Here is a 57,671-nt window from a genome sequence, read left to right on the forward strand (position 1 = left end):
TTGCCATGTCACTGAATACTCGTCCTAGAAAAGCGTTAGATTGGCTTACACCATTAGAGAAATTTGCTCAGCTTGTTGATTATCATAAGACTTTTCAAACTGTCGCACCTCATGTTTGAATTCGCCCATTTTCATGAACACTTTTATCATTTAGAGGTAAAAATTTATCGCAACCATAACATGAAAAAACTGGATTTTTTTTACATAAGTTCTGTTTTAAATCACATCCACCAATACCAGATATTGCTATTCCATGTGGATAACTTTCAATGTATTTTTCAGTATTCAAATTATTTAATTCTTCTATACTTATAAAATCACCATGCGTAATTTTTGAAATTTTACTATATATATTAGATATGCCTAGAGCTTTATTAATTAATACTCCAGTCTGTGCAGATACTTGGAAGTAAATCAATGCACTTTTAGAATAAGTATGTCCTAGGAAGGAAGATACTTCATCTAAATTTGCCCCAGACTCAACTAGTCTCTGTGCAACTGAATGTCTAAATATATTTGCATTAATAGGATAACCTAATATTTTAATTGTTACTTTTCTTAAAATTTCACGTATATCGTTTTTATTATTAGAAAAAAAATAATAATTACCATGTTTATCTGTTTTTCTAATTTTTTCTTTAAAAAAAACTATCCATTCTGTTTTTATTTTTCTAACTAATGGAATTGCATTCATAGTATGTCTTTGTTTGATTTTTTGAAATTTAACATGAAGTGTTTCATCGTATTTATTTATTTTATAAGTTTTTAAGTCATAAAGCCTAAGCATTCCGACTTGTTTTGGCCTAACACCAAATTGATAAAAAAGTATAAGAACACAATATTCATCTAAATCTTTACTTGTTAAATTTTCATAGTTACTTACCTTGCCAATATAATTTAATATTTTTGCTTCCTCTTCTGTATTTAAAAAACAATCCCCGGATTTTATTTTTGCATATTTGTTTATTTTAAATCTTTTTAAATTTGATATATTCTCAATATCATTTTTATTCCATCTTAATAAATTATTAACAGAAAGATATATTAGGATGTTTTTTAGAAAATTTAGAGCTGGCAAGATTGTTGAGATTGTAAAGCTATTGATTTTATTTGATTTATAGATTTCCCAATTATAAAGAATTTTTTCTTTATTTTTTATAATGTCAATTATTTCTTGCTCAGAGAATACTTTTAGGAATCCATGAATATAATTAACTAATGTAGAAGATGAAAGATTAGTAAGTATGTTTATAGCAGTTAACTTAATTAAGTTTTTAATATTAGTCTTATATTTTTTAAAAACTATTATCTTTTTACACCCATCACTATAAATTTCCCAACTATCATTTTCAATATCCCTAAATGTGTGTATTTTTTCTGTAAAATCATCTTCATATCTAATATATTTTGTAGATATTTTAAATAAACCATCATCCTTAAATTCTAATGCACTTGCTTCTTGATATTTGTTATCCATGATAATTCCTTTTATTTCATTAAGAATAATATATAAAAAATAAATTTTTGCAAGCTCTTCAAGATTATTATAAATATAATAATCTCAATAAAATTCTATTTATTATAAATATAATAATCTCAATAAAATTCTATTTATTATAAATATAATAATTTTTATAATTAAATAATTATTAATGAACTGTTGTAAATGTGATTTAAATAAGAGTTTTAATTTGTAAGGTATTGATTTTTATATTTTATATGTAAAAATATTACTCTAGACAAGCCTGCAAAATAGGTCGAGCTGTCTTTCAATGATTGTTGCCTCAATTAAAAGCCGAATATGTAAAAGAACAGATTCTTTATATTGATGAGTCAGGCATCAATAGTAATGAAACAGCAGAATATGGTTGGTCTAAGAAGGGTGCAACAAAACCCTTCAGCAGTTTTTTATAAATTTGAATTAAATAATTGAATCACTTTCTATGAAGAGCACCAATAATCAATATACTTTAAATTCAAATAGCCAATATTAAATTTTTTGAGTTGAAAATAGCCAATATTAAATTTTTTGAGTTGAAATCTGAGAATTTCCAGAACCTCGTTGAAATTCACAAAAAGTAGGAAAATTTATTTATTATTTTACATAGGGAATCTACTGCGTTTTTTATTGACATAACACAAATACCAACCTAACATAACACTCGGCATGACTCATAGGGTCTCTACTGCATTAAATTTAGTGATGACAGGTGGCCGCCTGTCATCGAATTCAAAACCAATAACGTGACTAAACATTAGGAGTTAAGAACAAATGAAAGTATATCAGATCAATTATGACCTGCGTAAACAACGTAACTATGAAGAGCTGGATAAAAAAATTAAGGCTTATGGAACATGGTGTCGACCGTTAAAGTCCTGTTGGATTATCGTTTCGGATAAAACAGCACCACAGATTCGTGATGATTTACAACAAGTCATGGATAGAGATGATGGTTTATTAGTGACACGTTTGCAAAGAGATGCGGCTTGGATAAATTTGGATTCAGATAAAGACAAATCAATGACTGATTGGCTAAAGAAATATGTTGGTAACGCATCTTAAGTGGACTGAGCCAAGGATGGCTCATTCTCTTTCAGAGTAAATATTTATGGCAAAGTTAAAAAGATTCCTAAAACTGAGCGATCTCGCAGAGATCCGCACAGGCTTTACATTCCGTGAAAAGGTTGAAGAAGTTGAGTCAGGCAATGCCCACGTATTGCAGATCAAAGATATTCGTAGCATTGCAACGGATACATGTGGTTATACGCTTTTTTCAGATGCTTTACCGCAAATTGATTGGCAAGGTAAAGATAACGCAATCGTCTCACCTGAATGTGTGCTTTTACCTTGTCGAGGTGAGTATCTCAAAGCACATTATTTTGTAGGCAATCAGGATCAATCAAAAGTACTACCACTCATTGTGAGTAGCCAGTTTTTGATTTTAATGCCAAATAAAAAAGTCATGCCTGAATACTTATGTTGGTACCTGAACCAATCGAATGTGCAATATGAATTACGCAAAGAAAGTCAGGGTTCTAAGATGCCGATGCTGAGCGTATCAATAGTCAGCCAATTTGAGGTTGAAGTCCCTAGCTTGGACATTCAGCAACGCATAATCGAATTAAACCGTCTTTGGGAGCAAGAGCAGATCTTGACCCAGCAATTACTTAAAAATCGTGAACAAATGATGATGGGCATGTTTAAACAACTGCTCCAAGGAAACAAATAATGGTTACTCAAATTAATCAAGATACCGTCAATAAAGCCCTTTGGTCGGCATGTGATGTATTCCGTGGCACGGTGAGTGCAGATACCTATAAAGACTATATTTTGACAATGCTGTTCTTAAAGTACATCTCTGATGTATGGCAAGACCACTACGATAATTATAAAAACGAGTATGGTGATGAACCTGAACTGATTGAAGAAATGATGAAAAACGAGCGATTTGTACTGCCTCGTGAATCGAATTTCTATACCTTGCTTGAGCGTCGTTTTGAGCCCGGCAATGGCGAACGTATTGATATGGCTTTACATGCGCTTGAAGAAGCCAATGGTACAAAGCTCAAAGATGTAGGCAAAAGCGTTTTCCAAGATATCTCGTTTAATACCGATAAATTGGGTGAAGAAAAGCAAAAAAATACCATTTTAAAAGATCTTTTAGAAGTATTTGCTGTGCCTGATTTAGATTTAAAACCAAGCCGTGTCGGTTCACTTGATGTGATTGGTAACGGATATGAATTTTTGATTAAAAACTTCGCAGCGAGTGGTGGTCAAAAGGCGGGCGAATTCTATACGCCACCTGAAGTATCAGACTTAATTGCTGAATTACTTGATCCACAGAAAGGCGACAGTATTTGTGACCCTGCTTGTGGTTCTGGTTCACTGTTGATGAAGTGTGGTCGTAAGGTCGTCAGCAATCACAACAGTAAAGAGTACGCACTCTACGGGCAAGAGGCGATTGGTTCAACGTGGTCATTAGCTAAGATGAACATGTTCTTGCATGGCGAAGACAACCACAAAATTGAGTGGGGTGATACCATTCGTAATCCAAAACTATTGGATAAGAATGGCGACTTGATGCTGTTTGATATTGTGACAGCAAACCCGCCATTCTCATTAGACAAGTGGGGTTATGAGCAAGCTGAAAATGATAAGTTTGATCGTTTCCGTCGTGGTTTACCACCAAAGACCAAGGGTGATTATGCTTTTATCTCACACATGATTGAGACGCTTAAACCTGTTACGGGTCGTATGGGTGTTGTGGTTCCACATGGGGTGTTGTTCCGTGGCTCATCTGAAGGTAAGATTCGTGAAAAGTTGATTAACGAAAACTTATTAGATGCGGTTATTGGTTTACCTGAAAAGCTGTTCTATGGTACGGGTATTCCTGCTGCAATTTTAATTTTTAAAAAGCAAAAGTCTGATGATTCGGTTTTATTTATTGACGCAAGCCGTGAGTTTAAGTCAGGTAAAAATCAAAACAACTTAAGCCAAGATAATATTGCCAAGGTTATTGAAACCTATCGTGCCCGTGAAAGCGTAGATAAGTATGCGTATTTGGCGACTTTGCAGGAAGTGAAAGACAACGATTACAACCTAAATATTCCTCGTTATGTGGATACCTTTGAAGAAGAAGCTGAGATTGATTTGGTTGCTGTACGTGCTGAGCGTGAGCAGTTAAAGACTCAACTTGCTGAGCTTGAAGTTCAGATGGCGAAGTATTTAGAGGAGTTGGGTTGTGGTGAATGATACATCTAACTTCATTTCAGGTTTTGGAATTATTCCAAATGATTGGTCTTGTAAAACTGCCAATGAAATTTGCACAAAAATTTCTAAAGGGACTACTCCGCCTAAATCAGAGATTTCTAATGAAGGTAAAATTCCTTTTTTACGAGTTAATAATTTAACTTTTTATGGTCGTTTAGCACTAGATTCTGATTTCATATTTGTATCAAAACAGTCTCACGAAAATTTTCTATCGCGTTCAATGGCATTTCCTAATGATATTTTGATGAATATCGTAGGTCCTCCTTTAGGGAAAACAGCTCTACTTGATGACAGCTATCCTGAATATAATATGAATCAGGCGATTGTATTTTACCGGCTACAAAAAAATCTTGTTGATAGTAAATATTTTCTAGAGTTTTTAAATAGTTTTAAAGCTCAACAATGGTTACAGTCTAGATCTAAAAAGACTTCTGGTCAGCAGAATTTAACTATTGAGATATGTAAAGATTTACCAATTATTTTGCCACCACTTATTGAGCAAAAGGCAATCGCCCAAATCCTTTCAACTTGGGACCAAGCAATTTCGGCTACTGAAAAAATGCTTGAAAATAGCCAACAGCAGAAAAAAGCTTTGATGCAACAGTTGCTGACGGGTAAGAAGCGTTTGCTTGATGAGAATGGAGTGAGGTTTAGAGGGGAGTGGAAAAGTACAAAAGTGAAGGAAATTTTCAAGCCAGAAGTATTGTCAGCAGGAAACCAGGATTTCCCTATTTTTTCGGTGACAAAAAATGGTTTGGTTAATCAGTCAGAATATTTTAATAAATCTGTTGCTAGTGAAGATACTTCAAAATATAGGGTAGTCAAAACAGGAAGATTTGTAATGAGTGGGCTGAACTTTTGGATGGGGTCGGTTGATGTTCATTTAATGGATTTTCCAGTTATTGTATCACCTGCATACAAAGTGTTTGTTATTACAAATTTATCTTCTCCTGAATTTATGAAGCACTTTATAAGAAGCAGTTTATTCCAGAAAGTATTGGAAGCAGCATCGGTTGTAGGAGCTTCAGTTGTTAGAAGAAACTTCAGTGAGAGTATTTTTAATAGCTACGAACTTTTTATACCCGAAATAGCCGAACAGGAAAAAATTGCTGCTGTTCTTTCTGCTGCTGATCAGGAAATTGAAGGTTTGCAGAAAAAACTTGATTGCTTGAAGCAAGAAAAAAAAGCACTTATGCAACAACTTTTGACAGGTAAAAAACGTGTCAAGGTGGCTGCCTAATGATGCAAATAACACCTAGCTATTACCGCATTATGGCGGGTGCCAAGTCTGTATTTGCTCAAGAGTTTCTAGAGGGCGGCTTTATTGCCGCCAACTGGAACATTGACCAAGACTTAACCCATGACTTACCTGATGATTGGCGTGAGTTTAATCATCGTTTTATTCCTGTTTATTTAACAGCCTTACCTGAAAAAAGTAAGATTTCAGCAGGCTTAGCATGTGGCATGCTACATACCCTTTCTAAAGGGATTAAACAGGGTGACATTATCCTTACACCTCGTGGGGATGGTCATTATCTCGTGGGTAAAGTCATATCTGACTATTACTACGTGCCTTCTGGCGAGTTAAGCCATCGCAGAAAAGTTGAATGGTTTGAACAGACTTTACCTAGGGAAATGATGTCTCAAGAGCTAAAAAACTCATCGGGATCAGTGGGTACAGTTTGTAATCTGACCAAGTATGCAGAAGAGCTTAAAACACTTATTGATGGCAAAGAAACAGTTGAATATCTTGAGCCTGATGAAGTAGTCGAAGACCCAACAGCTTTTGCTTTAGAAAAGCATTTAGAGCATTTCTTGGTAGAGAACTGGTCTAAAACTGAGTTGGGTGCAACATACGACATTTATACCGAAGAAGGTCAATTGGTCGGTCAGCAGTATCCATCGGATACTGGTCCTATCGATATCTTGGCAATCAGTAAGGATAAGAAGACATTGCTTGTTGTTGAGCTAAAACGTGGTCGTGCAAGTGATCGTGTCGTGGGGCAAATCCAACGCTATATGGGCTATGTCAAAGATGAGTTGGCTGAGGCAGATCAGCAAGTGAAAGGTGTGATTATTGCACTAGAAGATGACTTAAGAATTCGTCGTGCTTTGAGCGTGGCACAGAATATTGAGTTTTATCGTTATCAGTTGAGTTTTAAGCTGAATAAAAGCTAATGCAAACTGAAATTTGACTCTTAAAGATTATATTTGGCGTCACTAAATATCAAATGGATCGTTAGAAACAAGGACGTTTTTAATACTTTATCAACAATTAAAACTTGAGGGCTGTAATGTCAATTTCCCAAATGTTTCAAGACTTTTTAAGCAATATTAAAGTTGCAAATGAAGAACAAATCACGTCACGTTATCAAGAGATAACATGTGCATTGAACAAAAAATTTCGTGATACCGAATCAAAAACATCAAACCAATTACAAGTTGGTTCGTACGGCAGATGGACTGCGATTAAAGGTATTTCAGATTTAGACATGTTGTACATCATGCCACCCTCAAAATGGGATGATTATAAAAATGGCGGTCAATCAAAGTTATTAAAGGATACAAAAGATGCAATTCTTGCACGTTATCCTCGAACTACCGTATTTGTAGATCGATTAGTTGTATGTGTCCAATACACAAATTTTCATGTCGAGGTACAGCCTGTTTTTGAGCAAGAGGATGGTTCGTATAAGTATCCAGATACAAAGAATGGTGGCAGTTGGAAAATTACTAAGCCTCAAGCCGAAATTGATGAAATGAAAAGCATGAATGAGGCAAAAAATAAAAACTTGCGTCGTTTATGTAAGATGGCTAGAGCTTGGAAAAATAAGCATGGAGTGGGCATAGGAGGCCTATTAATAGACACACTCGCCTACAATTTTATGAAATCGACTACGAATTATGATGACAAGAGTTATAGTTCATATGATTGTTTAAGTAGAGACTTTTTTAAGTATTTATCCGAACAACCCGATCAAGATCACTATCAAGCTTTAGGTAGTAATCAGGATGTCAAAGTTAAAAGTAAATTTCAAAGAAAAGCTAAAAAAGCATATGAGAATTCGCTTAAAGCTATTGAAAATGCAGGAAAGAGTTCGGCTAATGATTATTGGCGAAAAGTATATGGAAACTCTTTCCCTAAAGCAGCAACTACTATCGTTAAATCAATGACATTAGGTGAGTTACGCTATAGAGATACTGAAGAGTTTATTGAGAATAAATACCCAATAGATATACGTTATCCGTTAAAAATAGAATGTGAAATTACTAAACATGGTGCATTCATAGATTTCTTAAGTCATTTTAAAAGAAATCGTAAAAAATTAAATAGCGGAAGAAGTCTTAGATTCTATATCGATAAAAATGGGACGCCCTCTAGTTTACCAGAGCAAAAATATTCTGTTTTATGGAAAGTTCTAAATCGTGGAGAGGCTGCAAAAAGTCGAGATTGTATTAGAGGGCAAATTGTTGCGGATCTAGGGCAGAATCAAAAAACTGAAACCGCTGATTTTAATGGTGAGCATATAGTGGAATGCTACATCATTCAAAATGCTGTAGTTGTAGCTCGTGACCGCATTTATGTGCCGATTGAGGAGTGAAGATGATTAAAGATGATTTACTTAAATGTATTGCGGAAACTGGTTATAACGTAGGTTTTGGGGCAAAGAAGAATCTAGCGACTTATGATTTAGTGGAGAAATTACCTGGCTGGATAAGCTTTGTTTCAATCGCTTTTGGTATTTACTCTTTGGTCTTTGATGCACTTTCAACTAAGTTCCTATCGGCAACATTTACATTGGTTGGCGTAATTGGACTGTATGTCATAATGTATGATGCTAAAAAAAATGAATATAAGACAGCAGGAGATGAGTTGACAAAAATTTATAATCAGTTGAGAACATTATATTATTCAGTCCAAGGTAAAAGTAATAGTGATGATTTAACATTTTTAATTGAAGAGTATCGCCAACTAGAGAATCGGTATTGTTCAGTTGGTTTAGGTAAACAAATGTTGTTCAGTGATTGGTGTGCACACTATAAATTCTTTTGGCAACATCAAATTGAATGGGTTGATGAGCAGAAAAATTTTAGTTTTTTTAGGGATAAAGTGCCGTTAAGTTTTTATATGTTCTTGGTGGTATTAATTGTTATGGCTATCTGCTTTATTTATAAAGCAAATCTTAGTGCATGTTTCGCAGTTTTATTTTAAAAGTTTTGGTTTGATATGAACGGTCTCTCAATTAAGTTTCAAGAAGAATACAGTGCTAAGATTCCCGCATTAACATTGTTAATGAATCTGGGGTGGTCGTTTTTACCGCCATCACAGGCACTTGTTGCCCGTGATGGTAAACAAGACCAAGTGGTATTACGTCAAATTTTACGTAAAGAGCTCTCTAAACGTACTTTTCCATTTGCGGGTCAAGAATATCCACTTTCAGCAAAGTCGGTAGACAACTTAATTGCTGAAATCTGTAGCCCAGCTTTGAATGAGGGGCTACTGACTGCCAACGAAAAAATGTATAACCATTTGTTCTACGGTATTCCTGTAACTGAATTTGTAAATGGAAAAAAAGTTAGCCCAACGATTCCATTGATTGATTGGCATAACATCCATAATAATGACTTTTCATATACAGAAGAATTTGCTGTAACACGTTCAGGTGGAGTAGATACACGTAGACCCGATATCATTTGCTTTGTAAATGGTATTCCTTTAGTTGTGATTGAAGCAAAACGCCCTGATAGTCAGGCAAAGAAAGGTCCAACAATTAATGAAGGTATTTCTCAGACACTTCGTAATCAGCGACCTGATGAAATTCCACATCTGTTTGCATATAGCCAACTGATACTCTCTATAAATGGGCATGAAGGTCGTTACGGCACATGTAATACCCCTGCAAAATTTTGGGCTGCATGGCGAGAAGAAGATATTTCTGATGCAGAAATGTATGCGCTTAAAAATAAGAAATTAAGTGCTGTACAAAAAAACAGTTTGTTCGCATATCGTCATGCAGATGATCTCAAGTGGTATGAAAATCTAATTGCAGGTGGAGACTTAGCTGTTACAGGTCAAGATCAACTGCTGATCAGCCTATTAAAGCCTGAGCGACTACTCGAAATGGTTCGCCTATATACGCTTTTCGATAAGAAAGCAGGAAAAATTGTTGCTCGTTATCAGCAAATCTTTGGTATCAAACGACTCATTGAGCGTATTAGTACTAAGAACACCAAAGGTGGCCGTGAAGGTGGTGTCATTTGGCATACAACAGGTTCAGGTAAATCTTTTACCATGGTCTTTCTCAGTAAAGCATTGATCTTGCATGAAGCTTTAAAACAATGTCGTATATTGGTTGTCACTGACCGTGTCGATTTAGAAGATCAACTCAGTAAAACCTTTGTATCAGGTGGTGAACTGGCAGGAAAAAGAGACAAGCTAAATGCTATGGCGACTTCTGGCAAACGCTTGGCTGAACAAATTGGTAAGGGTACAGAGCGAATCATGTTCTCTTTGATTCAGAAATTTAACTCTGCAACCAAACTTCCTGAATGTGTTAACACAAGTTCAGACTTCATTGTCCTGATTGATGAAGGGCACCGAAGCCAAGGTGGTGAAAACCATGTGCGTATGAAACTCGCACTTCCAAATGCGGCATTCGTGGCATTTACAGGTACACCATTGCTTAAAGATGAAAAGACCGTTAACAAGTTTGGACCTATTGTTCATGCTTATACTATGCAGAGAGCGGTAGAAGATAAGACTGTAACACCTTTGCTTTATGAAGAACGAATCCCTGATTTAGACGTAAATGAACGTGCGATTGATACGTGGTTTGAACGGATTACAGAAGGTTTAAATGATCAGCAAAAAGCAGATTTAAAACGTAAATTTGCGAGAAAAGGTGAGATTTATACTGCGGATGATCGTATTCGCCTGATTGCGTTAGATATTGCCAATCACTTTGTGAAAAATATTGATGATGGTTTAAAAGGACAGCTTGCTTGCGATAGCAAGGCTTCAGCGATTAAGTATAAAAAGTACTTGGATGAAGCAGGCTTGTTTGAGTCTGCTGTGGTGATGAGCCCACCTGATAGTCGTGAAGGAAATACTGATGTTGATGAATCGACTACCCCTGAAGTGACCCAATGGTGGAAAGACAATGTCGGCACTCAGGATGAGCAAACTTATACCAAACAAGTAATTGAGCGTTTTGAAAAAGATGATTCGCTTAAATTGCTGATAGTGGTGGATAAGCTCTTAACAGGTTTTGATGAACCTAAAAATGCTGTTCTTTATATTGATAAAAATTTAAAACAGCACAATCTGATCCAAGCAATTGCGCGTGTAAACCGACTTCATCCAATGAAAAAGTTTGGTTTATTGATTGACTATCGAGGTATTTTAAAAGAATTAGATTCCACAATTCTTGATTACCAAGATCTCGCTGCTCGTACCCAAGGTGGCTATGATATCAATGATCTTACAGGCTTGTATACGCAAATGAGCTCTGAATACAAACGTTTACCTCGTTTGTATAAAGCGCTATGGGCGATTTTTGATGGTGTAAAAAATAAAAATGATCCAGAGCAGTTGCGCCAAGTTTTAGTCCCACGCATTGAAGAACGTGAGGGTGAGTTAGTCGATATTCACTTAAAAGTTCGTGATGATTTTTATGAAGCACTTACAGAATTTGCCAGTTGTTTAAAAGTTGCATTGCAGTCAGCAACCTTCTTTGAAGATAAAAGCTTTTCTGATGCAGATCGTCAGCACTACAAAGAAACAGTCAAACTATTTACAAGCTTGCGTCAGATTGTGAAACGAGATGCTGGAGAGACTATTGACTATGATCAGTATGCTGAGCAAGTCAAAAAACTTCTTGATAAACATGTTGTGGGTATTGAGGTAAAAGACCCTGATGGAGTCTATGAAGTCGGCAAGATGGGCAAAATGGCGCAACCCGAAGATTGGAGTGAAGAGAAAACACGTAATGAAACGGATATCATCAAAACTCGTGTAACGAAGATGATTGAACAGCAATTGCGTGATGATCCTTATGCTCAGGAGGCTTTCTCTAAACTTTTACGTCAAGTCATTGAAGAAGCAGAGAAAGAATTTGATCATCCATTGAAGCAACACATGCTGTTTAAAGAGTTTGAAGAGCAAGTTGAGGCTCGTCGTTTAGATGAAATTCCTGATGTGTTCAGTGGTAATAAGCATGCTCAAGCTTATTATGGTGTATTCAAGAAACTATTACCTGAAGCATTCTCGATAACAGATCAACAGAATCAAGATAAGTGGATTGAACTCGCTTTCGAGGTTGATCGTTCTGTCATGAGCTCTGTAGCTGAAAACTCAATTAATCCACAAAATATTGAAGCAGATATCCGTAAAAAACTATTACCGCAGATGTTCCGTGAATGTAAATCCATTGGTAGTGGTATGGATCAAGCCAAAAAAATTGTGGAAATGATCGTACAAATTACTCGGGTCGGTTTGAATGGGCTCTAGGATGAATACGCTGCCAGAGAGAAAGTTAAGCATCATTTATGGTGATGAAGTTGTTGATTTTGAGGTGCTTGAAAGTCCTAGCCGTACTGAAAAGATACTAATTAAAGTCTATGCTGATTGTCGGGTAGTTGTATCGGCACCGTTAAATGCAGATGATAAAACAATCATTGAAGCTGTAAAGCAGCGTAGTCGTTGGATCTATAAACAATTACGAGAGTTCCGTGAGCAAAGCAAATTTATCATGCCTCGCCAATATAAAAGTGGTGAAAGCCACTTTTATTTGGGTAAACAATACCAATTGAAAGTGATTCATGATGATACCAAGCCAAAAGGTGTAAAACTTCTGAGGGGAAGATTGGAGGTAAACACCTTAGATACGGATATTGAAAGTATTAAATCTCATTTAAATGAATGGTACAGATCTCGAGCAAAAGTCATATTTGAAGTACGATTGAGGCAGATTCTTGAAAAAGCCTTATGGGTTGAAGCTAAGCCTGATATACGACTCATGACAATGCGCACACAGTGGGGGAACTGTTCACCATCAGGTCTTCTTACACTGAACCCGCATCTAGTTAAAGCGCCCGCAATTTGCATTGATTATGTGATTTTGCATGAACTTTGTCATTTGGTTGAACATAATCATAGTGAGCGTTTTTATCAACTTCTAAGTCAAGTTATGCCTGATTGGCCAATAATCAAAAAACGGTTAGATGATAGAGCGACAGCAATCATTCACTAATCGTGACTAAATATTCTTTCTATTGTTGATATTCTTCTATTTAATATATCGAGATATTTTGCCTGCATTTGGTCATTGAAGGCACTGCTAGCATAGTATGCTGGCATTTTGGAATCTGGCCACCATCCAAAATAACTCCTCATTACAGCAAACATATTATCTCTATTATCATCTGGATAGAGCGAAACACAAATTGAAGCAGCAGTATGACGTAACATATGAGGTGATAGGCTTGTAAGACCGTGTGTCTTTTCTAACTGTTTTGATAATTCTATAGGCAACGCTTGATAAATTTTTAGAAATGTCTTATTTAAGGCTTCTACGGACAATGGTTTATGCCTATTGGATATAAATATAAAAGGGGTGTAAGAGCGTGGTCTATAGCCCTCACAATAAATTTTGAGTAGTTTGTATATATCCTCACCAATAGGTATCTGCCTAGTAGCATATTGATTTTTTAAATTCAGCTCTGTAAAGCGTTCATCATCATCGCTCTCATTATTTTGTACATTTAAGTAATAATAATTTTTATTATTTTTAAAGCTTTTCGTCATGAAGAAAGAATCGATATTTAATAGTAATAATTCTCCACGTCTCAAACCTACATATGACAATAGAATGTATGCCACATAATATTTCCACTGTGTTTGTAAATGCTTAAAAGGATTGTTAACAGCACCTGGGACTAGAATTTCATCAAGATAGTCAATAATGACTGGAGGTAATGATTTAATTTTTAATATTTTTTTAGATTTTCTAAACTTAAATTGAGATAGTTTTTCTGATAAATCTTTGATTGATTCTTTTAATTCAAAATTAATATTATTACTAGTATTTAATTTAAACTCTTGAATTTTTTCATAAAAAACTACAACATCCGCCCAAATTTCATTATTAATTGGTTCTAAATCATTACATAAATGACAATAATAGGAGAAGAAGTAATTTTTAGTGTTATCTAAGTTGGACTCATCAAAAATCTTATCTGGAAAAATATGAAGCTTGGTATCTAAAAACTCATAAAAATGATTAATGTGTCTAAGAATTTTATATTTAGTATTAGTAGCCAAATGACAAATAAAAAACTCATTGTAAACCTGAGGCCAAACGTATGGCACAAGACAAGAATTAGTGATGACAATTAATTTGTCATTAGTCTTTTTATGGAATTTATCTTTAAATTTTAAGAGCATTTTTATCTATTCTTTAAATATAACCATGCTACATATTTTTGATATCAAGACCAAATATTAAAGTGTTAAGAAACATGAACAACACTTAAATGACATTTTACGATTTTAAAGCATTAGAGAGATTATGTAGTTTAAACAACAAGTACTAAAGTACCTTTTGTTCGTATAATATATATTATGTTAAATAGCATATCCAAGACTGTGGCCTACACAACGCATCCGTTGCCACAGCTCGACATCGTGAATCTGTAAAATTATCATTCACGATGCCGAGTACGCTAATGAACATAATATACGTTATGCCGAAATCAGAATCTTATCAATTGGCGAATCTGACGTTCCTGATGTTTAAATTCAAACCCTCTCATTTTTTCAACTCGCTCAGGTTATAATAATGGTCTCCCAAAATATGATTGATCTAATATGAGCACCTCCAATGACCCTTTACACGGCAAAAAACTTGCTGACATCTTGGATGAATTATTGGATTACTACGGTGGTTTTGAAAGCTTAAGCCGCAAAATTGAAATTAGATGTTTTTGCATAGATCCAAGCGTTAAATCATCACTACGATTCTTACGTACTACACCTTGGGCACGTGAAAAAGTAGAAAGCTTATATTTGTATGTCTTACGCCAAAAAGCCAAACAGAAAGCGTAACGATGAATGCCTATGCTCGAATAATTTTGTATAGCAGTTTATGGTTTAAGATAGAATAAAACTGCTTAATCCTTCTAGCACTTCCTTGTACGCAGTATCTTCGCCTCAGATTTAAATTGATCCCTATTATGAGCAATACTTTTTCCCAGCATCCTCAAATTGGTGTAGTCACTACATTTTCTGAATTGATTCATAGTCATTTCGAAGGTCAAATGAATGCGCTTTGCTGGCAACGCAGCATACAAGGCGACTTTAAAGAAATAGTCGAAAAACTCGAACTGATTGAAAATATAACCGAAATTTCTATAGATGATCTGATGAAGTTAACACTTTCATCGCAAGGCCATTTAGCCAGAGAAGTTATTTTAAATGATCTGCAACAATTAACAGAATTTGGTGCATCACCTTCGTTGAACTTGCTCAAATGTTATGAACGAGATGATGAATTCGATTTCATCTCAACCGATGTTTATTCCTTTCATGTCGATCGATCACCTATCGCTACCGATACCTTTTTATGTACATATTATGGTGCTTCCAGTGATATTGTGCCAAATGATCAAGTGACACAAAGAATCTTAATTCCTAAAATACGAGAACAACTTAAAGATTTGTACGATGGCCCTACCTCAGAATTTGATGATTTTTTAGCGGAATATTTTTTTGATTTACATTATCAGCTCAAAGAAAATGCTGTGCCTGTAAATCTAGGCAATGGTCATCTTTGGCGTTTAGCGGTGGATCATCCTACACAGCAAGTTTTGCCTTGTGTACACCGCGCACCTGTAGAAAATGTAGGTGAATATCGGCTTATACTGATTTGCTGATTTTAGCTGTGTTTAAATATTGATAAATCGTAAGTCCATACGATCCATTCTGTCTAATGAATGAACCGTATGGGTTAATGCAATATCGTTTTAATCAAAATTGCTTAGTCTAGATTATTGAGATCGAGCTGTATTAAGCCAGCGGTAAAGCACTGGCAATAGCACCAAGGTCAGCAAGGTGGAAGAAAGAATACCGCCGATCACAACCGTGGCTAAAGGCCGTTGCACTTCCGCACCTGTACCTGTTGCCAAAGCCATTGGTACAAAACCTAAAGAGGCAACACAGGCAGTCATGAGTACTGGGCGTAATCGAAGTACAGCGCCCTGCCATACGGCTTCATGCAATGGATACTTGTCCCCCAGTTCTTTAATGAAGGTCAGCATGACCAGGCCATTCAGCACAGCAACACCTGAGAGTGCAATAAATCCAATCCCTGCAGACATCGAAAGCGGAATATCTCTTAACCAAAGAAACAATACACCGCCCGTTAAGGCAAAGGGTACGCCAGTAAAGACCAGCAGACTTTCTTTCACATTATGAAATACTGCCATTAATAAAATAAAGATGGTCAGTAGTGCTAAAGGAATGACAATTTGCATTCTTGCTTTGGCAGATGCAAGGTTTTCAAATTGACCGCCATATTCAATCCAATAACCGCTTGGTAATACATATTGTTTCAGCTGAGTCTGCATATCCGCCACAAAAGAACCTAAATCACGGCCTTCAACATTGGCAGTCACTACAATACGGCGTTTACCATTTTCACGGCTGACTTGATTGATCCCATCTACATTAGACACTGTGGCAACATTTGAGAGTACAATACTGCCACCATTTGGCAACTTTAACGGTAGTTGTGAAATCGTGCTTACATTACGGTCTTGATCATTTAAACGAATAACAAAGTCAAAACGGCGATCACCTTCTAAAATCTCCCCTACACTTTGTCCACCGACACTGGCTGCCACAGTATCCTGTATAGATTTAACGCTTAAACCATATTGCGCAGCCAAAGCCTTATCTATTTCAATATTTAATAAAGGTAAACCTGAAGTTTGTTCAACTTTTACGGCGCTACTCCCCGCAACTTGCTGCATAATTTTGGCGATCTTAGTGGCCTCTGTATTGAGCACTTGCATATCATCGCCAAATATTTTGACGCCCACATCACTACGCACACCTGAGATCAGCTCATTAAAGCGCAGTTCAATAGGTTGGGAAAACTCACTGTTATTACCTGGAATCGTAGCCACATAAGCCACCATACGGCCACGCAGGTCATCCACACTTTCTTTAGGGTTCGGCCATTCATTTCGTGGTTTAAGCATAATATAACCATCGGAAATGTTCGGAGGCATTACATCGGTTGCCACTTCTGCTGTACCTGTACGAGCAAATACAGCGTGAATCTCTGGAAATTTTTTCAACAGCAGTTTTTCAGCGTTTTCCTGCATTCTTAATGATTCTTCTAAACCAGTGCTAGGTGAGCGCATCAGTTGAACTGCAAAATCACCTTCACTCAGCTGTGGTGCAAACTCACTGCCAATTTTAGTGCTTAAAAGCCCAGTAATGAGCAGTAAACACAGTGCAAAAGTCATCACCACAGCCTTGTAATGAAAAGCTGTATTTAATATTCGAAGATACTGCTTTTTCAGCCAAGTCATCCAACGGCTTTCTGTTTCTTTAATTTCACCTTTTACCCAAAGCGCTACAGCAGCAGGTACAAATGTAATAGACAGAATGATCGCCGCCACAAGTGCCAATACCACAGTTAATGCCATCGGATGGAACATTTTTGCTTCTACACCGCTTAAAGCAAAAATTGGCAAATACACCACTAAAATAATTAATTGTCCAAATATCAGCGGACGGCGTGCCTGACGTGCAGCCAAAAAGACTTCTTTAAAGCGTTCATTTTGCGTTAATGGGCGTTTCAACGTTTGCTGTGCATGGGCTAAATGTCGTATACAGTTTTCAACAATCACCACTGCACCATCAACAATAATCCCGAAATCCAATGCGCCTAAGCTCATTAGGTTCGCGCTGATATTCTTTTGTGCCATGCCGGTTAAGGTAAATAGCATTGAAAGTGGAATAACGCAGGCAGTAATTAAGGCGGCACGGATATTACCTAAAAAGATAAATAAAATGATGATGACTAGAATTGCGCCTTCAACCAAGTTCTTTTGAACGGTTTTAATAGCTTTCTCCACCAATGTGGTACGGTCATACACTGTTTCAATTTTTACCCCTTTGGGTAAGCTGGCTTGAATGTCTTTAATTTTGGCATCTACAGCTTTCGAGACAGTTCGGCTATTTTGTCCCATGGCCATCATGGCAATACCTAAAACCGTTTCTTCTCCGTTATAGGTTGCACCACCTGTGCGCAAATCATGCCCAATGGAGACTTGCGCAATATCACCCACCCGAATTGGACTGCCATTTGGGCTGTCAATCATGGTGTTTTCAATATCTGAAATGGTGTTTAAGGTTCCCGGCACTCGAACTGTTAACTGCTGACCATTTTCCTCAATAAATCCTGCACCACGGTTTTCATTATTTTCTGTAAGCGCTTGCTGTAATTGTTCTAATGACAGGTTCAGCTGTTGCATGCGGTTTAAATCAGGTGAAACCACGTAGGTTTTATTAAAACCACCAATACTGTTGACCTCGGCAACACCTTGTACACGCTGTAATTGCGGACGCACAATCCAGTCCTGAATTTCACGCAAATCCATCGCGCTATATGCCGTACCATCTGCTTTTTTTGCATTGGGTTCTGCTTTCAGCACCCATTGATAAATCTCGCCCAAACCTGTCGAAACTGGCGACATCGTCGGAGAAACCTGAGTAGGCAATGTCGACTGAACTTCTTGTACCCGCTCATTAATTTGCTGACGCGCCCAGTAAATATCCGTACCATCTTTAAAGACAATCGTGACTTGTGATAGTCCATAACGGGAAATAGAACGGGTCAGTTCCAAATCAGGAATACCTGCCATCGCATTTTCAATGGGATAGGTAATCCTCTGTTCAACTTCAAGCGCTGTAAAGCCATTGGCCTGCGTATTAATCTGCACTTGGGTATTGGTAATATCAGGGACAGCATCAATCGGCAGTTTTTGATAACTGTAAATCCCGACGGCAATCCATGTACAGACAAACAGCATCACCCAAATTGCATTTTGAATTGAAAACTGAATAATGCGTTCGAATAGACCTTCTGGCTTTGGTAAATTTGTGTTCGGATTCTCTGAATTAGTGTTCATGGCCAGCCTCGTCTTTTTCCAGTTCAGATTTCAGTAAAAAACTGCCTTGGGAAATATACTTTTGCCCAGCCTCAAGACCCGAAATCACTTCTAGCCATTGCCCATCACTGGATGCTTGTCCAAGTTTTAGCGCTTGCGCTTTTAAATGCACTTGGCCTTTTTGTTCAGATTCAACAATAAAAATACTGTCTTTACCCTCTATGCTTTGCACGGCGGACTTTTGCACCCTTAATGCATTCTTAGTGCCCGAATCTGCCAATAGCACATTGACCATCACATTTGGGCGAAGCTCAGCAGATTGTTGTTTTAATTTGGCGCGTACCACCAAGCGTCCGGTTTGTACATCTGCCTGTGATGTCAGGCTTTGTACCTCTGCGCTATAGAGCTGATCTGAACCATTGATTTTGAAAGAGACATTTTGACCCGTTTGTAATTGTGAGGAATATTGATGAGCTAAGTTAAATTCCAGCCACAAATCTTTGAACTGTTCGATGGTGAATAATTGGTCTGCCAATTGCACATTTTCACCCACCACAATATCTTTTTGACTAATCACTCCAGCGATTGGCGCACGAATAATAAATCGCCCATTTTGACCCCTATTCGCGCCCAAAGCTTGCAAGCGCGATTTTGCTGACTGTACGCTAATTTGAGCCTGACGATAGGCATTTTCAGCACGCTGATAATCTTGTTTGGCAGAAATTCCTTGAGACCAGAGCTTTTGCTCACGCTGATAATCTTGACGGGCTAAATCTAAATTGGCTTCTGCTATGCGAAAATTGGCTTGCTGATCAATCAACTCAGGTACAGAAAGTACAGCTAAAGTTTGCCCTTTTTGTACAGTTTGACCGAGTGCCACACTGACTTGTTCGACATGCCCACTGAAATTTGGAGAAATATGTGCCTGCTGATCAGTATTGACGGCTAATTTACCCGGCAATTGAATAATATTTTCGACCAGACCATTTTCTACAGTCGCAATTTTAATTCCTTGTTCCACCATTTGTTGAGTGGTGAGTTGCAGTTCACCTTCTTCCGCATGTTCTGCTTCAGTATCACTCTTTTTGGCTTCGCTATTTTCACCTTCCGACTCAGTTTTATCCGCATCGGATTTATTTGTACTTAACCAAATAGCAGTACACAGCATCAGCGTTAGGCCAACCAAAACTGCAATCATCAAAGGCTGTGAAATTTTTCCATCTTGTTTAATTTTCATGTGATTAACTGCCTTATTGTGCTGATGCGCTGTTGATGAGATTTTGGGATGCCTCAATGGCTTTTTTATTCAATTGGCTATAAGCATCTGAACGGCTGATTTCTTCATAACTGGTTCCAATACTTAAGGCTTCAGCACTGAGTGCGCTTTGCCAAGCCTGCGCCAAAATTTGCATTTGGCTAAGTCGAAGGTCTTGGAGTTGTTTTGTGGTTTGCTGTACGTCTGTAATAGCAAATTTACCTGCCTGAAAACCTTGCAAAGTTCGGTTTTGAACCTTTTCAGCCAAACCAATCTGATTGCCTGTGGCATCAAACTGCATACGCAGACCTTTAAGCTGGTGAATGCTATTGGCAATGTCCAAAACTTGCTGTTTTAACTCGCGCTGTTGCTGATGATTTAATAAAATTTGCTGTTTTTGCGCCATTGGAATGGCATATTGCTGGCGGTTAAAAATATTGAGCGGAATATCCACACCAAGTACCAAGGCCGTATCATTGGCGTCAGTTGGAGACTTGGTACGTGACATGCCCATATTTAGGGTTGGGTTTGGACGTGCCTGTACTTTTAAATGTTCAATTTGCTGATTTGCCTGCTGAACATTCAAGGCATACAATTTTTGTAGCCAACCTTCCGATAAATTACGCTCAACTAAACTTTGGCTCTGTTCAGGCCAAGGCGTAACGCTGTTATTCAACGCAATTTGCGACGTAGTTTCACCCCATAAATTAGAAAGCTGACGCACCACAGTTTGCTGTTTTAAAAGCGCCTGTTGGTATAGACGCTGTATTTCCAAAGCTTCAATTTGAGCGCGCTCTACATCCACCAAAGCAATACTGCCTGCCTGATAGCGTTTTTGCGCGCTGTCCAAATTAGATTTACTGAGTTTGAGCTGTGTAGCGTAAATCGATTGCTCATTTTGAGCGATGGCTAGCTGTGACCATGCAAACTTCACAATCAACTGACTTTGCGCATTCCAAATTTGCTGTTGCAACTGTATTTGCTGTGCTGAGGTACTCGCGAGTGCTTGATTGATTTTACGCTGACCGAATACATCCAGTGGCTGGCTGATTGCGATACTGAGCTCTTGATCTTGATTTTTACCAAAACCATTTTGTTCAATCGATAGACTTGGGTTTTGCCATAGCTTGCTTTGACGCAGATTAAAATCAGAGATTTGCTGTTGTTGTTGCCAAATATCAGTTTGGGCTTGGTAGTTTTGTACTTTGGCAAATGCAGATTCAAAACTACTGACATTTTCCGCAAAAGTACTTTGTAAGGCCGTCGAAATACCGACAGCTAAGCCTAGACGTATAAACGCCATAAAATATAAAGACATGATTTTTCCCACTCATTTATTAAAAAAAGTGGCGGGAATGTTTTAGGCTACCCCGCCATTAGCGGGGCATAAACAGGAGGAGGTGTTTGCAGTAATAAATCAGGGGCTTGATAAAGATTCTTCCAAACAAATTTTGGCGAATATTCAAAGCTCTGATGTGCAATAAAAAGAATCGATTGTTGGTTTTGTACAATCAAATGCGTCATAGACGGTAAATGGTCTTGATGATCTTCACCGAGTTGCAGATCGTTAGCGGTATTTTTGACTGGTTTGCTACTGGATTCAGATGCTTGATGCAACGAATGCTGTGGATTGGTTTCACTGCTGACGCATAAGGTATTTTGATGATGACCAAAATGATAGCTTTGAACAACTTGAGTTTGCTCTTCATGCACACAGAAAGCGGCTGCCACGTTCCAAAGGCTTTGGAACATGAATAATCCAACTAAGACTGTTATCCATGTCGCAGAACGCATATTGCATCAATCAAGAAAATTTTAACGATTATAAAGCTTGGAGTCGGTCGAAGGTCAAGTGAATCTTTGAATTTGTCTTAAAAATGGATTGCCATAGAGATATAACGTAAGGCATTCGCTTTAATCCCCTGACACGGCACATGCTAAAGACAATCCATTGGTTCATGATTACGATTTTTATCGGCGAAACCTTTATTTTTAATTCAGTTCGGAATCATTCTTCAACTTAGCTTTTCTTGTCACAACTAAGCCGCAGAGAACCACCAATGTCGTAACACCTAAAGATAATGAAGTTTCATAACTGTAGGCTGGAGATAAAAACATATAGATCAGCACACTTAAGATCACCAAAATGACTGCCCATGTCAGCCATGGAAATAGCCACATTTTAAACGCAACCTCAGTTCCATTTTTTTCGATTTGTGTTCTCAATTTAAGCTGTGAAAATGCAATCACTAAATAAACCAATAAGGCAATTGAACCTGTTGTAGACAGTAAAAATCCAAATACTTGGCCTGGAAATAAATAGTTGACTGCGCAGCAAATTAAGCCCACTACAGACGATGCAAATACAGCAATAGCAGGTACACCAGAGGCATTAATAGATGTGACCCATTGAGGTGCTTCTTTACGTGTCCCCAATGAAAATAACATCCTTGAAGAACTATAAAGTGCGGCATTCATACAACTTGCAACTGCAATAAATACCACACTATCAATAATCAATTTGGATTGAGGGACATTTAAACTGACCAAGACATATTGGAAGGTGCCTAATTGTTGTAATTGCGGTGAACGCCAATCTACCAGTGCAACCGTTATAAAAATTGAAACCACAAAAAATAAGATGACCCGATACAACACTAAATTGGTTGCGCGTTTAATTTTTTGCTCAGGATCTTTTGATTCTGCTGCAGCGATCGATAGTATTTCTACACCAAAGAATGAAAATGCTGAAATCAATATTGCTGAAAGTACACCACCCAGGCCATTTGGCATAAATCCATCATTTTTGAACAGATTTTCTACACCACTTACATTAGGTGCTAAGGGCCAAAATCCAAATATTGCGGTGAGTCCAATGGCGATAAAAATCACAATAGCCAAGACTTTTATCAGAGAAAACCAAAATTCAAACTCACCAAAACTTCGAGTACTAAAAAAGTTGGCTAAACTGAGGAGAATAATAAAAATAGTTGCAAAGACAGCGCTGGATATTGATGGAAACCATGCATGCAAAATTTCTGCACCGGCAATTGCTTCAATAGGAATAACTAAAACCCAAAACCACCAATATAACCATCCGATAGTAAAGCCAGCCCATGGCCCTATGGCTTTTCTTGCATAGGTTGAAAATGAGCCTGTGTCAGGTTGAGCGACTGCCATCTCCCCCAACATTCGCATGACTAAAAAAACCAATATACTAGTAATTATATAAGCAAGAACGGCGGCAGGCCCTGCTTTTGCAATCGCAGCAGATGATCCAACAAACAGTCCAGCACCAATTACACCACCGATACTGATCATCGTGATATGCCGATTAGATAGCCCTGCACCCAGTTTTGCAGTTGAATTATGTGTGGCTAAGCTATCATCATGCATCGATTAGATTCCCTGTCTGCACGTTCAGTCGTACAAATCATTATTTCCAAGATCATTAGGAATAAAAAAGGGAAAACGCTGTGTTCTCCCTTGTTTTGTAACAATTTAATCTAGAAAATGAGTTTTTCATAGTTCTAATCAAAACTTTAAGATGCAGCTTAATGCCATTTTTTCATCTAATTTACTGTTATTACTTATATAATTTATATTTATTTAAAAACTTATTTGACCATTTTCTAGATGCAAAATATGGGCTTTTAAATAATCTAACTCATCACTATGATGCGTGACATATATCATCGGCAGCGCCGACTGTTCTTTCACCGTGTTTAAAAATGGCAATATTTGATCTTTCAGCCTGCGGTCAAGTCCTGTCAGCGGTTCATCTAACAGCAGCAGATCAGGCTGTGACAGCAATGCCCGGCCTATGGAAACACGCTGCGCCTCGCCTCCGGAAAGTTCATGTGCCCGCCGTTTGAGCAGCGGCTTTAACTCAAGCAAATCCACAACTTGATGAAATTGAAATTGCGCATTTTTCTTTGCGCTTAACTTATCTGCATATTGCAGATTTTGCTGCACATTCATATGCGGGAAAAGCCATGCTTTTTGAAAAATCAGCGCAATATGGCGTTTATGCATCGGCACGTTAATCTTCTGCGCCGTATCGAACACATCATGCTGATTCAGCGAAATATAACCTTGCTGCGGCTGCAGCAAACCAACCAAATTTTTCAGCAGCGTAGACTTGCCGCTGCCTGATGGCCCCATAATGCCCAGCAGCTGATCCTGCATCTGCAGCCGAGCCTGCAACTTAAAATCGGTGTATTGAAACTGAAAATCACACTGAAGCATGGCCGGCTCCGAGTTTTCGCTGATAGTGCTGTAAAATATAATAATTGGCAATCAATGCGCCAAAAGCCGCCAGCAGTGAAAGGATCACTAAACGCATTGCGGATTCTTCGCCATTGGGCTGCTGTATCAGCGAATAAATGGCGATAGGAATGGTTCGGGTTTCATCAGGAATATTGCCGACAAAGGTAATGGTTGCGCCAAACTCACCTAGACTTCGGCTAAAGCCTAAAATGCTGCCAATTAAAATCCCTGGTAAAGCCAGCGGCAGGCTGATTGAGACAAATACCCGTAAAGGATGTGCGCCTAGTGAGCCTGCAACCTGCTCAAGCTGTTGATTGATCATTTGAAAAGACAAACGGATCGGCTGCACAATCAGCGGAAATGACACAATCATCGATGCTAAAACGGCGCCTTTCCAATTAAAAACCAGCTGAATTCCCCATTCAATTAGCATCTTGCCGATCCAGCCATTTGAACCAAACAGCACCAATAGCAAATATCCTAGAACCACCGGCGGCAGCACCATTGGCATTTGTAAAAGTGCTTCGACCAAAAATTTTAAATGAAACTCATAGCGCGCCAAAACCCATGCCAGCCCTATAGCAAATGGTAAGCAAAATACAGTGGCGCAAACGGCAACTTTAGCCGATAGATACAATGCGCTCCACTCTTCTAGGCTCAGCATGCTTTAGCCTTTCACACCAAAGCCATAATACTTAAACAGCATTTTGCTTTGCGCATGGTCTTTAAGATAACGGTAAAACTTCACGGCCTCAGGTTTAGCTGCGCCTTGATGTGTTAAAGCCAATGGATAAATGATCGGTTGATGAGTATGATTTGGAAAAATCCCGGCTATTTTAACTTTAGAACTGATCAGCGCATCGGTACGGTAAACAATCCCCGCTTGGCACTCACCGCGTTCAACAAAAGCCAAAGCCGATCGTACATCATCTGTCCCGACAATCCTTCCATTCAAACTTGATAGCCAGCCCAACTTGGTTAGGCTTTGTTGTGCATATTTTCCAGCAGGTACAGACTCCATTTGACCTGTACATAAGTGACCTTGAAATGCCTTGGAAAAATTAAACTGCGGCACGGCCCTAAATTGCATATTCACCGCTTTAGGCGTAATCAGCACCAAATCATTGCTCAGCATATTGAACACTTGCTTTGCAGGTACTTTCTGCTTCTGCACCAAATAATTCATCCAGTCTACATCTGCTGAAAAATACAGATCACTTGGTGCACCGGCTTCAATTTGCTTGGCTAAAGCAGAAGATGCACCAAATACCGGTACAATTTTGATGTCTGGATTCTGTGCCTGATATTGCTTTGCAATATCGGCAATAGCATTGCTTAAACTGGCTGCAGCATAAATTTTGACTGTTTCCGCCTGAGATGCGCCAGCAATGAAGCTCAGTCCTGCTGCTAAAATAAATTTGAATCGCATAGCAAACTCCTATTCCTGAATAAATACGCCTTGAAGAATTTGTCCTGCTTGCACAGGCTGCCCTGCAGGAATCCGAACAATGCAATTGGCTTGCATTAAATTGCTCAGCATATGTGACTGCTGTTTAGACAGGCTAGTTAGTTGCAGTTTGCCTTGCTTATCAAAGTGCGCCGACATTCTTAAAAACCGCTCACGTGCATCAGCTTTTAGGTCATGTGTCATGACTGCGCTGAACCAGACCAGCGGGGGTGTTTGACCTTGCAAAGCTTTCAATAATGTATCTGTATAAATTTGCATGCCGACATAAACAGCAGCGGGATTGCCCGGCAGTCCGAGTAAATAACAGGAGGTGCTGTCTGGACGTCGATATTGTGAAAACAGCATCGGTTTGCCGGGTTTTTGTTTTACTTTCCAAAAAATTTGCTGAAAACCGATGTCCAAGGCTGCGGGACGAACAAAATCATAATCACCTACAGATACGCCGCCAGTCGTTAAAATTAAATCAAAGCTGTCTTTTAAACGGTTGAATAAATCTAAAACCGCTTGTTTTTCATCTGCAATATGAATCACTTCAACTTGGACGTGCTGCAACTGAAACCATGCTGAAATCAGCGGCGCATTGGCATCAAATATTTTACCTGCACGGTAATCTTCTATATTTTGCGCAACTTCATCACCTGTAATTACGACCGCAATTTTCGGATAGGCAAAAACTTCGCAGTGTGAAATACCAGCCATACTGAGCGCTGCAATTGATCCAACCGTCAGCTTTTGACCACGTGCTGCTAAACATTGTCCAACTGAAATTTCCTCACCTGCATCTCGAATATCTGCATGCGGGTTTAAGGCTGCAGTCAGTTCAATCTGCTGTGTATCCGCCTTCACTATTTCTTGCCGCGCCACAGTTGCTGTACTTTCCGGAATCGGTGCGCCAGTAAATATCCGGACAGCTTGCCCTGCTTTTAGGCTTATTTCAGCCGTTTGCCCTGCGCGGATTTCTCCAATGAGCTCAAATTGCGTGCCTGCTTTAATTTCACCCGCTGCGCATATGGCATAGCCGTCTACAGCACTCTGAGCAAATAAAGGCAGCTGAATTTGTGAATGTACATCTGCCGCCAAATAACGGCCTAAAGCGTGCTGAAGCGCCAAAGTTTCATGCGCCAAACTTTGCGTATGTGTCTGAATCAGCGCAAGTGCTTCGTCCACTGAAATCAGCCCTGCTTCAGCACCGCAGCCTGTATGCAATACGGCTTGGTTCATTGGTAGCCTCCTGCATGGGGAATATTTTTCTGCACATCAAAGAGATGTACCAAGGCAGGTAAAATGGCAACTAGTGATTCTTTTGCGCCTTGTCTGCTGCCCGGCAGTGTAATGACTAAACTGTCATCAATATAGCCAGCAACACCGCGGCTGAGCGCTGCATAAGGCGTGCGTTTCTGCCCAAAACTGCGGGATGCTTCCATTAGCCCAGGAATTTCCCGTTTTAGCAGTGGCTGTATCGTTTCTACAGTTAAATCTTTTGGCCCTAAACCCGTACCGCCAACCGTCAATATCAGCGGGTATTGATTTTTTTGCTGCTCAATCAAGGTAAGCAGCTGTTCAGGACTGTCTGGTATCACTTGATAGCTGATGTTGCTGAAGTTTGCTTCTTCTAAAATTTCGAGGACATTTTGCCCCGCAGTATCTGGTTTTTTACCGGCAGCAACTGTATCTGAAAGCACAATAATCGAAGCCGATAAGCTTTCTTTTAATACACGGGTAAAATGTGATTTACCGCCTTTTTTCTTTTGCAGTTTCACTTGATCTAAGCACAAATCCTCTGGTTCACAATGCGGTTTCAGCATGTCATACAGCGTTAAACCGGCAAGACTGACCGCAGTCAAAGCTTCCATTTCCACACCCGTTGGACCAATGGTTTCAACCACTGCACTAATTTCGACATGCGCCTCAAATAATTCATACTCCACATCTGCACGGTAGATCGGCAGCGGATGACACAGCGGAATGAGTTCATCCGTGCGTTTTGCGCCCAATATACCTGCAATCCGTGCGGTTTTCAGCGCATCGCCTTTTTCTGTATTGCCATTACGCAGCAGTTCAATACAATGTGGCGGTGCATGCAGTATTCCAGTTGCAATGGCTGTACGGTAACTTTCCGCTTTCATGCCCACATTTTTCATTGCTTTATCCTTATTTTGTTCATTTTCAGCTGTAATATTGAAAATATTGAATTTTGGGTTTTATAAATGCCATTGGTAAATATTGGCGTTCAAATGCATGGTCTGGCTATTTTGATGTGAATGTTCGCATGACTCGCTATGAACATGAGCATGCTTCGTTTCGTGATCTGCCACTTCAGGCGCGTGATCCTTACGAATACAGCAGCCCTCTACATATTGACTGCTGCCATCCATATAAAACTCTTCTTTCCAAACAGGCACTTCATGCTTTACACGTTCAACCGCTTCTTCGCAGGCTGCAAAAGCTTCACGGCGGTGCGGTGCATAAGCCATAGCAATAATTGCAGTATCACCAATATCTAAACTGCCAATACGATGCACAACCCGTACATATGACACGTCGTATTTGGCTTGAATTTCCTGTTCAATTTGTCGGATCATTTTCTCAGCCACAGGCGCATAAGCTGTATATTTCAGGGCTTTTACCGCTTTGCCTTCATGGTGATTACGAACCGCGCCAATAAATACACCTATACCGCCGCATTCAGGAAATGCCTCAATGCTGTCAAAATCAGCTTGGCTGAATACTGTATCTTGTATGCGTGAAATATGCTTGAGCTCCATATTCAGCCTCCCGCCACAGGTGACAGCAGCACAACGGTACTGTCCTGCATCAATGCGGTTTGTCTTGGCACAATGTCTTCCCCAATGGCACAGGCGCAGCGCTCAAGCATGCTGAATGATTCTGGAAATTGATTTGCAACTTGCTGCAAAACCTCTGCAATTGACTGCTGTGCCAAGCAAGTCAGACTCAAATGCGCTGGCAATAAACGCTCAATAGCGCCAAAAGATTCAATTTTGATGGTGATTTGAGTCATCATTAACCTCCAATCATATGCATGCTGATTTTTCTGGTATTGCTAGTACTAGACGCTGTAATCGTGTGAAAGCCCTGTTCTTTTTGCCAAATATAGCTGCCAAGTTTGTTTTGCATGTTCAACGTATCCAGCGGATTTTCATTTTCAGCCAGTGTGCTTTTAAGTGAGCGTATGTCCTTGCTCAGGTCTAAGCCTTTTTTTGCAAATAAACAGTTAAAAAACTCACCTTGAGCATTCAGTCTTAAACGGTCACAGCTACCGCAAAATGAATTACTGATGGTTGAGATAATCCCAATCGGTAAACCGTTTACTTCATAGCTGCGGGCTGGCGATGCACCTTGCCCACACAAGATGTTCACCTCAAAAACGGTTTTCAATGTCGTTAATATTTCTTGTTCAGTGACAACGGAATCTTTAGTCCAGTTTTGATCACCGTCTAAAGGCATGAACTCAATGAAGCGCAGCTCAAAACGCTGCTGCTGTGCCCAATAAGTTAAAGGAATAATCTGCTGATCATTCAGATCTCTAATCAAAACTGTATTAATCTTAATGTCAAAGCCCGCTTGCTTAGCCGCTTCAATCCCTTCTAATACTGGCTGTAATTGTTTTTGCGTCAGCTGAAAAAATTGCGCTTCATCCAAACTGTCTAAACTGATATTTATGCCATCTAAGCCAGCTTGTTTTAGGGCCTGTGCATATTGTTTCAGATAATGTCCATTGGTGGTCATGGATATACGTTTAAGGCCTAGCTTTCTCAGCTGTTGCAGCTGTTCAATAAAATGCACAACGCCTTGACGTATGAGAGGTTCGCCGCCCGTGATCCGGATCTGATCAATCCCGCGCAGCACCATAAACTCACAAAAATTGTAAAGTGATTCAAAACTGAGAAGATTATGCTTTTTCATCCATTCAGGGTGTTCAGGCATACAATAGACACATTTAAAATTACAGCGGTCTGTCACTGAAATACGCAACTTGCGTTTTTCACGGCCAAACTGATCCTTAAAAATGGTCACTGGCTGTAATTGTGTCATGCTGTTCATGTTTTTCTTCCATGGTGCTGTCATTTGCCCTGTCTTAGCTCAGTACAAATTTTGCGCCCTCTTTTCTTGCAGTAAAAATTGCAATAAGTGTTCCAACTTTGCGCTTTTTTGAATATTTATTTCAGAGGATTTGGTTTGTTTTTTTGACACACAAAATCAATAACTTATAAATAACTAATAGCAATTAAAAATATAAATTGCCGTTAAGCCCATTATCTAAGGTATAAAAGCAGTCTGTTTTATCGCTATATATCATGCTCAAAAGCTTCATATTGGCTGTAGATTTTCTCTCTGGGTTCAAAAACAGCACATTAGGCTCATCATTTAAAATGAAAGCTCCGCAAAAGGTACAGCTTTTAGAGAAAATTCAGCTGACGGTGCTGCTGCAGCTCATCTAGAGAGTTAATACTGTGAAAAAAGAGTGCATTATTTTGAAAACGTGCAACTTGCATGTGCATTTTACTGAAACACCCCTTCAAACTGCGCTGTTTTTGATCAAGATGGGCTTGCAGCATTGTGAGACTGCTTCGTTTCAGCAAACAAAATGGATACAGCGCTTTGCCATTAATTTCCACAACTGCCACTTCACACAAGGGATCCCGCTGCATAGCCTGATGTAATCTCGAAAGCACTTTCTTCGGGATATAGGTCACATCGCACGGGACAAACAAAACATAATCCGACTGTACATGTGACCACGCGCTTTTCATGCCCATCAACGGCCCTAAAAAACCCGCTTCATCATCTTTATACAGCTTTATTGAAGGAATCATGCATTCATAGATTGAATGGTCACGATGGCTGTTAATCCAGACATTTGCAGCCCGTGACTTTAAACACTGATGAATCTTAATGAGCTGAATTTCATCATCAAATTTTTGTAAAACTTTATTTATACCGTTCATTCTGCGGGCTTGACCGCCCGCCAAAATAACCAAGTCTGTTTCTGGATAGCTTACTGATTTGGTGATTTTTTTCATCATTCTGCGTACTCCGTCTGACAGGCTTTAATTAAGCCTCGAATTTCTGATAAGCACGAACCGCAATTGCCGCCAGCCTTTAAACATGCAGTAACTTGTTTTTCATGGGTAATATTCTTTTCTTTAATGGTTTCGATAATGGTATTTTTGCCAACTTTGAAACAGCTGCACACCAGCGGACCTGCACTGTTGGTCATGTTCATCTGCTGACCTGCAAGCAGCGCTTTGCGGTGCATTGCGCTTAGTCGTTCACGCTTAAACATGCCAGCAATCCAATCACGGTCTGGCAGCATAGAGCGTTGCGCAATATATAGACTGGCAATTAAATGCCCATCTTGCAGCACCACGGTATGACTCAAATCGGCAGTTTGATCTTCCAAATTCAGCCATTCAAAGCTTTCATCGGTAAATGGCAGTAATGTTTTCAGCTGCTGAACCGTGTTTCTAAATTTTTTACGATCTGCCAACTCAAAACGTGTCGCTTTCGCTGTTTTAATTTTGGTCCACCACACCGTGTTTTGAATGGTGTTTTGCACCATTTGCTCAAAGCCGTCACGTACATACAGTACACCTTGCCACTGTGTATAAAACGGCTGTACAAATACAGGTGTATGTTTAAATTCAGGCTCACCAGATAGTGCATCGACCACAGGATTCACCACTTTGCCAATACGCGCATCCGATGCGACTTGGTCATTCCAATGAATTGGCGCAAAAATTTGACCGCGTCGAATTTTACTGCTGACCTGTGCACGTAAAATACATAAGCCCCAGTTAGATTTCACCTCAATCAGTTCACCATCTTTAACACCAAACTTCAGTGCATCTTGCGGGTGTATTTCACAAAATGGTTCGGCGATATGTGTACTCAAGTTTGCAGATAAACCCGTACGGCTCATGGTGTGCCATTGATCACGGATACGGCCAGTATTTAAAACCAGCGGATATTCGCCGCAAATCTTGTTCAAAGGGTCAATAGCGGTTGTTGCTACAAACTTAGCTTTGGCATCCGCATGGCTGAATTGGCCTGCTGCAAACAAACGGCTGACTGCATCAGCGCTCTGATCTAACTGCCAAACTGGCCATTGCACGGGCTTTAATTCAGCATAATCTTGTGCAGATAACTTACTTAAACCCTGCAAATTAAAGTAGCGAAAAGACTCAGTGGTATCACGTTGATCTAAAGGCGCATTTTGATAAGCAGATAATTTTGCATGTTCAATAAATATGTCATAGCTGCTGCTGTAGTCAAAACCGCTATAACCCATCTTTTTCGCAACTTGTGCAATAGACCACCAGTCTGCTCTGGCTTCACCCGGCGCATCTAAAAAAGCAGTTTGACGTGAAATACGGCGTTCAGAATTGGTAACGGTTCCGTCTTTTTCACCCCAGCCCAATGCAGGTAAAAGCACATCTGCATATATTGCTGTGTCTGTGTCTTTGCAAATATCCGACACCACTACAAACTCGCATTGCTCTAAGGCACGTTTGACTTGATCTGCATCTGGCAAGCTAACTACAGGATTAGTAGCCATAATCCAGATGACTTTTATTTTGCCGCTTTCAACCGCCTGAAACAGATCAACCGCTTTTAATCCCGCTTTATTGGCAATAAATGGACTTTGCCAAAACGCTTGTACTAATGCCTGATGCGCTGTGTTATCGACATCTAAGTGCGCAGCCAGCATATTGGCTAAGCCGCCAACCTCGCGGCCACCCATTGCATTGGGCTGACCTGTCATAGAAAAAGGCGCTGCACCTAATTTTCCGATTTTGCCAGTCAGCAAATGGCAGTTAATAATACTGTTGGCTTTGTCTACACCACGCGAAGACTGATTAACCCCCATCGAAAATAGCGACATAACTTTGTCAGTTTGCGCAAATTTTTCAAAAAATAGCTGTAATTTTTCTAAAGAAATACCTGTACGCTCAGCAACTGCTGTCATAGAAGCTTCTGTTTTACTTTGCTCCAGCGCTTGCGCCAAACCTTGAGTATGTTTGGTGATAAAATCTACATCACTATGATTATTTTGTACTAAATACTGCAGCAAACCATTGAACAGTGCGACATCTTGCCCCGGTAAAATTGGCAAATGCAAATCTGCAGCCTCACAGGTACTGGTAAAGCGCGGATCAATGACCACTACGAACAAATCACGTTCTTCTTTGGCTTTCATAATGCGCTGATACAGCACGGGATGGCACCATGCTGTATTGGATCCGACCAGCACCACCATATCTGTATGCTCAAAGTCTTCATAGCTTGCTGGTACAAGGTCTTCACCAAATGCACGCTTATGTGCCGCCACAGCCGATGACATGCAAAGCCGTGAATTGGTGTCAATATTTGCAGTACCTAAATAGCCTTTGACAAATTTGTTAACGGCATAGTAATCCTCCGTCAGCAGTTGGCCCGACACATAAAAAGCGATGCTTTCACGTCCGTAAAGATCTATACATTGCTGAAATTTTTCGGCAATCAGTGCTGTTGCTGTGTTCCAATCTGTAGCCTGACGAGTATGAAATGGTGATGTTTGACGCCCAAGCATCGGCTGTAAGACACGTGTTTCTAATCCAATCGTATCGGCTAAGTTACTGCCTTTAATGCACAGCTTGCCATAGTTTGATGGATGGTTCGTATCGCCAGTCACACTGACTTTTTGCCCTAAAGCAGTCTGTTCAACTGTTGCGCTCACGCCGCAGCCGACACCACAATATGGACAGGTGGTTTGCGTTGTTTTAATTTTATTTTCTGTGGAGCTATGCAGTTCCACGATCGGGATGCTATTCACTTCTGCCGGCTCCTTTTTCCAAACTCAATTAATTGAGTGTTACGACCAATTTCAAAAGATGACTAAATTATTTAAATTTAAGTTAAAACTAACTATCGTGTGGTGGCATGGATGCCACCGTTGGGCGGGGTATAGGATGTACCCTTCGCCCAACAAAGGATTTTTGTCACTTTTGATCCTTCAAAAGTGAGGCAACACCTACGCAAATACAAATTTCTTAAAAATGAAATTGCGCGGTCGTGACTATATTCTTTGATTAATAATGAATCACCCTGCTTTCTTTAATGCAAAATCCTTACCAAACAGCAATTTGTTTCGGATGCTTGAAATTGGAGTTTGATCTGAAATCAATTCTGCATACCATGCACCGTCTTCAGTATCGCCAAACAGCACAGCGCCAATCACTCTATCTTTTTGAATAATAATGCGTTTATAAATCTGACGCTTTTCATCATTCAAAATAATATCTTCAAAATCTTCTAACGGTTCAAAATTGCCTGCAGAAAAAACATCACAGCCGCTGACTTTTAACTGTGTCGGAACCGTAGGCGCTTTAAAGGTTAAGCTGCCATGTTCGGCCAAATGCGATGCACAAATGAATGCCTGTCCCCAAAGCGGTTCAACTAAACCGAAAGTTTGGCTGCGGTGTTCAATACATTCACCCACCGCATAAATACTCGGATCAAACGTTTGCATGGTGTCATTCACCATGACACCGCGGCCGCAGCGCAGTCCTGCACTTTGAGCAAGCTCAATATTCGGACGAATACCCACCGCAAAAACCACAAGATCTGCATCTAAAACAGTACCGTCCTGCAAACGCAGCTGCTTGACATGGCCATCTTCACCCATCAACTCTTGGGTATTGGCTGCAGTCATGATTTTTATACCTTTTTGTTCAATCGCATGATTGAGCATTAAGCTGGCTTTTTCATCCAGCTGGCGGTCCATAATGCGGTCCATCAAATGCAGCACTGTGACATTCATGCCACGCTGTTTCAGGCCGTACGCAGCCTCCAGGCCAAGTAAACCGCCGCCAATCACCACTGCATTTTGCTTAGATTTACAGTAATCCAGCATGCGGTTTACATCATAAATATCACGGAAGCTGAGAACACCTTTTAAGTCAGTTCCCGGTATAGGCGGAATAAATGGCTTAGAACCTGTCGCTAAAATCAGACGGTCATAATCGATGACCAAGCCTTTTTCTGTGTATACCTGCTTGCGCGGACGGTCTATGCGTACCGCCGCATCACCTGCTACAAAACGGATATTTTTGTCTTTATACCAAGCATGTGAATGCAGCATGATATCTTCAATGGTTTTATCACCTGAAAGCACAGGTGAAAGCATAATGCGGTTGTAATTGCCCCAAGGCTCTTCGCCTATGACTGTAATTTCATAACGCTCTGGCGCCATATCCAGCAGATCTTCTAAGCAGCGCATACCCGCTAAGCCATTGCCGACCAAAACTAGTTTCATCAGTTCAGACGATGGCGCGTTATTGGTAATATAGGTTTTTTGAGCAGTTGGACTAATCAGCACACGGCCATTTTCAATTTTGCTTGGAAAAACCAAGAGTTTTTGGTCTTTATCTTCTAAGCAGCGTCCAGTAGCAAGGCTGAAATGCTGTTTATAAATGGGTGATGCAATAACACGTTCACCCTGCAAGTCACCAATAATACCGCGGGACATAACATAGGCTTGGCTAAATGGGTCTTGATTGCTGAGCGCATAAACCCGCTTTTCTTCACCGACACGGAATATCGCAATTTGCTGATTTTCAATCAGTGCGCCCACACCTGTATTTGGCGTAATATCATCTAATGCACAAACATCAAACCAGTCTAAATCATTCATTTCTTTTAAAATTGTCATATTCTTGATCCTTTTTAAACTTCTTTTAGATCACTATCTTTTCATTTTCGCCTTAGCGAGAAACCGAATAAGGATGTAAATCAAATAAAAGAAGTTTTAAATTCGTTATTCTCTTAAGCTTCAACCACTGGAATGCGTGTCGTATCGCGTTCAGCTTCTGTTTTGGGTCTGATTTGACCGCGAACGGATGCAAACTGAATATGCGGATCATTTTGCTGTTCTGCTTTTGCATTCACGAAAGTCACAAAGCGTTTACGTACTTCAGGATCTTCTACAGCAGTACGCCATTCATCTTGATATGTACCCACAACATGGCTCATACGGCGTTCAAGTTCAGCAGCTACGCCAAGCGAATCATTCACAACGACATCTTTCAGGTAATCTAAACCGCCTTCCATGTTGTCGCGCCATACAGAAGTACGCTGCAAACGGTCTGCTGTTTGAATGTAGAACATAAAGAAACGGTCAATGTATTTGATCAATGTTTGCGTATCTAAGTCTGATGCCAAAAGCTCTGCGTGACGCGGCTTCATACCGCCGTTGCCGCATACATAAAGGTTCCAGCCTTTTTCAGTCGCAATCACGCCAACATCTTTACTTTGCGCTTCAGCACATTCACGGGTACAGCCTGATACTGCCATTTTCAATTTATGCGGTGAACGCAGGCCTTTGTAGCGGTTTTCTAGGAAAATCGCCAAACCCACAGAGTCGTCTACGCCATAGCGGCACCAAGTACTGCCGACACATGATTTCACTGTACGCAATGATTTACCGTATGCATGACCAGACTCAAAACCTGCAGCAATCAATTTTTCCCAAATTTCAGGCAACTGATGCACTTGTGCACCAAACATATCGACACGCTGACCACCTGTCAGTTTGGTATATAGACCATATTCTTTCGCAATTTGACCTACGGCAATTAATCCATCCGGAGTAACTTCACCGCCTGCCATACGTGGCACGACTGAATAAGAGCCGTCTTTTTGTATGTTGCCTAGGTAGTAGTCATTACTGTCTTGCAAGCCTGCATGGCTTGGTTTAAGTACAAAGTCATTCCAGCATGACGCTAGGATATTGGCTGCCGTCGGTTTACAGATGTCACAGCCTAAACCATGGCCATGCTGTTGAATCAGGTCATCAAAGGTTTTGATTTCGTTCACACGTACCAAGTGATAGAGCTCTTGGCGTGAATAAGCAAAGTGTTCACATAAATGGTTATTTACAGTGACACCTTGACGCTGAAGCTCAGATTTGAGGACTTGAGTGACTAATGGTGCACAGCCGCCGCAAGCTGTTGCAGCTTTGGTGCATTTTTTCAATGCGCCTAAAGAAGTCGATCCGTCAGCAATGGCTGAACAAATGTCTGCTTTAGAGACGTTGTTACATGAACAAATCGTTGCGCTGTCTGGCAACAGATCGACACCGCTTCCGCCCGATTTACCTGTAGATTGTGCATAGCCAGGCATGATTAGGCTTTCTGGGCTTTCAGGAACGTCTAAGCCATTCAGCATCATTTGCAGCAGGTCATTGTATTCTTTAGCACAGCCCACCAATACTGCACCAAGTAGCTTGGTTTTATCAGCATTCACGACAATTTTTTTATAGACCTGAGCTGCTTCATCTGCATAGAAATAGCTTAAGGCATTGGGTGTCATTGCATGCGCATCGCCTACAGATGCAACATCAACACCCATCAGTTTCAGCTTGGTGCTCATATCTGCACCAGCGAAAAGCGTGCAGTTTTGTTCCATCACATGCTTTGCTGCAATACGCGCCATGTCATAGCCCGGTGCAACTAAGCCATAAATTTTATTCTGCCAAAGCGCACATTCACCAATGGCATAAATGTCAGGGTTTGAAGTTTGGCAATAGTCATTAATCGCAATACCGCCACGTTCACCAATCGCTAGACCGCTTTGGCGCGCTAATTCATCGCGCGGGCGGATACCTGCAGAGAATAAGATGATATCGGTTTCCAGTTCAGAACCATCACCAAACTTCATCACGTGCTTCGCATTTGCACCATCTTCGATGCAAGATGTCGCTTTTTGCGTATGGACTTTAACACCTAGATTTTCAATTTTAGAGCGTAAAACTTTACCGCCTAGATCATCAATCTGAACTGCCATTAAGCGTGGTGCAAATTCAACAACATGGGTTTCTAAGTTTAAATCACGCAGCGCTTTTGCTGCTTCCAGACCCAATAAACCGCCGCCGATCACCACACCTGTTTTAGCATTCAAGCTTGCGGCACGGATGGCATCCAAGTCTTCAATGGTACGGTACACAAAGCAGTTTTCACGCTCATTGCCTGGAATTGGCGGCACAAATGCATATGAACCTGTTGCGAGCACCAGCTTGTCAAAAGAAAGAATATCACCGTGATTGGTCGTGACCGTTTTATTACGCTGATCAATTTCAACCGCTTTGGTGCTCAGGCGTAAATCTATACCGTATGCATCAGCAAAGTCGCTGCGGCACAGGGTTAAATCTTTAGCCGATTTACCGCTGAAATATTCAGTTAAATGCACACGGTCATAGGCTAAACGCGGCTCTTCAGCCAAAATGGTTAATTCAACATCATCACCTGCGTGTTCCAGTACAGATTCGATAAATTTATGGCCAACCATGCCATGTCCAATCATGATGATTTTCATATTCTTTCTCCGCAAGATTTTTTTATTTGCCCCTAAATCGCGATGTTTAGAGGCAACTTTTCAGTATTAGTTTTGAGCTTCAGCTAAATTTCGTTCATTTACAGCTTGTTCAAATAGGCGCTGTTCTTTTTCTTTATGCTCTACAGAGAAGCGGATCATCAGTACACAGCTTGCAGCGATAACCACTAGACCGCCCAACACCATAAGCGTGGTTTGAATATCCAGCATGCCTTTAAGCAAGAAGCCTGCAGCCACTGCACCTACGTTACCGCCTGCACCGATAATGCCTGCCACGCCGCCTAAAGCATCACGGTCAATGAATGGCACCAAGGCATAGGTTGCGCCGCACGCCATGTGAGTGAAGAGTGCGAATACTGTCATTGCAAGAATGGCGAAGATTGGCGTGCTCATTTGCGAGAACAGAATTAAAAACAGCCCTTCGAGCAGAATCATGGCGAATAACACTTTGGTACGGCCATCCAAGCCTTTTTTAGTCGCTACTTTGTCCGAAACAATGCCGCCAAGCGCACGAGCAAACAATGCAAGCAAACCAAAGATACCTGCTGCCATACCCGCCTCTTTTAATCCAAAGCTGAAATGGTCGACGTAGTACATTGCTACAATGTTGTGAATAAAGATTTCAATACCGAAACAAGCTGCGTAAGCGCCAAATAGAATCCATACACGGTAATTGCGTGCTGCATGCATTAGAATTGCCAAGCCGCCTTTTTTGTCACTGCCAACACTGATGCCTTGTTCGCGAAGTTCTTTAAAGTTGCCTTGCGGACAGTCTTGTGTGAACTTCCAGTAAAGCGCACCAACAATCAGCATCATCACACCGGGTACAATCAGCGCAATACGCCAGCCCATCGCTTGCTCTACACCAAACATAACGAGTGCGCCAAGCAGTAAAGGCATAAGGGCTTGAGTTGCACCGCCGCCTGCATTGCCCCAGCCTGCTGTTGCAGCATTGGCTGTACCCACAACATTAGGCGCAAACATAATGCTTGTATGGTATTGAGTGATGACGAAGCTTGCGCCAATCGCGCCGATCAGCAAGCGGAAGAAAAGAAAGGATTCATAGCTGCTCGCAGATGCAACCCCAAAGACTGGAATACTGCCGATGATTAATAAAGCTGTATAGGTTTTACGCGGGCCATATTTATCACATAAAGGACCAACGATCAGACGGACTAAAATCGTGATCGCAACAGCGGCAATATTAATATTGGCAATTTGATCTTTCGTGAGGTGAAATTCGCCAGCAATCACTGGCATCAACGGTGCACAGGCAAACCATGCAAAGAAGCAAACAAAGAATGCGAGCCAACTCATGTGGAAGGCCCGCATTGCTGCTGAAGAAAAATTAAATAGACTTATTTTTGTGGCTTTTTTGGCATTTAAATTTGAAGACATAACCTTCTCCTGACTGAACTGAACGCATGAATTACTCGGTTATGTCGCTAACACATAACAGAGTCGATCAGAACGGACGTCGTTGGCCGTCTAACAAATTTTTAGAGTCTTCTTTGACTCAATAAGTATTAAGCACGATACGTGCCAAGTTTTTATTTCAATCGTAAATTTCATCTCTATATTTAAGCATTGAGCGCCGATCTATCCGAAAATAAGCGAATTAAGGTAAATAGATAGTCAATATGCCTATAGAGATGCGGCTGAATGTTCAAACGTGGTTCAGCCCTGCACAAGATCAGTGCACGGAAATGGTTCAATTTTAAAATGTGCATATAACCAAGCTAAAATTTAGAAGCAGATTTATATTTTGTATTGTCTTAAAATTTGGCATTTAAATTGCTTAGAAAACTCAATACGTATTTGTTTGGCTCTGTCTGAGTGTTTGCATGCCAAAACTAAAAATAGCCCTAATTGATGATGATCAAGAACGCGCTGAATTTATTCAAGCCTCATTAATTCAACATGACTTTGATGTGGTCGCTAGTTTCATGATTGATCATTTAAATATGTCATATCTGCAAAATATTCAGGCAGATGTGATTTTATTGGATATGGATCATCCACATCGCGATGTCATTGAAAGCTGTGTCAGCCAATTTGACTTACCGACTGTTCTGTTCACTAAAAATTCGAGTCTTGAAATCATCCGAAGCGCGATTGATGCGGGTGTCACGGCATATATTGTCGATGGTATTGACCCTGCACGTTTGAATAGCATTTTAGAAATTTCGATTGAACAATATAAAAAGCATAAAAAACTGCTGAATGATTTGGCTGAAACCAAGTGCAAATTGGCCGATCGAAAAGATATTGAAAAAGCCAAAGTGCTTTTAATACAAATGCATGGTTTAACCGAAGATCAAGCATTTAATTTGCTGAGAAAAAATGCCATGAGTCACCGTATGACGATGGGTGAAATGGCGCGCCGACTGCTTGATGCGCAAGCGCTGTTACAGTCTCAATTTAAGGAATAAACCATGCAAAAGCTTGAAAAAACTGATATTCAATTGGGCTATATTCCTTTACTTGACTGTGTTGCTTTGCTCTGGGCAGAACATCAAGGCTATTTTGCGGAACAAGGCTTGAATGTGACACTGACTCAAGAACCATCTTGGGCAAGTTTACGCGATCGTCTAGCTTTTGGTTTTTTAGATGCAGCACACTGTTTATCGGCCATGCTGCCTGCATCTGTGACGGGCAAAGATCATCTCGGCATCCCTTTGCAAACATCAATGACGCTCAGTACTAATTGTGCTTATATTAGTTTAAGTCAAAAGCTGTGCTATAAATTAAATATCCATGCTTTGGATCTTCCAAAAAATTCAGCAGAGAAAATCGTATCTGCGATAAAACAGAATCAAACGATTCAGTTGGCGCATGTTTTTCAGCATTCGATTCATCATTATATTTTAAGAGAATGGCTGGCACTTGCAGACACAGAAATTGCTCAAACTCAGACCTTTTCAACTCTACCACCGCCTTATATGGTGGAAGCAATATCAACGCAACGAATTGATGGATTTTGTGTCGGAGAGCCGTGGAATACGCAAGCTGAAATACAAGGCTATAGTCGTATTATCGTCAATAGCCAAGATATTATTGAGCCTATACCAGATAAGGTTTTGGCTTTTACCCATGATTGGGCAGAAAAACATCCCAATACCTTAAAGGCAATCCATCTTGCCATCCAAAAAGCCCAAAACGATCTACTTCAACAAACGCATTTTTCTGAAATATTTTCTTTGTTAAAGCAATATCACATCATCCGGTTTGATTGTTCTGAGCAGATTCACGTCGAGGCTTTTCATCGGATCAAAAGCATCATTCAAAATTTTGGCAAGAGCCAAGCGCCACAAACTTCAGACTTTGAATGGATGATTCAAAAAATGCAGCAATACGATCAATTAAATATTGAAGATGAAAAGGTTTTTGAAATAGCTCAGTCTTGTATTTATCAGGATGCTTTGGGCTGAAGTGATTGATATTTCATAAGACCCTATCATTTGAATAGTGGATCTTGTGTTACATCGACCATGAAACCTTGATTAGTTATGCATCTGCATCGATGGCGCGTAAATCGATATTTTCTTCAACAAAGACTTCACGAATACAATCCAGTATCTTTGGAATGTAATTGCTATGATCCATATTGCGCACCGACAAAGAGATTGGACTATAGGCTTCCAAATCTAAGATTGGGATGTACATCAAATTTTTCATGCCAATATCACTGGCACTTTCAGGAATCAGGGAAATGCCCTCTCCTGACGCCACCAAGCCCAAAGCCATATGAATTTCACGCACTTCGGTTAAATGTTTAGGTACAAGTCCTAATTCGGTAAATATCGATTGAATGAGAGTGGAAAAATTCGGTTTCGGTGTTGTTGGATAGGCAAAAATTGGTTCATCTAAAATTTGAGAAAGATAAATGCCTTTGTCTTTAAATTCAGCCAAATGATGGTTTTTATGAATAGCTAAACGTAGCGCTTCTTTTCTTAATAAAACACGTTTAATGGACGGATCGGTTAATCGAAGTCGTCCAAAACCAATATCAATTCGACCGGTTTTTAAGGCTTCAATCTGGTCGCGTGTGCCACATTCTATTAGTTCAACATGAATATCTGGGTTGCGTTGTCGAAATAGATAAATAATTTGCGGCAATAATGCGTATAAAAGCGAACTGACATAACCAATGCGGACAGTTTTATCAACGGCATTAATTCGCTGTGCCATGGTTGTGGCCTGGGCGGTATGCGTCAATATCTGCACAGCATGCTCATAAAAGAACATACCAGCTTCTGTGGTTTTCACGGGTCTAGAACCACGCTCAAACAAGGTAATGCCCAGTTCTTCTTCAAGCTTTTGAATTTGGCGGCTCAAAGGCGGCTGAGCAATACATAATTTTTCTGCTGCCTTGGTAATACTTTGCTCTTCAACCACGGTGACAAAGTAACGTAAGTGCCTTAATTCCATTTATATACCTTTTAAGTATCTAAAAATACCAAAATCGCTCTAGTTAAAGATATTACATTAAATTAGGGTATATAAATAGTTGGATAGATAAGAAATACGCAAGATGTATAAGTCGATTGAAACCCTGCTCGTGGAAATCCCAACAGTCCGTCCGCACAAGATGGCTGTTGCAACCATGCAAACGCAAACCCTTGTTTTGATTAAAATCATCACCGAAGATGGTTATATCGGTTGGGGTGAAGCGACGACGATTGGTGGTCTAGGCTATGGTGAAGAAAGCCCTGAAAGCATTCGTACCAATATTGAAACTTATTTTAGTCCTTTACTGAAAACCCTCACTGGTTTGAATGTAGCTCAAACCATGCAAGCCATTAAACGTAATATTAACGGCAATCGCTTTGCTAAATGTGCCATTCAAACGGCTCTACTCGATATTTTGGCGCAGCGTTTAAATCTGCCTTTGAGTGAATTATTGGGCGGTCGTTTACGTGACAGCTTGCCTGTTCTTTGGGTACTTGCGTCTGGCAATACAGAAAAAGACATTGCCGAAGCACAAAAAATGATTGCGGCAAAACGACACAATATTTTCAAACTTAAAATCGGTTCACGCCCCGTTGAAGCCGACGTTGAACATGTTTTAGCCATTAAAAAAGCGTTAGGTGCGGACATTTCTATCCGTGTGGATGTTAACCGTGCTTGGTCTGAATTAGATGCCATTAAAGGCATTCAGTTGTTACAAGATGGTGGTGTTGACCTGATTGAGCAGCCTTGCGCAATCGATAACATTGACGCGATGCGCCGTTTAACTCGTCGTTTTGATATTGGGATTATGGCAGATGAATCACTGATGGGGCCTCAAACGGCATATCAACTTGCGCGGCACAATTCTGCCTCTGTTTTTGCAGTCAAAGTTGCACAGTCTGGCGGTTTAATCGAAGGCTGTGAGGTTTCTAAAATCGCCAAACTTGCGGGTATCGATTTATATGGTGGAACCATGCTTGAAGGCCCTGTGGGCACTATTGCATCGGCACATGCATTTTCTACATTTGACAATTTAGCTTATGGCACAGAGCTTTTTGGTCCATTGCTGCTAACTGAAGAAATTTTAAAAACCCCACTTCAATATCAAGATTTCGAACTCAAGATTCCGACCACAGCGGGTTTAGGGATTGAAATTGATGAAAACAAAATTGATGACTTACGTCGCAAATAACATTTAGCTAGGAGTGAGAAATGCTTTTCCAAGTACGCATGGATGTCAATATTCCATTAGATATGCCAGTCGAAAAAGCCAATGAAATTAAAGCTGTAGAAAAGGCTTATTCACAAGATCTACAACGTCAAGGCAAATGGCGTCATATCTGGCGCATTACTGGTCAATATTCAAATATCAGTATTTTTGATGTTGAAAGCAATGAAGAGCTACACAACATTTTACAAGGATTGCCCCTTTACCCGTATATGAATATTGAAGTCATGGCTTTAAATCGTCATCCCTCTTCTATTCGTAGTGATGACAGCTGATGTGATTGGATTCCAATTGTGTAACACATGATTGAAATCCATTTATCTGCTTTTTAAGTTAGTAAACATTTGAAATAAAAGATTATCTGCCTTGTATAGCTGAAGTGGTTAGTCAGGTAAATAGTTTTATCGTTCTTGATGAAGGATCGTAGCATGATTGATAAAAGTACCGCTTCCTTAACAGAAGCACTGTCTCAAATTAAGGATGGATCAACCATTATGATCGGCGGCTTCGGTACGGCTGGTCAGCCTGCTGAACTGATTGATGGACTGATAGAACTTGGGATCAAAGACCTAATCATCGTCAATAACAATGCAGGTAATGGTGACTATGGACTGGCTAAATTACTCAAAGCTGGTGCTGTCCGTAAAATGATCTGTTCTTTCCCTCGCCAATCGGACTCTTGGGTGTTCGATGAATTATACCGTGCAGGAAAAATAGAACTTGAGCTTGTACCACAAGGTAATTTAGCTTGCCGTATCCAGGCGGCAGGCATGGGTTTGGGTCCAATTTATACACCAACAGGTTTTGGTACGTTGTTGGCAGAAGGCAAACCTACACTCAATTATGAAGGCAAAGATTTCGTCCTCGAAAATCCAATTAAAGCTGATTTTGCTTTAATCAAAGCACATCAGGGCGACCGCTGGGGCAACTTGGTTTACAACAAATCAGCGCGTAACTTTGGCCCCATTATGGCTATGGCAGCAGATGTGACAATTGCTCAGGTTTCTGAAGTTGTTGAACTTGGTGCATTAGACCCAGAGCACATTATTACCCCTGGCATTTTTGTACAACATGTTGTGGCTGTTCAACCTGCACAGCTTGAGCAATCTGCATAAATCACGTGAGGAAAGAACCATGAGCTATACCAAATTAACCCGTGATCAAATTGCAGAACGTGTTGCACAAGATATTCCAGATGGTGCTTATGTCAATTTAGGCATTGGCTTGCCCACTAAAATTTCAAATTATTTACCAACAGATAAAGATGTTTTTCTACATTCAGAAAATGGACTTTTGGCTTTTGGTCCTCCTCCAGCTAAAGGCGAAGAAGACCCTGAGTTAATTAATGCAGGAAAAGAGTTTGTCACTATGCAAACGGGCGGCTGCTTTTTTCACCATGGTGACTCTTTTGCCATGATGCGTGGCGGGCATTTAGATATTGCAGTATTAGGCGCTTTTCAGGTTGCCCGAAATGGTGACTTAGCAAATTGGCATACTGGTGCGCCAGATGCAATTCCTGCTGTAGGTGGTGCAATGGATTTGGCTGTTGGGGCGAAAAAAGTCTTTATTACTACAGACCATGTGACCAAAAAAGGTGAACCGAAAATTGTTGCTGAATTGTCATACCCTGCGACAGGCCTGCAATGTGTCGATCGTATTTACACAGATTTGTGCGTCATTGATGTAACAGTTGAAGGCATGAAAGTGATTGAAAAAGTTGAGGGTCTGAGCTTTGACGAATTACAGTCAATGACCGGTGCAAAGCTGATAGATACGACAGCATAAAGCAAAAAGTCCCTCCTTGATTAAAGGAGGGATTTAGGGAGGATTAATATTCAAAAATTAACTTCCTGTAAATCCCTCCCAACCTCCCTTTAAAAAGGGAGGAGCTGAGTTTTTAGGATTTATAAAATGAAAAATGCCTATATTATTGATGCAATCCGCACCCCTTTCGGTCGCTATGCGGGCGGTTTGGCAGCAGTGCGTACCGACGACCTCGGTGCCTTACCTATCAAGGCACTGATGCAGCGAAATCCAAGTATTGCTTGGGAGTCAGTTGATGACGTGATTTATGGCTGCGCGAACCAAGCCGGTGAAGATAACCGTAATGTTGCACGAATGTCGTCGCTACTTGCAGGTGTCCCTTTTCAAGTTCCTGCTACAACTGTAAACCGACTTTGTGGTTCATCACTTGATGCAATTGCGATGGCAGCCCGTGCAATTAAAGCAAATGAAGCAGACTTAATTATTGCCGGCGGTGTTGAGAGTATGTCCCGTGCGCCCTTTGTTATGGGTAAATCGGAAAGCGCTTATGGACGTAGTCAAAAGATTGAAGACACCACCATGGGCTGGCGTTTTATCAATCCAATACTCAAACAAATGTATGGCGTGGAAACCATGCCTCAAACCGCTGAAAATGTGGCAGAACAATTCAATATTAACCGTGCTGATCAAGATGCTTTTGCCTTAGAAAGTCAGCGCCGTACAGCTGCTGCACAAGCCAATGGTTTTTTTGAGAAAGAAATCATCTCTGTAATCATTCCACAGCGTAAAGGCGACCCACTGATAGTCGATACAGATGAGCATCCACGCGCATCGACGACAGCAGAAGGTTTGGCAAAACTCAAACCTGTGGTGAAAGCAGATGGTACGGTAACTGCGGGCAATGCTTCAGGAATCAATGATGGTGCAGCTGCACTACTGATCGCTTCAGATGATGCTGTTAACAAATTTAAGTTAAAGCCACGGGCCAAAATTATTGCGGCAACGGTGGTGGGTGTTGAACCCAAAATCATGGGCTTTGGTCCTGCGCCTGCCATCAAAAAGCTATTAGCTCAAACAGGTCTAAGCCTTGAACAAATGGATGTAATCGAGCTGAATGAAGCTTTTGCGGCTCAAGCCTTAGCGGTAACCCGTGAACTAGGTTTAGAAGATGGCGCTAAACATGTCAATCCAAACGGTGGCGCTATTGCTTTGGGGCATCCTTTAGGTGCATCTGGAGCTCGTTTAGTGACGACTGCGTTAAATCAACTTGAGGCAATTTCAGGTCAATATGCCCTCTGTTCGATGTGCATTGGTGTCGGTCAAGGCATCGCTTTGATTATTGAACGTGTTTAATCCTCAATAAAAGTCCTCCTTCTTATAGGGGGATTTAGGGGATTTATAAAATTAAGGATTCAAAACATGCCTACATTTATATCCAATGATGCAACGATTAATTACGCAACTTTTGGTGACCACACACAACCTGCGATTGTCTTTTCTAACTCTTTAGGCACAAAGTTCAGCATGTGGCAGCCTCAGATAGAGGCGCTGCAGCAGGATTATTTTGTCATTTGTTATGATACACGTGGCCATGGTGCATCTTCTTCCCCCCAAGGGCCATATAGCCTTGATCAATTGGGTACAGATGTCATCCATTTATTGGATCATTTAAGTATTCAACAAGCCGCATTTTGTGGAATATCGATGGGTGGTTTAACAGGCCAATGGCTTGCAATACATCATCCTAAACGCTTTAACCATGTCATTATATGCAATACCGCTGCAAAAATTGGGCAAGAATCAGCTTGGAATGAACGTGCGCAGTTAGTCCGTCAACAAGGTTTGAAACCAATTGCAGTAACGGCAGCATCACGATGGTTTACAGAACCCTTTATCCAAAGTAACACGGCAACTGTACAATCTTTGAGTAACGACCTCGGAGCTGGCAGCCCAGAAGGTTATGCAAGTTGTTGTGAAGCTTTGGCTAAAGCGGATTTACGCAATGAAATCTCGTCTATTCACGTACCTGTATTAATTATTGCAGGTCAACAAGACCTTGTAACTACAGTTGCAGATGGTCAATTTATGCAAGAACACATTGCAAATAGCCAATTATTTGAAATTAATGCATCGCATATTTCAAACATTGAACAGCCAGATGCATTTAATCAGGCTTTGCAGAATTTTATACAGCAATAATATGCAGCTGAACAAATTCAATGTAATGTTATTAAAATAGAGCCTTGCCATTGTGCAGGGCTTTATTTCGTTTGAAGGCTTTGATTTAATGTCCGTTCTTAAAATAAATGGACAATTAGAAGAATGGTTCATCTATATAAAAAACGGATCAATATTACTTTTTAGTTTAATCATTGGCTTTAGTTCTACGATTTCTTATGCAGATGTTAAAACTCAGCGTATTAAGGATATAAAGACTTATACTCTCGTCAATGGAGATGGTATCGAAATCTTTCTGTGCAATTAGTAGACTTGAAAAATAGGCATATAAATGCTTATTGCGTGCAGCATTGCGGAAATTGGTTTGTGTATAATCCAGAATTTGAAAGTTATAGCTTAAAGAAAAAATATCAAGGCGCAAAAGTATGGACATCTCTTTCATACAAAAAAATAAAGACCGTATTGCAGGCCCAAGCTTTGATGAATAATTATACTTTATCTAGAAAATTAACATTAAAAGCACTCCGTAAATGAATATTGATATTGAAAAAGACCGAAGTATTGGAGTCCTTCGGTCTAAACTTTTAACTCCACTCATTCCACATAGGCGTTTAAGCCCATATATTGAAGAATAGTTTGAAGAATAATCCCATGAAATTTTAAGCTGCAGGATGATTGAGTTGATCAATGATGCCTTGTGCAGCCAATTCATTTAATTCAGCTTCAGTTCTATATTGGGACAAAATTTCTGTCGTGTGCTGCCCTAACTGTGGAGGTGCATGACGGTATTCCACAGGCGTATCAGATAATTTCATCGGTGAACCAATCACTTTAAAATCATGATTTAAAGCATGTGGAATATTCACTACCATGTTACGGTGTTGAATTTGTGGTTCATTTAATGCGTCGTCTACAGAGTTGATTACACCGACTGGCACTTTTACCGCATGAATCGCATCGACCCAAACTTGAGCATCTTGAGTCAGAAAAAAGGCACTCAATAATGGAATCAATTCATCACGGTGTTTTACCCGATCTTGATTACGTAAATAGTTCGGCTGATCTAACAGTTCTGTATAGCCAATCGCAATACACAAGTCTTTAAATTGCTTGTCGTTACCACAGGCAATAATAAACTCCTTATCTTTGGCTTTAAAAGTTTGATACGGCACAATATTCGGGTGATTATTTCCCATACGCTTGGGTGCTTTACCCGAGGTCAAATAGTTCATGCCTTGATTGGCCAGAGCCGCCACCTGTACGTCTAGTAAGGACATATCAATATATTGACCACGGCCTGTATGCTGCCGCGCCAACAATGCCGCCTGAATGGCAATCGTTGAGTACAGTCCGGTCTGAATATCGACCACAGCGACCCCCACCTTTTGTGCGCCTCCACCGATTACATCATCAGATTCACCAGTAATACTCATCAAACCTGACATACCTTGAATAATAAAGTCATAGCCCGGTTCTTCCGCGCGTGGCCCATCCTGACCAAAACCTGTAATTGAGCAATATACGATATTTGGATTAAGCGCACTGAGCGATGCATAGTCCAAACCATATTTGGCCAGTGAACCTGCTTTGTAGTTTTCAATCACGACATCTGCCGTTTGGGCAATTTCACGGACTAGCACTTGTCCTTCTTCACTAGCAATATCAATGGCTACAGAATATTTATTACGGTTCGCACATTGGTAATAGCCTGATTCTTTCGTCGCTTGACCTTGCTGATTTGGCATCCAAGGTGGTCCCCACATTCGTGTATCATCCCCGACTTTAGGACGCTCAATTTTGATTACCTCTGCTCCTAAATCAGCCAATATTTGACCGCACCAAGGACCTGCCAAAACACGGCTTAAGTCCAATACACGAATTCCTTTTAATGCACCCATAGTTCACTCCAGATGTGCCATAGGATTGAGCTATGGCACAGATCTTTTTAATTATTTAACTGTTGCAGTTTTTGCAGACGCTTTTTGCTCTGCTTCAGCGACATGTGTATCTAAACTTGCAAGTTTTTCTTTTTCCGCATCTGAAGAAAGTGATGCTTGCTGCGGGTCATATTGACGTTCACGAATGAACAAGCCTGGAATAACACCTGCAATAAAGTAAGCAGCACCCATCACAATAAAGGCCATGGTGAACGATCCGCCAGCAGCAATCATGCCAATGGTTGCTGGTGCAATGGCTGCGCCTAAACGTCCCATATTGTAAGCACCGCCAATAGCCGTACCGCGTACATCCGTCGAGAAGCTTTCTGCCATATAAGTTGCATTTACACCGTATGGAATACCGTATAGGAAACCGAAAGTTACGAGTAAATAGGCAATGTTGGTTGGTGTGTTATAGAAAATGATGATCGGTAAAAATGCTGCCGTGGCTACCGTACCAAACACAAAGGTTATACGACGTCCGAACTTGTCAGCGGCATAGCCGGCTAAAATTTTGCCCAGAATCATGGCGGTATATGCACCTACCATATAGCCTGTCATGGCTTTAAAGTTCATGCTGAGTTCGGTTTCTAGATACGTTGGCATCCAGTTGTTAACACCGTAATAACCGAATTGTAGAAATGCAGCGGTCGACATCCAAAAGAAGAACATTTTGCGATGATTAGTGTGTCCAAAAATACGTTTATAAATACTTTCAGAAGGTGCATTTTGATTGACTGCAGCTTGCTGCTGTACAGGTTCAAGTTTTAATTCACGGCGTTTTAGCTGCTCAATTTTTGCTTCCTGCCAAGATTTTGGTTCAGGAACAAAACGCATAAAGATCAGGGCAAAAGCAGCAGGAATAATGGTGACATAAAATAGCATCCGCCAGCCGTGATCTGGAATAATGGCACCCGCCAGCAGCGTTGCAACGATATAACCCACGGTTTGACCGGTTTGCAAAGTCCCAAGTACCGTTGTTCGATATTTGGTTGGCACATATTCTGCCATGAGCGTATTACACGCCATGTAAAGAGAACCCAGTCCAAAAGCGCCAATAAAACGTAAAATTAAAAATTGTTCATAGCTTTGGGTAAAGCCTAAGATACAGGTCATGATCGAGAAAAATACGACCGACCAAGCAATGGTTTTCACACGGCCGAATTTATCGCACGCCCATCCACCCGAAATACCACCCAGCGCCATCCCTGCTAAAGAAGAACTACCGAGCATTCCAGCTTGAAATGTACTTAAACCAAATTCAGCCTTTAAACTGGTCAGGCTGAATGACAGCAACATGATGTCTACACCATCAATCACCAAGGAAATAAAGGCAAAAATAAAGGCCATTTTCCAAGTGTTGCTGGTAATCCGATGCATCGTGCCCACGTTAGAAGGCAATTTGAGCGTTCCTGCTCCGTTTTGCATTTCGTTATTCATTTCCTTGTTCCTCATTTTCCCAAATGAGTCATCGGCATTCCTATGTCTGCACATTTGCCTTTTTTATTCTTTTTATTTCATCACTGCTCAGGCTATTGCACAGAGTTACAAGAGTGTTTCACGATGAATCCTTTATTGATTAAGTTTATTTTTGCATAAAAAGTCTCTAAGGCACTCTATGCAGAGCACCTTATCGATATATAATTCAATTAGTTACCAAAAGCCGCGATGCCTGTTTGCGCACGACCTAGAATCAGTGCATGTACATCATGTGTGCCTTCATAAGTGTTGACGACTTCGAGGTTAACCAAATGGCGGGCAACACCAAACTCATCAGAAATACCATTTCCGCCCATCATGTCACGCGCTACACGGGCAATATCTAAAGCCTTGCCACAGTTGTTACGTTTAATGAGTGATGTGCCTTCTACTGCAGCTAAACCTTCATCTTTCATACGTCCAAAGCGAAGCGCAGCTTGTAGCCCCAAGGCAATCTCAGTTTGCATATCCGCCAATTTCTTTTGAATTAACTGATTCGCTGCCAATGGTCGGCCAAACTGTTTACGGTCCATGGTGTATTGGTGCGCTGTATGCCAGCAGAACTCAGCTGCGCCCATTGCGCCCCAAGCGATACCATAACGTGCACTGTTTAGACAGGTAAATGGGCCTTTTAAACCACGTACTTCTGGAAAAGCGTTCTCTTCAGGAACAAAGACATTGTCCATGACAATTTCACCGGTAATTGATGCACGTAAGCCAACTTTACCGTGAATCGCAGGCGCTGATAGACCGTCCCAGCCTTTTTCTAAAATAAATCCGCGAATGTCTCCTACATGACCTTCAGGCGATACTTCTTTCGCCCAAACCACAAACACATCGGCAATTGGGCTGTTGGTAATCCACATTTTTGCGCCAGTTAGACGGTAACCACCATCCACTTTTTTTGCACGAGTAATCATGCTACCCGGGTCAGAGCCATGATCAGGCTCAGTCAGGCCGAAACAGCCAATGTACTCGCCTGTTGCCAACTTTGGCAGGTATTTCTGTTTTTGCTCTTCAGAGCCAAATTCATTAATTGGCACCATCACCAAAGAACTTTGCACGCTGGCCATAGAGCGGTAGCCAGAATCTACATATTCAATTTCACGTGCAACTAATCCATAGCTAACATAGTTTAGACCTGCGCCGCCGTATTGCTCTGGAATCGTTGGGCCAAGTAAGCCAAGCTCACCCATTTCTCGGAAAATTGATGCATCAGTTTTTTCATGTCGAAATTGTTCGAGTACACGTGGCTGTAAACGCTCTTGGCAGTAAGCATGTGCAGTATCACGGACCATGCGTTCTTCTTCAGTTAATTGCTGTTCCAAAAGAAACGGGTCTTGCCAGTTAAATTGTACTTTTGCTTTTTTTACATTGACCATTTGATTCATCGCATCCTCTGCTTTTTCAAGTTTTCGTTGTTTTATTCGATGCTATGTGTGAAAAGTGATTCATTCAAACGATTAATTTGCATGTAGATATGCGCCTTTCGCATACCTAAGCTTGGCTCACAGCGTGTTAAGCACTTTAGCCACTGATTTGAACTGCGGATTGCTTTATTTATAGACTATAGTGGTATATGAAAATCATTCTTATATGCCATTTTGTGATACCTATCGATAAAAAGGACTTTATCTATGCGGCGCAATATTCCGTCATTGCAAAGCTTAATCTGCTTTGAATCTGCTGCGAAACACGCAAGTTATACGCATGCTTCTCAAGAGTTATTTATTACGCAAAGTGCCGTGTCGCGCCAAATTCAACAGCTTGAAGAATATTTAGGGGTCATGCTATTTAGCCGAACACGTCACGGTGTAGACCTCACAGAAGCTGGCAAGCAATATGCAAAAAGTATTAAACCATTTTTGCAAGGCATCGAAAAAAGCACTTCAGATATCATGACGCACAAAGGATTGGGCGGTACTTTAAAGCTTGGTGTTGTGCCAACCTTTGCCACACGTTGGCTGTTGCCAAAATTACATAAATTAAATGCGCAGCATCCTGAAATTACCGTGCATTTAGAAACCAGTACCAAACCTTTTTTGTTTAATGAAAATGTCTTTGACGCGGCGATTTTTGCAGGAACGCAACAGCAAATTGAGCATTGGCCGGGTATTCAAGCGCATTATTTAATGGATGAAGAAGTGGTTCCCGTTTGTTCCCCCAAATTGATTGAAAACAACTTTCCCGATGCGGAAATGACCGATGATCACAGTTTTAATTTAAGCGATGAAGAGTTACTTCAATTGCCCTTATTACAGCAAACCACCCGTCCAAGTATTTGGCAAGAATGGTTTCAAGCCCATCAGCTTCAGCATTCCAAACCATTTGATGGTCAGCGACATGAACTATTTTCTATGCTTTCTGTGGCAGCCAGTCATGGCATGGGTATGGCTCTCATTCCACAAATGCTGATTGAAGCAGAACTGAGAAAAAAAGAATTGGTGATTGCATCAAATAAAAAATTGCACGGTAGCCGAAAATATTATTTAGTCCACTCGAGCCAAGACAGTTCACCACAAATACAAAAATTTGTCGATTGGGTGCTACAAGAATTGCATCAACTAAGTTGAAGTAATCGCTATATTTTGAGTACAGTAAATTCGCTGAATTATTCGTTCAATACATGCAACCGTACGCATTGGACTCATCAATTAAAATATAAGGCTAAATATCTATGCAAAAAATTGTGGTGTTTTCAGGTGCCGGCATGAGCGCAGAAAGCGGCATCAATACCTTCCGTGACAGTGATGGTCTTTGGGAGCAGCATCGTATTGAAGATGTGGCCACACCTGAAGCTTGGGCACGCGATCCAGCTTTAGTACAGCGTTTTTATAATGAACGCCGTAAACATATTTTAGCCGCAGATCCTAATGCAGCGCATAAATTGATTGCTGAACTCGATGATTTTTTTGATGTACAAGTCATCACACAAAATATTGATGATCTACATGAACGTGCAGGCAGTCACAATGTACTGCATCTGCATGGCAATATTCGTTACGCAAAAAGCTCTGGCCCTCAGGCGCAATATACGCAGGAATTGTTTCCCATTGAAGGTGCAGATTTAAACTTAGACACCGACAAATGCCCTGAAGGATATCCTTTACGGCCACATGTAGTCTGGTTTGGCGAAGCAGTTCCTGCCTATGAAGATGCCAGTTTAAGTGTACAAACGGCAGATATTTTTATTGTGATTGGCACGAGTCTGGCCGTCTATCCTGTGGCTGGATTGATTCACAAAATCCCTGCCAATTGCCGTGCATTTTATATCGACCCGAAAGCAGATTATCAGCGTGTACCTGAGCAGTATCAATTGATTAAAGCAGGCGCGAGTGAAGGAATGAAAAAACTGTTTTTGCAATTGGTTGCGCCATAAAAGCACATTTTGGCATCAGTATCGATCAAAAAAACTAATATTGCCTGCTTCTTTTGCAGGCTTTTTGCTGTTTATAGCCTATCTAACTTGGCTTAAGTCCAATAAATCACGCCATACATGTGTTTGGCATTCAAATTGCTTAATAGTATTACGTTTTATTAAAAAAGTAATATTGGGGCTTGGTCAGTATGGGTTATGTCGCAAGAGAGCTCAGTCCAAAAAGCAAGCTATTGCTTGGCTTAGGATCATTTTTAATCCCTGTGCTCATTTGGTGTGCAGTGAGTTATTTGCCATTTTTATGGCATCCGCAGGTGCAAATTACTCAGTCTGGCAGTGTGCCTTATTTTCAGGTCGATAGCCGTGTAGACAAAGCGGTGTTTTATGCTGAAGCGCAATCTGCGGTCAATGCAGGCGCAGAACCGCCGCAAGGTAAACTGGTCAATCCAATCTATCTACCTGCACCGCATGAAGTGGCAAAAGCATTAGTTACGGCTTTTATAACTCCACCAGCTCAGCCTGATGCCCCATGGTTTCATCAAAGCTTATGGCACAGTATTAAAATTGTGTTCAGCGCATTTTTTATTGCCTCTCTCATCGGTATTCCGCTGGGTATTCTTTGCGGTTTTTCTCAAAAAATATCACAACTGACCGAACCCTTTGTTGAGTTTTTCCGCTACTTGCCCGCTCCTGCTTTTGGTGCATTAGCCGTTGCGATTTTAGGTATTAATGATGCACCTAAAATCGCCATTATCGTGATTGGTACGCTGTTTCAGCAAATTCTGATTATTGCCAATACCACACGGATGGTTGACCGTGGCCTGATCGAAGCAGGTTTTACGCTGGGCACCAATAAATTGAAAAGCTTATTTCATGTGGTGATTCCAGCAGCGCTTCCTGATATTTACCGCGACTTGCGTGTATTACTCGGCTGGGCTTGGACCTATCTGATCGTATCTGAACTGATCGGCACAACCTCTGGGATTACCTGGTTTATCACCCAACAAGCGCGTTACCAAAACTTTGACAATGTCTATGCCGCGATCCTCATCATTGGGGTGATTGGTTTGGTGTGCGATGTGGTGCTAATGAAACTCGGTCAACGTCTATTTAAATGGAAAGCAGGAGCAAAATAATGAACAGCACAGAGTTTAATGCCACCACTTATTTCGATGCAATTTATGCACGCCCTGTCATTTTAGAAGCAAAAAAACTTACACAAAGTTTCAAGCACGGCAAAACTAAACGCACTATTTTAAATCAGTTGGATTTAAAGATTCATAAACGTGAATTTATCTGCGTGATTGGCCCATCGGGTTGCGGTAAATCGACCTTTAGCCGAATTGTGGCTGGGCTTGATCCTTACAGTAGCGGCGAATTGCTGGTCGATGGACAAGCCATTGAAGGCCCAAGCCCTGAGCGTGGCATGGTGTTTCAAGGCTACACGCTTTTTCCATGGAAAACGGTCAAAGAAAATGTAATGTTTGGCCCTTTAATGAAAGGTGCCAGCAATGCTTCGGCTGAATCCAGCGCCCGCGAATGGATTGATATTATTGGTCTAGAAAAATACCAAGATCAGTACCCGCATCAGCTGTCTGGCGGAATGAAACAGCGCGTTGCTATTGCCCGCGCATTGGTCAATGAACCCAAAATATTATTGATGGATGAGCCGTTTGGCGCGCTTGACCCGCATACCCGTCAAAAAATGCAAAAACATTTAATGGATCTTTGGCAAAACATTGATATCACCATCATTTTTGTGACCCACGACATGGATGAAGCCATTTTATTGGCGGATCGTATTGTGGTGCTCAAAGCCAATCCTGGTGAAATTAAAGAAATTATTGAGGTCGATTTACCCCGTCCTCGTAATCCTGAACTCATGCTGAGTCCTGAATTTAAACAACTGCGCGAAAGGGTGGATTTCTTGGTACATGCGCAGGAAGACGAGCTCGACCCTGCATTGGAGAACTTACCGAAAATTCCGCGTATGACCCAAGTCAGTACGCAAAAATAACTGGATTAATCCCTCTTCATCTTTAGGACGGCCTAAATGATGTACGACAGCGTTGGACGGCCAACATTATAGGAATTGAAGATGAATGAATCTTATGTTTTGCCACTTGTTGATATTTCAAAAATGCAAAGCACGGTACTGTCAGAACGCTTAGAAGTAGCCTCTGCGTTGGATCAAGCCTGTAAAGATGTTGGTTTTCTATATTTAAAAGGTGATCAGTTCAATTTTGATTTTGCGACATCACTGATTCAGGTGGCAAAGCGCTATTTCCAACAAGATACTGCCAGTAAAATGCAACACTTTATTGGGCTGTCGAAAAATCACAGTGGCTATGTGCCAATTGGTGAAGAACAGTTTGTAGGCAACAGCTATGACTTAAAAGAAGCCTATGACATCAATTATGATTACCACGGCGAAACGACGGCATTTCCCTTGCTGGGCCCTACGTTATGGCCAGATGACGCCACATTTAAGAGTACGGTCTGTGATTATTACTGCCATTTACGCAGTATTAGCGAGCAGATTTTTCAGGCCTTTGCTTTAGCATTGAATGTAGATGAGCATTTTTTTGATTGCAAAATTACCCATCCGACCAGCCAACTGCGTCTAATCCATTATCCCTATAACCCTGAAGTGAAAGATGCCGAAGGTATTGGCGCGCATACAGATTATGAGTGCTTTACACTGCTCTTGCCGACGGCACCAGGTTTACAAGTATTAAATAAACAAGGTGAATGGATGGATATTCCATTGATTGAAAATACTTTGGTGATGAATATTGGCGACATGATGGAAATTTTGTCGAATGGCAAATATTTGGCCACCAAGCACCGTGTTAAAAAAGTCTCTGAAGAGCGCTACTCTTTCCCTCTGTTCTGTGCATGCAATTACGACACGATCATTGAG

49 protein-coding genes and 1 pseudogene (1 of these 50 running past the window's edge) are annotated in these 57,671 nt (G+C 40.5%); 26 read left to right on the plus strand and 24 right to left on the minus strand.

The window, feature by feature from the left end:
* Positions 1-119: pseudogene (locus FTT88_RS09780) on the plus strand (IS30 family transposase); the annotation flags it as partial.
* Here FTT88_RS09780 and FTT88_RS09785 read toward each other — a convergent pair.
* Complete coding sequence (locus tag FTT88_RS09785) at positions 110-1,477, minus strand: site-specific integrase (RefSeq protein WP_180173887.1); 1,368 nt, start codon at positions 1,475-1,477, stop codon at positions 110-112. The pseudogene FTT88_RS09780 and the gene FTT88_RS09785 sit on opposite strands and share 10 nt — an antisense overlap.
* 795 nt (positions 1,478-2,272) lie before the next feature.
* Between FTT88_RS09785 and FTT88_RS09790 the strand changes: the two genes are divergently transcribed.
* The 9 genes from FTT88_RS09790 to FTT88_RS09830 all read left to right on the plus strand — a co-directional run bounded on the left by FTT88_RS09790 (position 2,273) and on the right by FTT88_RS09830 (position 13,023).
* Entirely contained in the window at positions 2,273-2,563 is a 291-nt protein-coding gene (locus tag FTT88_RS09790; protein WP_180107164.1) for a hypothetical protein, read from the plus strand.
* A 46-nt stretch (positions 2,564-2,609) separates the two neighbouring features.
* A complete protein-coding gene (locus FTT88_RS09795) occupies positions 2,610-3,230 on the plus strand; it encodes a restriction endonuclease subunit S (protein ID WP_180107166.1) in 621 nt (206 codons plus the stop codon).
* Entirely contained in the window at positions 3,230-4,753 is a 1,524-nt protein-coding gene (locus FTT88_RS09800) for a type I restriction-modification system subunit M (RefSeq protein ID WP_180107167.1), read from the plus strand. The genes FTT88_RS09795 and FTT88_RS09800 overlap by 1 nt, the downstream gene beginning before the upstream one ends.
* The gene (locus FTT88_RS17460) at positions 4,746-6,011 is read left to right on the plus strand and encodes a restriction endonuclease subunit S (RefSeq protein ID WP_180173888.1); all 1,266 of its coding nucleotides are present in this window, start codon (positions 4,746-4,748) and stop codon (positions 6,009-6,011) included. Before FTT88_RS09800 ends, FTT88_RS17460 begins: the two co-directional genes overlap by 8 nt.
* Positions 6,011-6,949 carry an endonuclease NucS domain-containing protein gene (locus tag FTT88_RS09810; protein WP_180107171.1) on the plus strand — a complete coding sequence of 313 codons (939 nt, stop codon included), beginning with the start codon at positions 6,011-6,013 and terminating at the stop codon, positions 6,947-6,949. The genes FTT88_RS17460 and FTT88_RS09810 overlap by 1 nt, the downstream gene beginning before the upstream one ends.
* Before the next feature lie 116 nt (positions 6,950-7,065).
* Positions 7,066-8,373 (plus strand): nucleotidyltransferase, encoded by a 1,308-nt coding sequence (locus FTT88_RS09815; RefSeq protein ID WP_180107173.1) that lies wholly within the window; start codon positions 7,066-7,068, stop codon positions 8,371-8,373.
* Positions 8,374-8,375: 2 nt separating this feature from the next.
* Positions 8,376-8,984 carry an SLATT domain-containing protein gene (locus FTT88_RS09820; protein WP_168542740.1) on the plus strand — a complete coding sequence of 203 codons (609 nt, stop codon included), beginning with the start codon at positions 8,376-8,378 and terminating at the stop codon, positions 8,982-8,984.
* Positions 8,985-8,999: 15 nt separating this feature from the next.
* Positions 9,000-12,281 (plus strand): type I restriction endonuclease subunit R, encoded by a 3,282-nt coding sequence (locus FTT88_RS09825; RefSeq protein WP_180107175.1) that lies wholly within the window; start codon positions 9,000-9,002, stop codon positions 12,279-12,281.
* A 1-nt stretch (position 12,282) separates the two neighbouring features.
* Entirely contained in the window at positions 12,283-13,023 is a 741-nt protein-coding gene (locus FTT88_RS09830) for a M48 family metallopeptidase (RefSeq protein WP_180107177.1), read from the plus strand.
* Here FTT88_RS09830 and FTT88_RS09835 read toward each other — a convergent pair.
* Positions 13,020-14,216 (minus strand): tyrosine-type recombinase/integrase, encoded by a 1,197-nt coding sequence (locus FTT88_RS09835; RefSeq protein ID WP_180107179.1) that lies wholly within the window; start codon positions 14,214-14,216, stop codon positions 13,020-13,022. The genes FTT88_RS09830 and FTT88_RS09835 overlap by 4 nt on opposite strands.
* Before the next feature lie 423 nt (positions 14,217-14,639).
* Here FTT88_RS09835 and FTT88_RS09840 point away from each other — a divergent pair, with 423 nt between their 5' ends.
* Entirely contained in the window at positions 14,640-14,876 is a 237-nt protein-coding gene (locus FTT88_RS09840; protein WP_180004441.1) for a VF530 family DNA-binding protein, read from the plus strand.
* 128 nt (positions 14,877-15,004) lie between these two features.
* The gene (locus tag FTT88_RS09845; RefSeq protein ID WP_180004439.1) at positions 15,005-15,703 is read left to right on the plus strand and encodes a DUF1826 domain-containing protein; all 699 of its coding nucleotides are present in this window, start codon (positions 15,005-15,007) and stop codon (positions 15,701-15,703) included.
* A gap of 114 nt (positions 15,704-15,817) precedes the next feature.
* On the opposite strand, the gene FTT88_RS09850 is transcribed toward FTT88_RS09845, so the two are convergent.
* The 18 genes from FTT88_RS09850 to FTT88_RS09935 form a co-directional block, all read right to left on the minus strand.
* Positions 15,818-18,973: an efflux RND transporter permease subunit gene (locus tag FTT88_RS09850; RefSeq protein ID WP_180173889.1), complete on the minus strand. Its 3,156-nt coding sequence runs from the start codon at positions 18,971-18,973 to the stop codon at positions 15,818-15,820.
* Positions 18,963-20,189, minus strand: a complete 1,227-nt coding sequence (locus tag FTT88_RS09855; protein WP_180173890.1) for an efflux RND transporter periplasmic adaptor subunit — start codon at positions 20,187-20,189, stop codon at positions 18,963-18,965. The genes FTT88_RS09850 and FTT88_RS09855 overlap by 11 nt, the downstream gene beginning before the upstream one ends.
* Before the next feature lie 13 nt (positions 20,190-20,202).
* Entirely contained in the window at positions 20,203-21,525 is a 1,323-nt protein-coding gene (locus FTT88_RS09860) for a TolC family protein (RefSeq protein WP_180173891.1), read from the minus strand.
* Positions 21,526-21,572: 47 nt separating this feature from the next.
* Positions 21,573-22,001, minus strand: coding sequence for a cation efflux protein, CzcI-like (locus tag FTT88_RS09865; RefSeq protein ID WP_218945786.1), 429 nt, complete (start codon positions 21,999-22,001; stop codon positions 21,573-21,575).
* Positions 22,002-22,199: 198 nt separating this feature from the next.
* On the minus strand, positions 22,200-23,603 hold the full coding sequence (locus FTT88_RS09870; protein ID WP_180173892.1) for an amino acid permease: 1,404 nt from the start codon (positions 23,601-23,603) through the stop codon (positions 22,200-22,202).
* A gap of 213 nt (positions 23,604-23,816) precedes the next feature.
* Positions 23,817-24,455: an ATP-binding cassette domain-containing protein gene (locus tag FTT88_RS09875; protein ID WP_180173893.1), complete on the minus strand. Its 639-nt coding sequence runs from the start codon at positions 24,453-24,455 to the stop codon at positions 23,817-23,819.
* Entirely contained in the window at positions 24,442-25,140 is a 699-nt protein-coding gene (modB, locus tag FTT88_RS09880) for a molybdate ABC transporter permease subunit (RefSeq protein WP_180173894.1), read from the minus strand. The genes FTT88_RS09875 and modB overlap by 14 nt, the downstream gene beginning before the upstream one ends.
* Positions 25,141-25,143: 3 nt before the next feature.
* Positions 25,144-25,905: a molybdate ABC transporter substrate-binding protein gene (gene modA / locus FTT88_RS09885; RefSeq protein WP_180173895.1), complete on the minus strand. Its 762-nt coding sequence runs from the start codon at positions 25,903-25,905 to the stop codon at positions 25,144-25,146.
* Positions 25,906-25,914: 9 nt separating this feature from the next.
* Positions 25,915-27,165 carry a molybdopterin molybdotransferase MoeA gene (locus tag FTT88_RS09890; RefSeq protein ID WP_180173896.1) on the minus strand — a complete coding sequence of 417 codons (1,251 nt, stop codon included), beginning with the start codon at positions 27,163-27,165 and terminating at the stop codon, positions 25,915-25,917.
* On the minus strand, positions 27,162-28,085 hold the full coding sequence (gene moaCB / locus FTT88_RS09895; protein WP_180173897.1) for a bifunctional molybdenum cofactor biosynthesis protein MoaC/MoaB: 924 nt from the start codon (positions 28,083-28,085) through the stop codon (positions 27,162-27,164). Before moaCB ends, FTT88_RS09890 begins: the two co-directional genes overlap by 4 nt.
* Before the next feature lie 60 nt (positions 28,086-28,145).
* Positions 28,146-28,709: a molybdenum cofactor biosynthesis protein MoaE gene (locus FTT88_RS09900; protein ID WP_180004420.1), complete on the minus strand. Its 564-nt coding sequence runs from the start codon at positions 28,707-28,709 to the stop codon at positions 28,146-28,148.
* A 2-nt stretch (positions 28,710-28,711) separates the two neighbouring features.
* Positions 28,712-28,963, minus strand: a complete 252-nt coding sequence (locus tag FTT88_RS09905) for a MoaD/ThiS family protein (RefSeq protein WP_180004419.1) — start codon at positions 28,961-28,963, stop codon at positions 28,712-28,714.
* Between the two features lie 2 nt (positions 28,964-28,965).
* A complete protein-coding gene (gene moaA / locus FTT88_RS09910; RefSeq protein WP_180173898.1) occupies positions 28,966-30,006 on the minus strand; it encodes a GTP 3',8-cyclase MoaA in 1,041 nt (346 codons plus the stop codon).
* Between the two features lie 356 nt (positions 30,007-30,362).
* Positions 30,363-30,986, minus strand: a complete 624-nt coding sequence (locus FTT88_RS09915; RefSeq protein ID WP_373685806.1) for a molybdenum cofactor guanylyltransferase — start codon at positions 30,984-30,986, stop codon at positions 30,363-30,365.
* The gene (locus FTT88_RS09920; RefSeq protein WP_180173899.1) at positions 30,986-33,778 is read right to left on the minus strand and encodes a nitrate reductase; all 2,793 of its coding nucleotides are present in this window, start codon (positions 33,776-33,778) and stop codon (positions 30,986-30,988) included. Before FTT88_RS09920 ends, FTT88_RS09915 begins: the two co-directional genes overlap by 1 nt.
* Before the next feature lie 267 nt (positions 33,779-34,045).
* Complete coding sequence (gene nirD / locus FTT88_RS09925) at positions 34,046-35,656, minus strand: nitrite reductase small subunit NirD (protein ID WP_180054751.1); 1,611 nt, start codon at positions 35,654-35,656, stop codon at positions 34,046-34,048.
* Positions 35,657-35,769: 113 nt separating this feature from the next.
* Positions 35,770-38,316, minus strand: coding sequence for a nitrite reductase large subunit NirB (gene nirB, locus FTT88_RS09930; RefSeq protein WP_218947248.1), 2,547 nt, complete (start codon positions 38,314-38,316; stop codon positions 35,770-35,772).
* A 66-nt stretch (positions 38,317-38,382) separates the two neighbouring features.
* Positions 38,383-39,732, minus strand: a complete 1,350-nt coding sequence (locus tag FTT88_RS09935; RefSeq protein ID WP_180054753.1) for an MFS transporter — start codon at positions 39,730-39,732, stop codon at positions 38,383-38,385.
* Between the two features lie 446 nt (positions 39,733-40,178).
* On the opposite strand from FTT88_RS09935, the gene FTT88_RS09940 reads away from it, so the two are divergent.
* A complete protein-coding gene (locus FTT88_RS09940; RefSeq protein ID WP_078190882.1) occupies positions 40,179-40,766 on the plus strand; it encodes an ANTAR domain-containing response regulator in 588 nt (195 codons plus the stop codon).
* Between the two features lie 3 nt (positions 40,767-40,769).
* Positions 40,770-41,765 carry an ABC transporter substrate-binding protein gene (locus tag FTT88_RS09945; protein ID WP_180114696.1) on the plus strand — a complete coding sequence of 332 codons (996 nt, stop codon included), beginning with the start codon at positions 40,770-40,772 and terminating at the stop codon, positions 41,763-41,765.
* A 76-nt stretch (positions 41,766-41,841) separates the two neighbouring features.
* On the opposite strand, the gene catM is transcribed toward FTT88_RS09945, so the two are convergent.
* Positions 41,842-42,765: a cis,cis-muconate-binding transcription regulator CatM gene (gene catM, locus FTT88_RS09950; RefSeq protein WP_180023667.1), complete on the minus strand. Its 924-nt coding sequence runs from the start codon at positions 42,763-42,765 to the stop codon at positions 41,842-41,844.
* A 103-nt stretch (positions 42,766-42,868) separates the two neighbouring features.
* Between catM and FTT88_RS09955 the strand changes: the two genes are divergently transcribed.
* The 7 genes from FTT88_RS09955 (at position 42,869) to FTT88_RS17355 (ending at position 48,490) form a co-directional block, all read left to right on the plus strand.
* The gene (locus FTT88_RS09955) at positions 42,869-43,978 is read left to right on the plus strand and encodes a muconate/chloromuconate family cycloisomerase (protein ID WP_180054757.1); all 1,110 of its coding nucleotides are present in this window, start codon (positions 42,869-42,871) and stop codon (positions 43,976-43,978) included.
* A gap of 20 nt (positions 43,979-43,998) precedes the next feature.
* Positions 43,999-44,289 carry a muconolactone Delta-isomerase gene (gene catC / locus FTT88_RS09960; RefSeq protein ID WP_180009435.1) on the plus strand — a complete coding sequence of 97 codons (291 nt, stop codon included), beginning with the start codon at positions 43,999-44,001 and terminating at the stop codon, positions 44,287-44,289.
* A gap of 153 nt (positions 44,290-44,442) precedes the next feature.
* The gene (locus tag FTT88_RS09965) at positions 44,443-45,129 is read left to right on the plus strand and encodes a 3-oxoacid CoA-transferase subunit A (RefSeq protein WP_078193765.1); all 687 of its coding nucleotides are present in this window, start codon (positions 44,443-44,445) and stop codon (positions 45,127-45,129) included.
* Positions 45,130-45,148: 19 nt separating this feature from the next.
* Positions 45,149-45,799, plus strand: coding sequence for a 3-oxoacid CoA-transferase subunit B (locus tag FTT88_RS09970; RefSeq protein WP_180026995.1), 651 nt, complete (start codon positions 45,149-45,151; stop codon positions 45,797-45,799).
* 126 nt (positions 45,800-45,925) lie between these two features.
* Positions 45,926-47,131: a 3-oxoadipyl-CoA thiolase gene (gene pcaF, locus FTT88_RS09975; RefSeq protein WP_180054759.1), complete on the plus strand. Its 1,206-nt coding sequence runs from the start codon at positions 45,926-45,928 to the stop codon at positions 47,129-47,131.
* A gap of 66 nt (positions 47,132-47,197) precedes the next feature.
* Positions 47,198-47,977, plus strand: a complete 780-nt coding sequence (gene pcaD, locus FTT88_RS09980; protein WP_180054761.1) for a 3-oxoadipate enol-lactonase — start codon at positions 47,198-47,200, stop codon at positions 47,975-47,977.
* A 276-nt stretch (positions 47,978-48,253) separates the two neighbouring features.
* On the plus strand, positions 48,254-48,490 hold the full coding sequence (locus FTT88_RS17355; protein ID WP_257222993.1) for a hypothetical protein: 237 nt from the start codon (positions 48,254-48,256) through the stop codon (positions 48,488-48,490).
* Between the two features lie 125 nt (positions 48,491-48,615).
* On the opposite strand, the gene FTT88_RS09990 is transcribed toward FTT88_RS17355, so the two are convergent.
* The 3 genes from FTT88_RS09990 to FTT88_RS10000 all read right to left on the minus strand — a co-directional run bounded on the left by FTT88_RS09990 (position 48,616) and on the right by FTT88_RS10000 (position 52,763).
* The gene (locus FTT88_RS09990; protein WP_180054763.1) at positions 48,616-49,854 is read right to left on the minus strand and encodes a CaiB/BaiF CoA-transferase family protein; all 1,239 of its coding nucleotides are present in this window, start codon (positions 49,852-49,854) and stop codon (positions 48,616-48,618) included.
* A 51-nt stretch (positions 49,855-49,905) separates the two neighbouring features.
* Positions 49,906-51,333 (minus strand): MFS transporter, encoded by a 1,428-nt coding sequence (locus tag FTT88_RS09995; protein ID WP_180054765.1) that lies wholly within the window; start codon positions 51,331-51,333, stop codon positions 49,906-49,908.
* Between the two features lie 209 nt (positions 51,334-51,542).
* Complete coding sequence (locus tag FTT88_RS10000) at positions 51,543-52,763, minus strand: acyl-CoA dehydrogenase (RefSeq protein ID WP_180054767.1); 1,221 nt, start codon at positions 52,761-52,763, stop codon at positions 51,543-51,545.
* Between the two features lie 246 nt (positions 52,764-53,009).
* Between FTT88_RS10000 and FTT88_RS10005 the strand changes: the two genes are divergently transcribed.
* The 5 genes from FTT88_RS10005 to FTT88_RS10025 form a co-directional block, all read left to right on the plus strand.
* Complete coding sequence (locus FTT88_RS10005; RefSeq protein WP_180054769.1) at positions 53,010-53,945, plus strand: LysR substrate-binding domain-containing protein; 936 nt, start codon at positions 53,010-53,012, stop codon at positions 53,943-53,945.
* Positions 53,946-54,049: 104 nt separating this feature from the next.
* Entirely contained in the window at positions 54,050-54,751 is a 702-nt protein-coding gene (locus FTT88_RS10010) for an NAD-dependent deacylase (RefSeq protein WP_180054771.1), read from the plus strand.
* Between the two features lie 188 nt (positions 54,752-54,939).
* Entirely contained in the window at positions 54,940-55,884 is a 945-nt protein-coding gene (locus FTT88_RS10015) for an ABC transporter permease (RefSeq protein WP_180054773.1), read from the plus strand.
* Positions 55,884-56,765: an ABC transporter ATP-binding protein gene (locus tag FTT88_RS10020; RefSeq protein ID WP_180173900.1), complete on the plus strand. Its 882-nt coding sequence runs from the start codon at positions 55,884-55,886 to the stop codon at positions 56,763-56,765. Before FTT88_RS10015 ends, FTT88_RS10020 begins: the two co-directional genes overlap by 1 nt.
* Positions 56,766-56,846: 81 nt before the next feature.
* Positions 56,847-57,671: the 5' portion of an isopenicillin N synthase family oxygenase gene (locus tag FTT88_RS10025; RefSeq protein WP_180021813.1), read on the plus strand. Its footprint extends 192 nt past the window's final position; 825 of the gene's 1,017 nt are visible here — the first part of the coding sequence; the start codon lies at positions 56,847-56,849; its stop codon lies off the right edge, out of view.

It is taken from the genome of Acinetobacter sp. YH01024, from assembly GCF_013420195.1.
In the GTDB taxonomy this organism is placed as follows: domain Bacteria; phylum Pseudomonadota; class Gammaproteobacteria; order Pseudomonadales; family Moraxellaceae; genus Acinetobacter; species Acinetobacter amyesii.

Bases quoted from the DNA above. Each gene is read 5' to 3' on its own strand.
- FTT88_RS09840 (WP_180004441.1), top strand. From the start codon at position 14,640: ATGAGCACCTCCAATGACCCTTTACACGGCAAAAAACTTGCTGACATC.
- FTT88_RS09865 (WP_218945786.1), bottom strand. From the start codon at position 22,001: ATGCGTTCTGCGACATGGATAACAGTCTTAGTTGGATTATTCATGTTC.
- FTT88_RS09795 (WP_180107166.1), top strand. From the start codon at position 2,610: ATGGCAAAGTTAAAAAGATTCCTAAAACTGAGCGATCTCGCAGAGATC.
- FTT88_RS09850 (WP_180173889.1), bottom strand. From the start codon at position 18,973: ATGAACACTAATTCAGAGAATCCGAACACAAATTTACCAAAGCCAGAA.
- FTT88_RS09965 (WP_078193765.1), top strand. From the start codon at position 44,443: ATGATTGATAAAAGTACCGCTTCCTTAACAGAAGCACTGTCTCAAATT.
- FTT88_RS09790 (WP_180107164.1), top strand. From the start codon at position 2,273: ATGAAAGTATATCAGATCAATTATGACCTGCGTAAACAACGTAACTAT.
- FTT88_RS09970 (WP_180026995.1), top strand. From the start codon at position 45,149: ATGAGCTATACCAAATTAACCCGTGATCAAATTGCAGAACGTGTTGCA.
- FTT88_RS09945 (WP_180114696.1), top strand. From the start codon at position 40,770: ATGCAAAAGCTTGAAAAAACTGATATTCAATTGGGCTATATTCCTTTA.
- FTT88_RS09845 (WP_180004439.1), top strand. From the start codon at position 15,005: ATGAGCAATACTTTTTCCCAGCATCCTCAAATTGGTGTAGTCACTACA.
- FTT88_RS10015 (WP_180054773.1), top strand. From the start codon at position 54,940: ATGGGTTATGTCGCAAGAGAGCTCAGTCCAAAAAGCAAGCTATTGCTT.
- FTT88_RS09810 (WP_180107171.1), top strand. From the start codon at position 6,011: ATGATGCAAATAACACCTAGCTATTACCGCATTATGGCGGGTGCCAAG.
- nirB (WP_218947248.1), bottom strand. From the start codon at position 38,316: ATGAAAATCATCATGATTGGACATGGCATGGTTGGCCATAAATTTATC.
- FTT88_RS09900 (WP_180004420.1), bottom strand. From the start codon at position 28,709: ATGGAGCTCAAGCATATTTCACGCATACAAGATACAGTATTCAGCCAA.
- FTT88_RS09855 (WP_180173890.1), bottom strand. From the start codon at position 20,189: ATGAAAATTAAACAAGATGGAAAAATTTCACAGCCTTTGATGATTGCA.
- FTT88_RS09820 (WP_168542740.1), top strand. From the start codon at position 8,376: ATGATTAAAGATGATTTACTTAAATGTATTGCGGAAACTGGTTATAAC.
- FTT88_RS10020 (WP_180173900.1), top strand. From the start codon at position 55,884: ATGAACAGCACAGAGTTTAATGCCACCACTTATTTCGATGCAATTTAT.
- FTT88_RS09955 (WP_180054757.1), top strand. From the start codon at position 42,869: ATGTATAAGTCGATTGAAACCCTGCTCGTGGAAATCCCAACAGTCCGT.
- FTT88_RS09875 (WP_180173893.1), bottom strand. From the start codon at position 24,455: ATGCTTCAGTGTGATTTTCAGTTTCAATACACCGATTTTAAGTTGCAG.
- FTT88_RS09890 (WP_180173896.1), bottom strand. From the start codon at position 27,165: ATGAACCAAGCCGTATTGCATACAGGCTGCGGTGCTGAAGCAGGGCTG.
- FTT88_RS09995 (WP_180054765.1), bottom strand. From the start codon at position 51,333: ATGAATAACGAAATGCAAAACGGAGCAGGAACGCTCAAATTGCCTTCT.
- FTT88_RS09815 (WP_180107173.1), top strand. From the start codon at position 7,066: ATGTCAATTTCCCAAATGTTTCAAGACTTTTTAAGCAATATTAAAGTT.
- FTT88_RS09825 (WP_180107175.1), top strand. From the start codon at position 9,000: ATGAACGGTCTCTCAATTAAGTTTCAAGAAGAATACAGTGCTAAGATT.
- FTT88_RS09835 (WP_180107179.1), bottom strand. From the start codon at position 14,216: ATGCTCTTAAAATTTAAAGATAAATTCCATAAAAAGACTAATGACAAA.
- modA (WP_180173895.1), bottom strand. From the start codon at position 25,905: ATGCGATTCAAATTTATTTTAGCAGCAGGACTGAGCTTCATTGCTGGC.
- catC (WP_180009435.1), top strand. From the start codon at position 43,999: ATGCTTTTCCAAGTACGCATGGATGTCAATATTCCATTAGATATGCCA.
- moaCB (WP_180173897.1), bottom strand. From the start codon at position 28,085: ATGAAAAATGTGGGCATGAAAGCGGAAAGTTACCGTACAGCCATTGCA.
- FTT88_RS09830 (WP_180107177.1), top strand. From the start codon at position 12,283: ATGAATACGCTGCCAGAGAGAAAGTTAAGCATCATTTATGGTGATGAA.
- catM (WP_180023667.1), bottom strand. From the start codon at position 42,765: ATGGAATTAAGGCACTTACGTTACTTTGTCACCGTGGTTGAAGAGCAA.
- FTT88_RS09860 (WP_180173891.1), bottom strand. From the start codon at position 21,525: ATGTCTTTATATTTTATGGCGTTTATACGTCTAGGCTTAGCTGTCGGT.
- modB (WP_180173894.1), bottom strand. From the start codon at position 25,140: ATGCTGAGCCTAGAAGAGTGGAGCGCATTGTATCTATCGGCTAAAGTT.
- FTT88_RS09940 (WP_078190882.1), top strand. From the start codon at position 40,179: ATGCCAAAACTAAAAATAGCCCTAATTGATGATGATCAAGAACGCGCT.
- FTT88_RS10010 (WP_180054771.1), top strand. From the start codon at position 54,050: ATGCAAAAAATTGTGGTGTTTTCAGGTGCCGGCATGAGCGCAGAAAGC.
- FTT88_RS09905 (WP_180004419.1), bottom strand. From the start codon at position 28,963: ATGACTCAAATCACCATCAAAATTGAATCTTTTGGCGCTATTGAGCGT.
- FTT88_RS09870 (WP_180173892.1), bottom strand. From the start codon at position 23,603: ATGCATGATGATAGCTTAGCCACACATAATTCAACTGCAAAACTGGGT.
- nirD (WP_180054751.1), bottom strand. From the start codon at position 35,656: ATGACAATTTTAAAAGAAATGAATGATTTAGACTGGTTTGATGTTTGT.
- FTT88_RS09915 (WP_373685806.1), bottom strand. From the start codon at position 30,986: ATGAAAAAAATCACCAAATCAGTAAGCTATCCAGAAACAGACTTGGTT.
- FTT88_RS10000 (WP_180054767.1), bottom strand. From the start codon at position 52,763: ATGAATCAAATGGTCAATGTAAAAAAAGCAAAAGTACAATTTAACTGG.
- FTT88_RS09990 (WP_180054763.1), bottom strand. From the start codon at position 49,854: ATGGGTGCATTAAAAGGAATTCGTGTATTGGACTTAAGCCGTGTTTTG.
- pcaD (WP_180054761.1), top strand. From the start codon at position 47,198: ATGCCTACATTTATATCCAATGATGCAACGATTAATTACGCAACTTTT.
- FTT88_RS10005 (WP_180054769.1), top strand. From the start codon at position 53,010: ATGCGGCGCAATATTCCGTCATTGCAAAGCTTAATCTGCTTTGAATCT.
- FTT88_RS09935 (WP_180054753.1), bottom strand. From the start codon at position 39,732: ATGTCTTCAAATTTAAATGCCAAAAAAGCCACAAAAATAAGTCTATTT.
- pcaF (WP_180054759.1), top strand. From the start codon at position 45,926: ATGAAAAATGCCTATATTATTGATGCAATCCGCACCCCTTTCGGTCGC.
- FTT88_RS09785 (WP_180173887.1), bottom strand. From the start codon at position 1,477: ATGGATAACAAATATCAAGAAGCAAGTGCATTAGAATTTAAGGATGAT.
- FTT88_RS09800 (WP_180107167.1), top strand. From the start codon at position 3,230: ATGGTTACTCAAATTAATCAAGATACCGTCAATAAAGCCCTTTGGTCG.
- moaA (WP_180173898.1), bottom strand. From the start codon at position 30,006: ATGAACAGCATGACACAATTACAGCCAGTGACCATTTTTAAGGATCAG.